Annotated in this window: 43 protein-coding genes and 3 tRNA genes (1 of these 46 running past the window's edge); 34 read left to right on the top strand and 12 right to left on the bottom strand. The window is 59.5% G+C overall.

What is annotated here, in order from left to right; translation table 11 throughout:
• Positions 1 to 34 precede the first annotated feature (34 nt).
• Positions 35 to 110 (top strand) — tRNA-Gly (locus tag P7A97_RS18075).
• Between the two features lie 105 nt (positions 111 to 215).
• Here P7A97_RS18075 and P7A97_RS18080 read toward each other — a convergent pair.
• Both P7A97_RS18080 and P7A97_RS18085 read right to left on the bottom strand, forming a co-directional pair.
• Entirely contained in the window at positions 216 to 626 is a 411-nt protein-coding gene (locus P7A97_RS18080) for a PA2817 family protein (protein WP_277691517.1), read from the bottom strand.
• 61 nt (positions 627 to 687) lie between these two features.
• Positions 688 to 3,135, bottom strand: a complete 2,448-nt coding sequence (locus P7A97_RS18085) for an acyl-CoA dehydrogenase (protein ID WP_277691518.1) — start codon at positions 3,133 to 3,135, stop codon at positions 688 to 690.
• 310 nt (positions 3,136 to 3,445) lie between these two features.
• Between P7A97_RS18085 and P7A97_RS18090 the strand changes: the two genes are divergently transcribed.
• From P7A97_RS18090 to P7A97_RS18110, 5 genes are all read left to right on the top strand, one after another.
• Positions 3,446 to 4,381, top strand: a complete 936-nt coding sequence (locus tag P7A97_RS18090; RefSeq protein ID WP_277691520.1) for an ABC transporter ATP-binding protein — start codon at positions 3,446 to 3,448, stop codon at positions 4,379 to 4,381.
• On the top strand, positions 4,378 to 5,157 hold the full coding sequence (locus P7A97_RS18095) for an ABC transporter permease (protein WP_277691521.1): 780 nt from the start codon (positions 4,378 to 4,380) through the stop codon (positions 5,155 to 5,157). The genes P7A97_RS18090 and P7A97_RS18095 overlap by 4 nt, the downstream gene beginning before the upstream one ends.
• Positions 5,158 to 5,238: 81 nt before the next feature.
• Positions 5,239 to 6,267, top strand: coding sequence for an efflux RND transporter periplasmic adaptor subunit (locus P7A97_RS18100; RefSeq protein ID WP_277691523.1), 1,029 nt, complete (start codon positions 5,239 to 5,241; stop codon positions 6,265 to 6,267).
• Positions 6,264 to 9,332, top strand: a complete 3,069-nt coding sequence (locus P7A97_RS18105) for an efflux RND transporter permease subunit (RefSeq protein WP_277691524.1) — start codon at positions 6,264 to 6,266, stop codon at positions 9,330 to 9,332. Before P7A97_RS18100 ends, P7A97_RS18105 begins: the two co-directional genes overlap by 4 nt.
• A gap of 83 nt (positions 9,333 to 9,415) precedes the next feature.
• Positions 9,416 to 10,330, top strand: a complete 915-nt coding sequence (locus P7A97_RS18110; protein ID WP_277691525.1) for a hypothetical protein — start codon at positions 9,416 to 9,418, stop codon at positions 10,328 to 10,330.
• A gap of 138 nt (positions 10,331 to 10,468) precedes the next feature.
• Here the strand turns inward: P7A97_RS18110 and P7A97_RS18115 are convergent, their stop codons facing one another.
• The 3 genes from P7A97_RS18115 to P7A97_RS18125 all read right to left on the bottom strand — a co-directional run bounded on the left by P7A97_RS18115 (position 10,469) and on the right by P7A97_RS18125 (position 12,884).
• Entirely contained in the window at positions 10,469 to 10,798 is a 330-nt protein-coding gene (locus P7A97_RS18115) for a hypothetical protein (protein ID WP_277691527.1), read from the bottom strand.
• A gap of 74 nt (positions 10,799 to 10,872) precedes the next feature.
• Entirely contained in the window at positions 10,873 to 12,207 is a 1,335-nt protein-coding gene (locus tag P7A97_RS18120; RefSeq protein ID WP_277691528.1) for a heavy metal sensor histidine kinase, read from the bottom strand.
• The gene (locus P7A97_RS18125; protein ID WP_277691530.1) at positions 12,207 to 12,884 is read right to left on the bottom strand and encodes a heavy metal response regulator transcription factor; all 678 of its coding nucleotides are present in this window, start codon (positions 12,882 to 12,884) and stop codon (positions 12,207 to 12,209) included. The genes P7A97_RS18120 and P7A97_RS18125 overlap by 1 nt, the downstream gene beginning before the upstream one ends.
• Before the next feature lie 168 nt (positions 12,885 to 13,052).
• On the opposite strand from P7A97_RS18125, the gene P7A97_RS18130 reads away from it, so the two are divergent.
• The 4 genes from P7A97_RS18130 to queF all read left to right on the top strand — a co-directional run bounded on the left by P7A97_RS18130 (position 13,053) and on the right by queF (position 16,924).
• Complete coding sequence (locus P7A97_RS18130) at positions 13,053 to 13,553, top strand: cupredoxin family protein (RefSeq protein ID WP_277691798.1); 501 nt, start codon at positions 13,053 to 13,055, stop codon at positions 13,551 to 13,553.
• Complete coding sequence (locus P7A97_RS18135) at positions 13,550 to 15,262, top strand: copper resistance system multicopper oxidase (protein WP_277691531.1); 1,713 nt, start codon at positions 13,550 to 13,552, stop codon at positions 15,260 to 15,262. The genes P7A97_RS18130 and P7A97_RS18135 overlap by 4 nt, the downstream gene beginning before the upstream one ends.
• Positions 15,249 to 15,953, top strand: coding sequence for a copper resistance protein B (locus P7A97_RS18140; RefSeq protein ID WP_277691532.1), 705 nt, complete (start codon positions 15,249 to 15,251; stop codon positions 15,951 to 15,953). Before P7A97_RS18135 ends, P7A97_RS18140 begins: the two co-directional genes overlap by 14 nt.
• 143 nt (positions 15,954 to 16,096) lie before the next feature.
• Positions 16,097 to 16,924 (top strand): NADPH-dependent 7-cyano-7-deazaguanine reductase QueF, encoded by an 828-nt coding sequence (queF, locus tag P7A97_RS18145; protein WP_277691533.1) that lies wholly within the window; start codon positions 16,097 to 16,099, stop codon positions 16,922 to 16,924.
• Positions 16,925 to 16,966: 42 nt separating this feature from the next.
• On the opposite strand, the gene P7A97_RS18150 is transcribed toward queF, so the two are convergent.
• The 3 genes from P7A97_RS18150 to P7A97_RS18160 form a co-directional block, all read right to left on the bottom strand.
• Entirely contained in the window at positions 16,967 to 17,230 is a 264-nt protein-coding gene (locus P7A97_RS18150; protein ID WP_277691534.1) for a DUF4404 family protein, read from the bottom strand.
• A gap of 121 nt (positions 17,231 to 17,351) precedes the next feature.
• Entirely contained in the window at positions 17,352 to 18,014 is a 663-nt protein-coding gene (locus tag P7A97_RS18155) for an HAD family phosphatase (protein WP_277691535.1), read from the bottom strand.
• 64 nt (positions 18,015 to 18,078) lie between these two features.
• Entirely contained in the window at positions 18,079 to 18,486 is a 408-nt protein-coding gene (locus tag P7A97_RS18160) for a thioesterase family protein (RefSeq protein WP_277691536.1), read from the bottom strand.
• A gap of 106 nt (positions 18,487 to 18,592) precedes the next feature.
• Between P7A97_RS18160 and P7A97_RS18165 the strand changes: the two genes are divergently transcribed.
• Positions 18,593 to 19,291 (top strand): VacJ family lipoprotein, encoded by a 699-nt coding sequence (locus tag P7A97_RS18165; RefSeq protein WP_277691537.1) that lies wholly within the window; start codon positions 18,593 to 18,595, stop codon positions 19,289 to 19,291.
• 47 nt (positions 19,292 to 19,338) lie between these two features.
• On the opposite strand, the gene P7A97_RS18170 is transcribed toward P7A97_RS18165, so the two are convergent.
• On the bottom strand, positions 19,339 to 19,638 hold the full coding sequence (locus tag P7A97_RS18170) for a PilZ domain-containing protein (RefSeq protein WP_277691539.1): 300 nt from the start codon (positions 19,636 to 19,638) through the stop codon (positions 19,339 to 19,341).
• 214 nt (positions 19,639 to 19,852) lie between these two features.
• Between P7A97_RS18170 and rssB the strand changes: the two genes are divergently transcribed.
• Positions 19,853 to 21,037 (top strand): two-component system response regulator RssB, encoded by a 1,185-nt coding sequence (gene rssB, locus P7A97_RS18175; protein WP_277691799.1) that lies wholly within the window; start codon positions 19,853 to 19,855, stop codon positions 21,035 to 21,037.
• The gene (gene rssC / locus P7A97_RS18180) at positions 21,034 to 21,528 is read left to right on the top strand and encodes an anti-sigma factor antagonist RssC (RefSeq protein ID WP_277691540.1); all 495 of its coding nucleotides are present in this window, start codon (positions 21,034 to 21,036) and stop codon (positions 21,526 to 21,528) included. The genes rssB and rssC overlap by 4 nt, the downstream gene beginning before the upstream one ends.
• A gap of 66 nt (positions 21,529 to 21,594) precedes the next feature.
• Here rssC and tal read toward each other — a convergent pair whose 3' ends face one another.
• Positions 21,595 to 22,518 carry a transaldolase gene (gene tal, locus P7A97_RS18185; RefSeq protein WP_277691542.1) on the bottom strand — a complete coding sequence of 308 codons (924 nt, stop codon included), beginning with the start codon at positions 22,516 to 22,518 and terminating at the stop codon, positions 21,595 to 21,597.
• A 73-nt stretch (positions 22,519 to 22,591) separates the two neighbouring features.
• Complete coding sequence (gene dusA, locus P7A97_RS18190) at positions 22,592 to 23,572, bottom strand: tRNA dihydrouridine(20/20a) synthase DusA (protein WP_277691543.1); 981 nt, start codon at positions 23,570 to 23,572, stop codon at positions 22,592 to 22,594.
• Positions 23,573 to 23,710: 138 nt separating this feature from the next.
• On the opposite strand from dusA, the gene P7A97_RS18195 reads away from it, so the two are divergent.
• Positions 23,711 to 24,016: a DUF2388 domain-containing protein gene (locus P7A97_RS18195; protein WP_277691544.1), complete on the top strand. Its 306-nt coding sequence runs from the start codon at positions 23,711 to 23,713 to the stop codon at positions 24,014 to 24,016.
• Between the two features lie 58 nt (positions 24,017 to 24,074).
• Here P7A97_RS18195 and P7A97_RS18200 read toward each other — a convergent pair whose 3' ends face one another.
• Entirely contained in the window at positions 24,075 to 25,358 is a 1,284-nt protein-coding gene (locus tag P7A97_RS18200) for an FAD-binding oxidoreductase (RefSeq protein ID WP_277691545.1), read from the bottom strand.
• A gap of 185 nt (positions 25,359 to 25,543) precedes the next feature.
• Between P7A97_RS18200 and P7A97_RS18205 the strand changes: the two genes are divergently transcribed.
• From P7A97_RS18205 to P7A97_RS18300, 20 genes are all read left to right on the top strand, one after another.
• Positions 25,544 to 25,620: transfer RNA gene (locus P7A97_RS18205), tRNA-Val, on the top strand.
• A gap of 227 nt (positions 25,621 to 25,847) precedes the next feature.
• Complete coding sequence (gene thrS / locus P7A97_RS18210) at positions 25,848 to 27,770, top strand: threonine--tRNA ligase (protein WP_277691546.1); 1,923 nt, start codon at positions 25,848 to 25,850, stop codon at positions 27,768 to 27,770.
• Positions 27,770 to 28,321 (top strand): translation initiation factor IF-3, encoded by a 552-nt coding sequence (gene infC, locus P7A97_RS18215; RefSeq protein WP_277691801.1) that lies wholly within the window; start codon positions 27,770 to 27,772, stop codon positions 28,319 to 28,321. The genes thrS and infC overlap by 1 nt, the downstream gene beginning before the upstream one ends.
• Positions 28,322 to 28,381: 60 nt before the next feature.
• Positions 28,382 to 28,576, top strand: a complete 195-nt coding sequence (gene rpmI / locus P7A97_RS18220; RefSeq protein ID WP_021701550.1) for a 50S ribosomal protein L35 — start codon at positions 28,382 to 28,384, stop codon at positions 28,574 to 28,576.
• A gap of 31 nt (positions 28,577 to 28,607) precedes the next feature.
• On the top strand, positions 28,608 to 28,964 hold the full coding sequence (gene rplT / locus P7A97_RS18225) for a 50S ribosomal protein L20 (protein WP_017940196.1): 357 nt from the start codon (positions 28,608 to 28,610) through the stop codon (positions 28,962 to 28,964).
• A 95-nt stretch (positions 28,965 to 29,059) separates the two neighbouring features.
• Positions 29,060 to 30,076, top strand: a complete 1,017-nt coding sequence (gene pheS, locus P7A97_RS18230) for a phenylalanine--tRNA ligase subunit alpha (RefSeq protein WP_277691548.1) — start codon at positions 29,060 to 29,062, stop codon at positions 30,074 to 30,076.
• 42 nt (positions 30,077 to 30,118) lie between these two features.
• A complete protein-coding gene (pheT, locus tag P7A97_RS18235; protein WP_277691549.1) occupies positions 30,119 to 32,497 on the top strand; it encodes a phenylalanine--tRNA ligase subunit beta in 2,379 nt (792 codons plus the stop codon).
• A 3-nt stretch (positions 32,498 to 32,500) separates the two neighbouring features.
• A complete protein-coding gene (gene ihfA, locus P7A97_RS18240) occupies positions 32,501 to 32,803 on the top strand; it encodes an integration host factor subunit alpha (RefSeq protein WP_002553164.1) in 303 nt (100 codons plus the stop codon).
• Entirely contained in the window at positions 32,784 to 33,140 is a 357-nt protein-coding gene (locus P7A97_RS18245) for a MerR family transcriptional regulator (protein WP_277691760.1), read from the top strand. The genes ihfA and P7A97_RS18245 overlap by 20 nt, the downstream gene beginning before the upstream one ends.
• Before the next feature lie 81 nt (positions 33,141 to 33,221).
• Positions 33,222 to 33,298 (top strand) — tRNA-Pro (locus P7A97_RS18250).
• A gap of 152 nt (positions 33,299 to 33,450) precedes the next feature.
• Positions 33,451 to 36,378 carry an SNF2-related protein gene (locus tag P7A97_RS18255; protein ID WP_277691761.1) on the top strand — a complete coding sequence of 976 codons (2,928 nt, stop codon included), beginning with the start codon at positions 33,451 to 33,453 and terminating at the stop codon, positions 36,376 to 36,378.
• 65 nt (positions 36,379 to 36,443) lie between these two features.
• Complete coding sequence (locus P7A97_RS18260) at positions 36,444 to 39,605, top strand: DNA methyltransferase (RefSeq protein WP_277691762.1); 3,162 nt, start codon at positions 36,444 to 36,446, stop codon at positions 39,603 to 39,605.
• Position 39,606: 1 nt separating this feature from the next.
• Positions 39,607 to 41,148, top strand: coding sequence for an AAA family ATPase (locus tag P7A97_RS18265; protein ID WP_277691763.1), 1,542 nt, complete (start codon positions 39,607 to 39,609; stop codon positions 41,146 to 41,148).
• Positions 41,148 to 44,396 carry a DEAD/DEAH box helicase family protein gene (locus P7A97_RS18270; protein WP_277691764.1) on the top strand — a complete coding sequence of 1,083 codons (3,249 nt, stop codon included), beginning with the start codon at positions 41,148 to 41,150 and terminating at the stop codon, positions 44,394 to 44,396. The genes P7A97_RS18265 and P7A97_RS18270 overlap by 1 nt, the downstream gene beginning before the upstream one ends.
• Before the next feature lie 126 nt (positions 44,397 to 44,522).
• Complete coding sequence (locus P7A97_RS18275; RefSeq protein ID WP_277691766.1) at positions 44,523 to 46,739, top strand: AAA family ATPase; 2,217 nt, start codon at positions 44,523 to 44,525, stop codon at positions 46,737 to 46,739.
• On the top strand, positions 46,739 to 47,863 hold the full coding sequence (mcrC, locus tag P7A97_RS18280; protein WP_277691768.1) for a 5-methylcytosine-specific restriction endonuclease system specificity protein McrC: 1,125 nt from the start codon (positions 46,739 to 46,741) through the stop codon (positions 47,861 to 47,863). Before P7A97_RS18275 ends, mcrC begins: the two co-directional genes overlap by 1 nt.
• Positions 47,864 to 47,960: 97 nt before the next feature.
• Positions 47,961 to 48,158, top strand: a complete 198-nt coding sequence (locus P7A97_RS18285) for an AlpA family transcriptional regulator (RefSeq protein WP_277691769.1) — start codon at positions 47,961 to 47,963, stop codon at positions 48,156 to 48,158.
• 116 nt (positions 48,159 to 48,274) lie between these two features.
• Entirely contained in the window at positions 48,275 to 53,404 is a 5,130-nt protein-coding gene (locus P7A97_RS18290; protein WP_277691770.1) for a RecQ family ATP-dependent DNA helicase, read from the top strand.
• Between the two features lie 40 nt (positions 53,405 to 53,444).
• Positions 53,445 to 56,780: a DEAD/DEAH box helicase family protein gene (locus tag P7A97_RS18295; RefSeq protein ID WP_277691773.1), complete on the top strand. Its 3,336-nt coding sequence runs from the start codon at positions 53,445 to 53,447 to the stop codon at positions 56,778 to 56,780.
• 93 nt (positions 56,781 to 56,873) lie between these two features.
• Positions 56,874 to 57,671, top strand: partial view of a DUF3883 domain-containing protein gene (locus P7A97_RS18300; protein ID WP_277691775.1) — the 5' portion only. Its footprint extends 339 nt past the window's final position; the window shows 798 of its 1,137 coding nt (coding positions 1-798); the start codon lies at positions 56,874 to 56,876; its stop codon lies off the right edge, out of view.

The following is a 57,671-nucleotide window of genomic DNA, read 5'->3' on the forward strand; positions in this document are numbered from 1 at the left end:
GTAACAGGGGTTCGAGTCCCCTAGGGGACGCCATGCGGGAATAGCTCAGTTGGTAGAGCACGACCTTGCCAAGGTCGGGGTCGCGAGTTCGAGTCTCGTTTCCCGCTCCAAATTCACGAAACGCCACCCATTCGGGTGGCGTTTTCGTTTGTGCGCAACTGGCACAGAAAAAGGCCCGCTCGGCATCGCCGGCGGGCCTTTTGCGTAGGCGGCGATCAGTGCTTGGCGCTGTCGCTGGGCAGGGTCAGCAGTTGCTTCTCGCGGTTCCAGTCGAAGGGCTCGTCGTTCTCTTCGGCTTCGAAGCGACGCTCGTCAAGGCGCTGGAACAGTTCGATCTCTTCGTCCGGCATAAAGTGCAGGCAATCGCCGCCGAAGAACCACAGCAGGTCACGAGGCACCAGGTGGGCCACTTGCGGGTAACGGTGGAACACCTGGCTGATGATGTCCTGGCCCAGGTACTGGCTACTCTCCGGGTCGACCGGCAGTTGCGCCAGCAACTCGTCGAAACGCTCCAGGAACAGGGCGTGAGTATCGTCTTCCACCAGTTCAGCTTCGCCCAGGGCGACCAGAATGCCGCGCAGGTGGGCGAGCAGGGCGAGGTGGTGGTCGAGGTAGGCAGTGGCCATGGTGGGTGTCCTTTAACGCGAAAACAGGCGCGGAGTATAAGTCCCCGCGCCCGCGCTGTCGTCAGCGTACCTTTGCGCGGCTGAGTTTCAGATCCTCCTTGGCGAAGTCATCAACGTCGATCACCTTGCGGCGGGCGTCCTCTGCTGCTTGCAGTTGTGCAGCGTCTTCGGCGCTGAGCACCTTATGGCGCACGGCTGCGTCTATTAGGCTCTCCCCAGGGGCGGGCTGCAGCTGACCGTCACGTTCGGCCTTGTCCACCTTGCGGCGCAGGGCTTTGCTGCTCTCCAGCAGCTCGATGGCCTGGCTGAGAGCGGCTACCGGATCATCTTGCTGGCTGGGACGGAAGCAGCCATCCAGCAGGTTTTCCAGTGCCGTATCACCGGGATTTCGACCGAGGATGGCCGCAATTTCGGCGTCCAGAGTGTCGTCCGGACCGCGATGCCGGCGGCCAAGGGGGAAGACCAGTACATGAAGCAGGCAGCCCAGCCAGCGGTTGGGGAAGTTCTCCAAGACGCCTTGCAGAGCATGTTCGGCTTTCTCCAGGTTTTCCTCCAGGGCCCAGCGAACCAGAGGCTGAAGTGCTTCGGGGTTACCCAGGTCGTGGTAGCGCTTGAGGGCGGCGCTGGCCAGATAGAGGTGGCTGAGCACGTCGCCCAGGCGGGCGGAGAGTCGCTCGCGGCGTTTCAGTTCGCCGCCGAGCAGCATCATGCTGCAGTCGGCTAGCAAGGCGAAGGCCGCGGCCAGACGATTGAGGCTGCGGAAATAGGGGCGACTGAGGTTGTCACCTGGCACATCGCCAAAGCGGCTGAGCGTCAGACCCTGCAGCAGGGTGCCGGCGGCATTGCTCACGGCAAAGCCGACGTGACGCAGCAGCAGATCGTCGAACTCGACCAGCGCCTGCGCCTTGTCCTCGCGGTTTGCCAGGGCCATTTCATCGAGCACGAAGGGGTGGCAGCGAATAGCCCCCTGACCAAAGATCATCAGGTTACGCGAGAGGATGTTGGCGCCCTCCACGGTGATGGAGATCGGCGCGCCCTGCCAGGAGCGTCCCAGGTAGTTGCTCGGGCCCATGATGATGCCCTTGCCGCCGTGGATGTCCATGGCGTGGCCGATGCATTCGCGCCCGCGCTCGGTCAGGAGGTACTTGAGGATGGCCGAGAGCACCGAGGGTTTTTCGCCCAGGTCGACGGCACTGGCCGTCAGGCGACGAGCGGCGTCCATCATCCAGGCATTGCCGCCAATGCGTGCCAGGGCTTCCTGGATGCCTTCGAAGGCGGCCAGTGGTACGCCGAACTGCTCGCGTACCCGGCTGTACTGGCCGCTGACCAGGCTGGAAAACTTGGCGGCTCCGGTACCGCCGGCTGGCAGGGAGATGGAGCGGCCGACCGACAGGCAGTTCATCAGCATCATCCAGCCCTTGCCGAGGTATTCCGGCCCGCCGATCAGGTAGTCCAGCGGCACGAACACGTTTTTGCCGGCGTTGGGGCCGTTCATGAAGGCCGCACCCAGCGGCAGGTGGCGACGGCCAATTTCCACGCCGGGCGTGTCGGTAGGAATCAGCGCGAGGCTGATGCCCAGGTCTTCTTTCTCACCGAGCAGGTGATCCGGGTCGTACGCCTTGAAAGCCAAGCCCAGCAGGGTGGCAATGGGGCCAAGGGTGATGTAGCGCTTTTCCCAGGTCAGGCGCAGGCCGATGACTTCTTCACCGTTCCACTGGCCCTTGCAGACGATGCCGGTGTCCGGCATGGCGCCGGCGTCGGAGCCAGCCAGCGGGCCGGTCAGCGCGAAGCAGGGGATCTCTTCACCGCTCGCCAGGCGCGGCAGGTAGTGCTGGCGCTGCTCATCGGTGCCGTAGTGCAACAGCAACTCGGCCGGGCCCAGGGAGTTGGGCACCATCACGGTGGAGGCCAGGTCGCCGGAGCGGGTGGCGAGCTTCATCACCACCTGGGAGTGGGCGAACGCGGTAAAACCCTTGCCGCCATATTCCTTGGGAATGATCAGGCCGAAGAAGCCATGCGCCTTGATGTGTTTCCAGGCCTTGTCGGGCAGGTCCAGGTGCTGGCCGATATCCCAGTCGCTGACCATGGCGCACAGCTCTTCCACTGGGCCGTCGATAAAGGCCTGCTCCTCCTCCGTGAGTCGGGTCGTGGGGTAATCGAGCAGTACCTGCCAATCCGGTTTGCCACTGAACAACTGGCCATCCCACCACACGGTGCCGGCCTCGATGGCTTCACGCTCGGTATTCGACATCGGCGGCAGGACTTTCTGGAACCAGGTGAACAAGGGGCCGGTGATGGTCTTGCGGCGCAGTTCGGGAAGGAACAGCGGCACGGCGACGCCGAGCCAGAGCAGCCACAGGATCAACAACGCCCAACCCGGTGCATCGCCAGAGAGGGCGAGCAGGCTCAGAAAAACGGCGACCAGGGTTAGCGAGACGGGCACGGAAACGCGCCGATAGGCCAGCGCGGCCACACCGATGACAAGCAGCAACAACCAGACAGCCAGCATGCGTAATCCTCCATGAGCCCGGCCCCATGAGTGGGGCCGGCGGGTGCGGCAGGCACGCGCAGTGAGTGTGGGTGCGCTCGCCGCTTGGTGGTAGTGACAACCCTCAGGGTAGACCGTTCAGTTGGCCTCGCTGGTGTGTGGCGAATAATCGAGCCTGTTGATAATCAAGATTGGTGATTACGACTTCATGATTGGCCCCGGCCTTGATAGGGTGCCGGGCAGTGATCGTGCTCTCGCCGAAACATCTGGTTGCATTGGCGGCGGTAGCGGCGTATCAAACCTTTCTCTTTTCGCAAGGCTTGTACTGTTCATGAGTAGCGCACTGTCCATCCGGCAGCTCACCAAGACCTACGCCAACGGCTTTCAAGCCCTCAAGGGCATTGACCTTGAGGTCGCTGAGGGCGACTTTTTTGCCCTGCTCGGTCCCAACGGTGCGGGCAAGTCCACGACCATCGGCATCCTCTCCACCTTGGTGAATAAGAGCGGCGGCACGGTTAGCGTCTTTGGTCACGACCTGGATCGCGACCCCTCCGGCCTCAAGCGCTGCCTGGGCGTGGTGCCGCAGGAGTTCAACTTCAGTCAGTTCGAGAAGGTCTTCGACATTGTCGTGACCCAGGCCGGTTACTACGGTATCCCGCAGAAAGTGGCGCAGGCCCGTGCCGAGCAGTACCTGACCCAGCTCGGCCTGTGGGACAAGCGCAACGAAGCTGCACGCATGCTCTCCGGTGGCATGAAGCGGCGCCTGATGATCGCCCGCGCGCTGGTGCACGAGCCGCGCCTGCTGATCCTCGACGAGCCCACGGCCGGCGTGGATATCGAGCTGCGTCGCTCGATGTGGAGCTTCCTCACCGAGCTGAACCAGAAGGGCATCACCATCATTCTCACCACGCACTATCTGGAGGAGGCGGAACAGCTGTGCCGCCACATCGGCATCATCGACCACGGCCAGATCGTCGAGAACACCAGCATGAAGGCCCTGCTCAAGACCCTGCACGTGGAAACCTTTCTGCTCGATCTCAAGGAGTCGCTGCTGGTGCCGCCTCAGCTGGCGGGCTACCCGGCCAGCCTGGTCGACCACCACACCCTGGAGGTGCAGGTGGAGAAGAGCCTGGGCGTCACCGAGCTGTTCCGCCAGCTGGCGGCGCAGAACATCGAAGTGCTGAGCATGCGCAACAAGAGTAACCGTCTCGAGGAGCTGTTCGTGTCCCTGGTCGAGAAGAACCTGGCGAAGAAGGTGGCGCAATGAGTCCGGAACTCAGCTCCAACTGGATCGCCCTGCAAACCATCGTGCGCCGCGAAGTGCGGCGCTTCATGCGCATCTGGGCGCAGACCCTGCTGCCGCCGGCCATCACCATGGCCCTGTACTTTGTCATCTTCGGCCGCCTGATCGGCCGCCAGGTCGGCGGCGTGGGGCAGTACTCCTACATGGAGTTCATCGTCCCCGGCCTGATCATGATGTCGGTGATCACCAACTCCTACAGCAACGTGGTGTCGAGCTTCTTCTCCAGCAAGTTCCAGCGCAACGTCGAGGAACTGCTGGTGTCGCCGGTATCGCCGCACACCATCCTCATCGGCTACACCATCGGCGGCGCGCTGCGCGGCCTGGCGGTGGCCTTTATCGTCACCCTGCTGTCGCTGTTCTTCACCCACCTGCAGGTCCATCACCTGGGCGTGACGGTGCTGGTGATTCTGCTCACCGCGATTACCTTCTCGCTGGGCGGTTTCATCAACGCGGTATTCGCGCGCAACTTCGACGACATCTCGATCATCCCGACCTTCGTGCTGACGCCGCTGACCTACCTGGGCGGGGTGTTCTACTCCATCAGCCTGTTGCCGGAGTTCTGGCAGCACGTGTCGCTGGCCAACCCCATCCTGCACATGGTCAACGCCTTCCGCTACGGCATCCTCGGCGTGTCCGACATCAATATCGGCATCGCCATCGGCATGATGCTGCTGGCCAGCACGGTGCTCTATATCGTCTGCATCCGCCTGCTGCAGAGCGGCCGCGGCATGCGCCAGTAAGCATTGGGTAACATTTAAGATGCTCGGCAAGCCCGGGAGGCATCGCTAAACTCGACCGCTTGGACAACAAGAGGTCGCTCGATGACAATCCGCCACCGCCATGCCCTGTTCATCGCCTCCCTGCTCGTCATTACCGCGCCTGCGGCTCTGGCCGAGCGACCTCCGCGGGTGGAAGTGGTGCAGCCCGAGCGGGCGCTGGTGCGTGACGAGCTGGTGACCTTCGGCTCGCTGCGTTCGGATGAGTCGACCATGATCCGCCCGGAGGTCGACGGCCGTGTCGCCAGCCTGCAGTTCCGTGAGGGCCAGGCGGTCAAGGCCGGCGATCTGCTGGTCAGCCTGGATGATGCCATCGCCCGAGCCGAGCTGGCCCAGGCCCGCGCCAACCTGGATCTGGCCGACAAGAGCTTCGAACGCACGCAGATGCTGTTCAAGCGCGGCGCCAGCAATGCGCAGACCCTCGATGAGGCCCAGTCGCAGCTGCAGGCGGCGCGTGCCAGTCTGGCCCTGGCCCAGGCTCGCCTGGACAAGACGCAGATCCGCGCACCCTACGACGGTGTGCTCGGCCTGCGCCTGGTCAGCGTGGGCGACTACCTCAGCGCCGGCGACGATATCGTCAACCTGGAAGTGCTCGACCCGCTCAAGGTGGACTTCCGCATCCCGCAGAAGGCGGTCAGCCAGGTGCGCCTGGGCCAGGCCATCGAGCTGAGCCTGGACGCCTATCCCGGCGAGCGATTCCGTGGCGAAATCATCGCCCTCAACCCGCGTCTGGACGAAGTCGGCCGCAGCCAGGCGCTGCGCGCGCAGGTGGCCAATGCCGACCAGCGCCTCAAGCCCGGGCAGTTCGTCAAGGTCTCGGTGATCCTCGCCGAGCGCCCGCAGGCCTTGCTGATTCCGGAAGAGGCGGTGATGCCGCTGGGCCAGTTGCTGTTCGTCAATCTGGTGGTGGACGGCAAGGTCGAACGCCGGCAGATCCGCCTGGGCCAGCGCCAGCGCGGCAAGGCCGAGGTGGTCGAGGGCCTGGATGGCAGCGAGACGCTGATCAGCGCCGGCTGGCAGAAGGTTGCGCCGGGCCGCGAGGTGCGCAGCGAGCCGCGGGGTGAGGCGCCATGACCCTCTCCGATATCTGCATCCGCCGGCCGGTGTTTGCCACCGTGCTGTCGCTGATCATCGTGCTGCTCGGCCTGCTGGCCTATCAGCGCCTGGCGGTGCGCGAATACCCCAACATCGACGTGCCGATCGTCACGGTCAACGTCAGCTATCCCGGTGCCAGCCCGGAGATCATGGAGTCGCAGGTCGCCCAGCCGGTCGAGGACGTGCTGTCGGGCATCGAGGGCCTGGACTTCGTCAGCTCCATCAGCCGCTCGGAGAACACCCAGATCACCGCGCAGTTCCGCCTCGGCACGGACTCCGACGAGGCGGCCAACGACGTACGCGACCGCCTGGGCCGGGTGCGCAGCCTGCTGCCGGACGAGATCGACGAGCCCATGGTGCAGAAGGTCGAGGCCGACGCCCAGCCGGTGATCTGGCTGGCCTTCTACAGCGAGCGCTTCTCCGCCATGGAGATCACCGACGTGATCGAACGGGTGGTGCAGGATCGCCTGCAGACCATTCCCGGCGTGTCCGAGGTGCTGATCCGGGGGGCACGCACCTATGCCATGCGCATCTGGCTCGATCCGGAGAAACTGGCCGCGCATGACCTTACGGTGCAGGACGTGGAGGACGCCCTGCGCCGGCAGAACGTGGAGATTCCCGCCGGGCGCATCGAGTCGGTGCAGCGCGAGTTCTCGGTGCTGGCGGAGACCGACCTGAAGACCCCCGAGGAGTTCAACCAGCTGATCCTCGACGACTCGCGCGGCTACCTGCTGCGCCTGTCCGATGTCGGTCATGCCGAAATCGGCGCCGCCGACGAGCGTACCCTGGCGCGTTTCAACGGCCGTTCGGCGTTGGCGGTGGGCCTGATCAAGCAGGCCACGGCCAACCCACTGGACATCTCCGATGGCCTGGAGCAGGCGCTGCCCAGCCTGCGCAAGCTGCTGCCCGAAGGCATGCAGATGCAGGTGTCGAACGACAACTCGCAGTTCATCCGCGAGTCGATCAGCAACGTCTACACCACCATCTGGGAAGCGGTGCTGCTGGTCATCCTGATCATCTTCCTGTTCCTGCGCTCGCTGCGCGCCACGCTGATCCCGCTGGTGACCATCCCGGTGTCGCTGATCGGCGCCTGTGCGCTGATGGCGCTGATGGGCTTTTCCATCAACACCCTGACCCTGCTGGCCATGGTGCTGGCCATCGGCCTGGTGGTGGACGATGCCATCGTCGTGCTGGAGAACATCCACCGGCACATCGAGCAGGGCATGCGCCCGCTGCAGGCGGCCTTTGTCGGCAGCCGCGAGATCGCCTTCCCGGTGATCGCCATGACCCTGACCCTGGCCGCGGTGTATGCGCCGATCGGCTTTATGCAGGGCACGACGGGAAAACTCTTTACCGAATTCGCCTGGACCCTGGCTGGCGCCGTGCTGGTGTCCGGCTTCGTTGCCCTGACCCTGTCGCCGATGATGTGCGCCCACCTGCTCAAGGCACACTCGCCGCAGCAGCACCACAGCCGCCTGTACAACCTCATCGAGCACGGCCTGGAGCGGCTGAACCAGGTCTATGGGCACCTGCTGCAGCGGGTACTGCGCGCCTGGTGGCTGGTGCTGGTGGTGCTGGCGGCGATGCTCGCCCTGTGCGCCTGGCTGTTCCTCGGCCTGCGCAGCGAACTGGCGCCGACCGAGGATACCGGCACCATCGTCGGCTCGATCAACGGCCCGGACGGCGCCACCCTCGGCTACACCAGCCGCTACGCTAAGCAGCTGGAGGAGGCCTATGCCGCCATCCCCGAGACCAACCGCTACATGGTCATCGTCGGCTTCCCCACGGTGGCCCAGGGCCTGTCGTTCATGAAGCTGGAGGACTGGGACGAGCGTGAGCGCAGCCAGTTCGAGATTCGTGACGAGCTGCTGCCCAAGCTGCAGGATATTCCCGGCGTGCGCGCCTTCCCGATCAACCGGCCGCCGCTGGGGCAGAGTGCGCGCAACCAGCCGGTCAACTTCGTGATCCGTTCCTCGCTGGAGTACGCCGAGCTGCAACCCTACGTCGAGCAGCTGCTGGCCGAGGTGCGCGACTACCCGGGCCTGGAGAGCCTGGACAGCGACCTCAAGCTCAACACGCCGCAGCTCAAGGTCACGGTCAACCGCGAGCAGGCGGTGGCGGTGGGGACCGACGTGGCCACCATCGGTCGCAGCCTGGAGAGCCTGTTCGGCAGCCGCCAGGTGACCCGCTTCAAGCAGAACGGCGAGCAGTACGACGTGCTGGTGCAGCTGCAGGACGTCGACCGCAGCAACCCGGACGACCTCAACCGCGTCTACGTGCGTGGTCGCGACGGCAGCATGGTGCAGCTGTCCAACCTGATCGAGGTGCGCGAGACGGTGGCGCCGCGCGAGCTCAACCACTTCAACCAGCTGCGCGCGGTGACGGTCACCGCCAACGTCGGCTCCGGCTACACCCTGGGCCAGGCGCTGGATCACCTGGAGGAGAGGGCACGGGCGATCTTCCCGCCCGACACCCAGTTCGACTACACCGGCACCTCGCGCGACTTCAAGGAGTCCGAGAGCGGGGTGGCGCTGATCTTCGTGCTGGCCCTGGTGTTCATCTTCCTGGTGCTGGCGGCCCAGTTCGAGAGCTTCCTCGACCCGCTGATCATCCTGTTCAGCGTGCCGCTGTCGATGGCCGGCGCACTGCTGGCGCTGACCCTGTTCGGCGGCACCCTGAACATCTACTCGCAGGTCGGCCTGGTCACTCTGATCGGCCTGATCACCAAGCACGGCATCCTTATCGTCGAGTTCGCCAACCACCTGCTGCGCGAGGGCCGCGAACTGGGCGAAGCGGTGCTGGAGGCGGCGCTGCAGCGCCTGCGGCCGATCCTGATGACCACTGGCGCCATGGTCCTCGGCGCGGTGCCGCTAGCTATCGCCAGCGGTGCCGGTGCCGAGAGCCGCCAGCAGATCGGCATGGTCATCGTCGGTGGCCTGTTGGTGGGCACCTTCTTCACCCTGTTCGTGGTGCCGACCCTGTATATGCTGCTGCGCCGCTGGCGGCCAATCGCCCAGCCCAGCGCGGAACTGGCGCAACACTAGTGGGGCCGTTGGTCGCGGCAGCTTGCGGGTGAGCCCCCAGCGGCTATGCCTGTAACAGGCATCGTTCGCAGGGAGGCTGATCCATGAAAACCCATCTCTTGCTGCTGGCACTGCTGCTACCGCTGGCCGGCTGCACCCTCGACCGTTCCGGACTGGCGGGTATGCCGCCGGGCGAGTTCAACGCCACACCGGCACTGGCTTGCCCTGGCGACACGGTGACCATTACCTGGGACACCGAAAGACCGAGGCATCCCGACTTCTGCCGTTATCCCAATGGCAACCTGCCCACCCTGGAGCGTTGTAGCTCCAGTGGTAGCTGCAGCGTGGGTGGCAGCACCTGCCTGGACGGCCACTGCAACCTGTGCTCGGCCATCAGCGATGCACAGGAGCGTTTGAGTGAATGCGCTTCGCCCAGCGACGCGGGCTGCCAGCCGGATATCAATGCGCGCTTGCGCCTGGCCCCCGAACCGACGCCGCCGCTGGCCGCTGCGGAGGATATTCGCCAGCACCGCGGCGAGAGAACGTTCGTGGTGGCACAAACCACCGATATCGCCTTCCTCAGCGAAGTGGCCGACCCCGAGGGCAACCGCGCGGGCAATCCGCAGTGGCTGGGGCGGCTCGACATGAATGCGCGGGTCGAGGTGGTCGACCCCGATCTGCTACGCACGGCGCCGAACGCTTACGAGTGCCGCGGCGGCGCCAGTTGGCCCGGAACCCGGCTCGAGGACCTGTTCCCGGACGCTTCGCCGCGCCTGCGCCTGCTCTCGGTGCGCAATCCCAATCGCTTCGTCGTGGTGGGTAATCTCGATGGCGTGCCGCTGCGCCTGGAGCCTGGCGAGACCATCATGCCGGGGTCTCTGCTCGCAGGGCCGCTGCAGGCTCAGCCGGACCCTGTGTTTCTGCGTACCCTGCCGCCGGTGCAATGCAGCGCGACCACCAGCATCGGCAGCTACCCGAGCGCGCCTTTGCAGCTGACCGTGGGCTGCACAGCCCCCTAGGGACCTGGAAAGGCCAAAAATGCCAGTCGTCTCGGGGGAATGCGGGGCGCTGAGCCCGGAGGTGGTTGGTGCGGGAGGGTGCCCATTGCCAATGCCGGCAGGGCGGCGCCGGTCTGACGTCCGCCCCGTGGGCAGCCTTTAGCTGACGCTCTGGCGTGCCACGCCGCGTGGCAGGCGATTGCGACCCGGCAGCTGCTCCAGGCGCTGCGCCCATTCGCTGCGTACGGACTTGCGCGGCGCCGGCGCAGGTGTGGCGGCAACGGTGACCGGTTCAGCCTTGGCGGCTTTGGCCGCCGCACGCAGCTCGGCCAGGCTGGGGGTCTTGTTGACGGGTGCCTGGGCTTTCTTCTCGCCTGCGCGCAGACACAGCTTGCAGGAAACCTGGGCCTGTTCTGTGGTGGTGTTGAGGCTCGACCCGGTGCGCCCGCAGGCGACGCTGTCTGGCGCGGTGGAGTAGTGAATAACCAAGGTGTTGTCTCCTGCTTTTTTCGGGGCGCGGGATGGTACACGCAGGAGCGATGGATGCAACCTTGACGTGCCGCTCAGCCTTGTGGAACGGACGGAAGATCCAGGATGAAGCGCGTCCAGCCGTCGGCAGACCGACAAGCCAGGGCGCCGCCGTGAGACTGAGCAATGGAACGGGCAATGGCCAGGCCAAGCCCGGCATGCTCGGTGCCGCCTTCACGGCGTGCGGGGTCTGCCCGGTAGAAGCGATCGAACAGGCGCTCGCACTGTTCGGGCGGAATCTGTGCCCCCTGGTTGGCCACTTCGATGCGGGTCGGGGTGGCACTCAGGCGCAATTCGCCGCCAGGTGGGGTAAAGCGCAGGGCATTGTCGATCAGATTGGACAGCATCCGGCGCAGTAGCAGGCGATCGGCGTCGAGCTGACCGCAGGCTTCGACCGTCAACCGCACGCCAGTCTCTTCGGCCAGTGGTGCGAAGTAGTCGGCCAGGGCCGACAACTCGGCCTCCAGCATCAAGGGTTCACGGCGGGTTTGCAGCAGACCGTTGTCGGCCTTGGCCAGCAGTAGCATGTCGCTGACCATCTGCGCCAGGTGCTGCAACTCTTCGAGGTTCGAATGCAGGGCTTCGCGATAGTCCTCCAGTGCCCGTGGCTGGCTAAGAGTTACCTGGGTCTGGGTCAGCAGGTTGGACAGCGGCGTGCGCAGCTCGTGGGCGATGTCGGCGGAGAAGGCCGAGAGACGCGTGAAGGCGTCCTCCAGGCGCGCCAGCATGGCGTTGAAGGCCTCGGTCAGCTCCTGCAGCTCGGCCGGGATACCGTCCAGCGGCAGGCGGGTGGTCAGCGACTGCGCCGACACCTGCTGTGCCACGCCGGTCATTCGGCGCAGTGGGCGTAGGCCGCGGCGTGCCACCCACGCGCCGAGTAGCGCGGTGGCCAGCGCCGAGAGACCGACGCAAAGCCAGATCAGTCGCTGCATCTGGGCCAGAAAGTGCTGATGGTGGGTGATGTCCAGCAGCAGGCTGAGCTGCAGACCGCTGTCCAGTCGCTCCTCGATCACGCGGAAGTCGCTGCCCTGGTGCTGCCAGCGGCTGATGTGTTGCTCATTCGGCGGCAGGTGACTGAGCTCGGCGTGGCTGGTGAACCATCGCTGGCCGTCTGTGCCCTGAATACGCAGGGCCAGTTCGGGGTGGCGTTGCAGTTCCTGCTCCAGTTGTGGGCGCCTTGCAGCCAGGTCTTCTCGGCTGGTTACGCCCTGCAGCTGCTCGGCAAAGACCGTCAGTTTGCCCTGCAGCTGTTGCTGATCCAGCTCGACGAAGTGCGCTTCGCTGGCCCGTGTGAACAGCGCGCCGGCCACCAGGGCCACGGCGGCAGCGCAGGCGGCGAACAGTAGCGCCAACCGGTTGGCCAGTGACATCAGGCGCGCACCTCCAGCACATAGCCCATCCCACGCACCGTGTGGATCAGCGGTGCGGCGAAGCCGTCGTCAACCTTGCTGCGCAAGCGGCGAATGGCGACCTCTATGACGTTGGTGTCGCTGTCGAAATTCATGTCCCACACCTGCGAGGCAATCAGCGACTTGGGCAGCACCTCGCCCTGGCGGCGCAGCAGCAGTTCCAGCAGGGCGAACTCCTTGGCGGTCAGCTCGATGCGCTGGCCGGCGCGCTCGGCGCGACGGCGCAGCAGGTCGAGGGACAGGTCGGCGGCTTGCAGCAGGTGCTCCTGTGGTGCGCCGTTGCCGCGCCGCAACAGGCTACGCACACGCGCCAGCAGCTCGGTAAAGGCGAAGGGCTTGACCAGGTAGTCGTCGGCGCCGCCTTCCAGCCCGCGTACGCGGTCTTCAACGGCATCGCGGGCGGTGAGGAACAGTACCGGGGTGGCCAGGCCGGCGGCGCGCACGCTGGCGAGAATCTGCCAGCCGTCGCGACCGGGCAGCATCACGTCGAGAATCAACAGGTCATGGTCGCCGGACAGCGCCAGGTGCTCGCCGCTAAGGCCGTCCTGGGCCAGTTCGACGGCGAAACCCGCCTCGCTCAGGCCCTGGCGCAGGTACTGGCCGGTCTTGGGTTCGTCTTCGACAATCAACAATTTCATGGCGCAACTCAGGGCAACGACAGTCGGCTTTATACGCCAGCCAAGGGCTAGGCAGGGCCAAGCTGACAAAGTTGTAATCTTCGCGTCAGCTTAGCGCCAGCTGCGGCTGCCTAGAGTGGCGAAAACGATTGAAGGAGTTTCGCCATGTCCGCACGCCTGTTCCTGCCAATGCTCTGCGCCGTCAGCCTGCCCGCCCTGGCCGATGCTGGTCACTACGCCTTTGGTCAGCCGGCCGCGGCAGCCAAGGCCAGCCGTACCGTCGAGATCACCCTGGGCGACATGTACTACGAGCCGGCCTCGGTGCAGGTCAAGGCTGGCGAGACCGTACGCTTCGTGCTGAAGAACGAAGGCAGCCTGCTGCATGAGTTCAGCCTGGGCGACGCAGCCATGCATGCCGAGCATCAGCAGCACATGTTGATGATGCAGCAGATGGGCATGATTGGTGAGAACGGCATCATGCCCATGGACCACTCGAAGATGGGCCATGACATGGCTGGTATGGACCACGGCAAAATGGCCCACGACGACCCCAACACCGTGATGATCCCACCGGGCAAAAGTGCCGAGCTGACCTGGACCTTCAGCAAGGCTACCGGTCTGGAGTTCGCCTGCAACCTGCCGGGCCACTACCAGGCGGGCATGGTCGGCAACCTGGAGGTGCAGCCGTGAGGAAATGGCTGATCTGCCTATTGCTGGGTGCGAGTTTCAGCGCCCAGGCCGGTCGTTACGAACTGGTGATCGACGAGGGCCAGGTGCGCTTTTCCGACGGCGTGCGCCCGGCGCTGACCGTCAACGGCCAGAGCCCGGCACCGGAGCTGCGCTTTCAGGAGGGCGAAGAGGTTGAGATCGCCGTCACCAACAAGCTCGACCGCATGACCGCGCTGCACTGGCACGGCATCATCCTGCCCTACACCCAGGACGGCGTTCCGGGCATCAGCTTCCCCGGCATCCAGTCCGGCGAGACCTTCACCTACCGCTTCACCCTCAACCAGTCCGGCACCTACTGGTACCACGCCCATGCCGACTTCCAGGAGCAGGAAGGCATCTACGGCCCGTTGATCATCGAGCCGAAGAAGCGCGAGCCGTATCGCTACGACCGTGAATACACCGTGCTGATGTTCGACTGGCAGGACGAGAAGCCGGAGCGCACCCTGGCCAACCTGAAGAAGCAGGCCGACTACTACAACGACCAGCAGCCGACCCTTGGCGACCTGTTCCGTGACGCTCGGCGCGATGGCTGGGGCGCGGCGCTCAAGGACCGCTGGGACTGGGGCAACATGCGCATGGCCAAGACCGACATCGCCGATGTCAGTGGCTTCCGCTTCCTGGTCAACGGCCGCGACGCCGAGCAAAACTGGACCGCGCTGTTCAAGCCGGGCGAGCGGGTGCGTTTGCGCATCATCAACGGTTCGGGCATGAGCTACTTCGACCTGCGCATTCCCGGCTTGCAGATGACCGTGGTGCAGGCCGACGGCAACGATGTGCAGCCGGTGGTAGTCGACCAGCTGCGCATTGCCGTGGCCGAGACCTACGACGTGATCGTCCAGCCGCGGGAGGACAAGGCCTACACCCTGTTCGCCGAATCCATGGATCGGCGTGGCTATGCCCGCGCCACCCTGGCGCCGCGCCCTGGCATGCAGGGCGAAGTGCCGGCGCTGCGCGAGCCGCGCCTGCTGACCATGGCCGACATGGGCATGGCCCATGCCGGGATGGACCACGGCGGTATGGATCACTCGGACATGGCGGGTATGGATCATTCCCAGATGGCTGGGATGGACCATTCGCAGATGGCCGGGATGGACCATGGCGCGATGAACCACGCGGCCATGGACCAGGCGAACAATCCGGACTACGCCGCCGGCAGCGGTATCGCCCCGGAGCCGGTGGACGGCGGGCGCGTGCTGGTCTACGGCGACCTCAAGGCCATGCACCCGGCCGCCGGCTACCGGGCGCCGGACCGCACCATCGAACTGCAGCTGACCGGCAACATGGAGCGCTACTTCTGGTCGTTCAACGGTGTGAAGTACTCCGAGGCCGAGCCGATCCGCCTCAAGTTTGGCGAGCGGGTGCGCTTTCGCTTCGTCAACCAGACCATGATGAACCACCCCATGCACCTGCACGGCATGTGGATGCAGCTGGACAAGGGCAACGGCCGGTTCAATCCGCTCAAACATATCGTCAACGTGGCGCCCGGTCAGACCGTTGAAGTGGACGTGCCGGTCGACGCCATGGGCGAGTGGGCTTTCCACTGCCACCTGATCTACCACATGGCCAGTGGCATGTTCCGCAAGATCGTGGTGGAGGATGCCACGGGCGCGACCCAGCCCTTCTACAGCGAGCAGCCGGTCGCCAAGGAGAGTGAACATGCGCACCATTAATCTGCTGCCGGCGCTGCTGCTGGCCACCCCGGTGCTGGCCATGGAACAACACATGGATGCCATGCCGGTGGCCAAGCTCAGCGTTGACCATCTGGAGCAGCGCTTCGATGGTGACGACCAGGGTCTGAGCTGGGAGGTCGAAGGCACCTACGGCAACGACCTGCACAAGCTGGTGCTGAAAAGCAGCGGCGAGCGTTCCGATGGTGGGCCGACCGAGTCGAGCGAGACCCAGTTGCTCTACCGGCGTATGGCTACAGAGTTCTTTGATTGGCAGGCCGGTGTGCGCCATGACGATCAGCCGGGCCCTGCGCGCAGTTATGCGGTGCTGGGAATCAAGGGGTTGGCGCCGCAGTGGATCGAGCTGGATGCCAACCTGTTCGTCAGCGAGCGTGGTGATCCTTCACTTCGCGTCGAGGCCGAGTACGAACTGCTGCTGACCCAGCGCTGGGTACTGGAGCCCAAGCTGGAGTACGACCTGGCCCTGGCCGATGACCGCGATCTGGGCGTTGGCGCCGGTGGCAGCACGCTGGAGGCCGGCTTGCGCCTGAACTACCGGGTCAGCCCGCAGTTCTCGCCTTATGTCGGCTATGTCTGGGAGAAGACCTATGGCCGCACCGGTGACTGGCTGCGCGAGGAGGGCGAGCACGACGAGGAGGGCGCCTGGGTGGTGGGGTTGAAGTTCTGGCTGTGAGCCCCGGGGCCGTAGGGCGTAGCCCGGATGCAATCCGGGAAGCAGGATACTCCGCCCCCGGATTGCATCCGGGCTACGGGTGACGAGAGGGCGGCGGGCATGGAGTACAATGCCTGCCGTTTTTCGTTTCTCAGGCCACCGCCATGCAGCATCCCGCCGAACACTCGCCGCTGGGCAAATCCAGCGAGTACGTCTCCCAGTACGCCCCCGAACTGCTGTTCCCCATTTCTCGCACCACCAAGTGGGCCGAGCTGGGGCTGGTGGCCGGTAAGCTGCCGTACCAGGGCGTGGACTACTGGAACTGTTATGAGCTGTCCTGGCTGACGCCTTCCGGCAAGCCGGTGGTGGCCATCGGCGAGTTCGCCATCCCGGCCGACTCGCCGAACATCATCGAGTCCAAGTCGTTCAAGCTCTACCTCAACTCGCTGAACCAGAGCCTCTATGCCAGCGCGGCGGATGTCGAGGCGGTGCTGATCCGCGACCTGTCCGCCTGCGCCGGCGCGCCAGTGGGCGTGCGTGTGCGCGGCCTGGACGAAGTGGCCGCCGAGGGCGTGGCGACCTTGCCGGGGCGTTGCATCGACGACCTGGAGATCGTGGTCAGCGACTACGCCCATCCTCGGCCGGAGCTGCTGCACTGCGCCGACGAGGTGGTGGAAGAGGTGCTCTATAGCCACCTGCTGAAATCCAACTGCCCGGTCACCGGTCAGCCGGACTGGGGCACGCTGGTCATCGACTACCGTGGACCGTGCCTGGATGCGGCGAGCCTGCTGGCCTACGTGGTGAGCTTCCGCCAGCACCAGGATTTCCACGAACAGTGCGTGGAGCGGGTATTCCTCGACCTGCAGCGCCTGCTGCAGCCCGAGCGGCTGACGGTCTATGCCCGCTATGTTCGCCGTGGCGGCCTGGACATCAATCCCTACCGCAGCACCGAGGCGATCGCGCCGGACAACCGCCGGCTGGTGCGCCAGTAACGAAAAAGCCCGCAGATGCGGGCTTTTTGTTGGGCGCTGGGCCTAGATGCCCATGTTGGCCAGGCTCTGCAGGATATTGCGCAGGGTGCCGGTGAGGGTCGGGTGCTGGCTCTCGAAACGCTCTACGGCCAGGTTGACACCGTCGACCAGGGTGGCGTCGGGGTCGCTGGCCAGTTCCTTGGCCAGTTTCAGGTCGATTTCCTGCATCAGCTCAAGCAGTGCAGCGCGATCCTCGGTATCCAGTGGCAGGTCGTTGGCGAGTTCCTCGCGTAGTCGCTGGAAATGTTGCTGCAGGCGTGCGGACATAATCGTCTCCTTCTGGGCTACTGCAGAGTTGACCCGTTTATGGCGTCTCGGGTTCGCTCTCTTTACCTGAAGGTTAATCCAGGCTGTTGCGGCCTGCCTGATCCAGAGCAAGTTTTGCGTGTCAGGGCTTTTCGCCTTTGTGCCGGCGGATGGCCAGGTCGCTCAGGCAGGCCGGTAGCTCGCCGGGGTGGTCGATGACCGAGTGAGCACCGAGCCTGTACAGCTCCAGGGTGGCCTGGGCGCGCAGTTTCTCGCGCTCGGCGGCGGCAAGCGCTTGCCAGTCCCCCAGGGCCAAGCCGCACAGGGGGCCGCAAGTAGCCAGGCCGATGCACCACAGTCCGGCATTCAGGCCGGCTTGTAGCAGGCGCGGATCACTGGCGATCAATACGCAGCCTTGCAGGCTGTCGACCTGCAACTCGCTTAATGTGTGCCAAACGGCGTCCGGTGCCGGCCAGGGACGCGAACCGTTCAGGCGACTGCCATGCAATCCGCTCGGCAGTACGGCGGCAAGGCGCTGGGTCGCAGCGTCCGGCAGTTCATCCAGCCAGGCACATGGCATGCCTTGTCGCTGCAGATCGTCAAGCAGGTCGCAGACGCTGGGCAGGGGCTCGGCGCATTCGTCGGCGCTGGCCAGCAGGTTTGGCAGTAGGTCGGGGTGGTTCAGGTCCGAGGGCCGCTCAGGCAGGCCGCTGTGCTGCTGGGCGATTGGCAGGGTGCGCGCGCCATGGTCGACCAGGCAGCCGGTCAGGCCGAATAACAGGGCGTTGAAGGTTGGCGCGGTCATGGCGGGCTCGCTTCCCTGAGTGAGGCGGGCAGCGTAGCGAGCGGGTATGACGATTACGTGACGCTCAGGCGCCCATCACTTGGCGCAGATGCTCGGGTACCGGCACTGACTGGTTGTCGGCATGGTCAATCCATACCAGTTTGCAATGGCCTTCACCGTAACAGGCGCCAGGTTCTTCCAGCGTGCTCAAACGGTGTTCGACCACCAGGCTGCTGCGCCCGACCGCACCAGCGTACAGCTCAATGACCACTGTGGCTGGATGCACCACGGGTTTCAGGTAGGTATGCAGGGTTTGCAATACAACGGGACCCTGCGGGGCGTGATCAATCTCGATACCGATACTGGCGAACCACTCGACGCGGGCTTCCTGAACGTATTCGAGGTAGATGGTGTTGTTGACATGGCCATAGTTGTCCATGTCGCTCCAACGCACCGGGATACGAGCCGTATGCAGTAGGCGTTTTTTCGACATGTTCAACTCCGCTAGGCTGCTGCTTATTAGGAACGGTGACGTTTATACTGCGCAACCTGGGTTGGCCGCGGGCCGCCACACTACTGATGCCAAGGAGAGACTGCAAATGCCAATGACCGGTGCGAGCTGGATCGACCGTCTGACCCGCCTGTGCGCCTGTGCGCTGCTGGCGTCCCTGCCGCTGGCCGCCAACGCCGAGGACGACCCCTGGGAGTCTTTCAATCGGCCGGTATTCACCTTCAACGATACACTCGATACCTATGCCTTGAAGCCGATCGCCAAGGGTTACCAGGCAATTACCCCGCAATTCGTCGAAGATGGTGTGCACAACGTCTTCAACAATATTGGCGATGTCGGCAATCTGGCCAACAACCTGCTGCAGGGCAAGCTGCACGACGCGGGGGTTGATACCGGGCGCCTGGTGTTCAATACCACTTTCGGCCTGCTGGGCTTCTTCGATGTGGCCAGCGAAATGGGCCTGCAGCGCAATGACGAAGATTTCGGTCAGACGCTCGGCGCCTGGGGCGTGGGCAGCGGCCCCTATGTGGTGATCCCGTTCCTCGGCCCAAGCACCTTGCGTGATGCCCCAGCCAAGATTCCGGACGGTTTCCTGGAGCCCTATCCCTACATCGACCACGTGCCGACTCGCAACGTGACCCGTGCGGTCGATGTGGTCGACACCCGCGCCAGCCTGCTGTCGGCGGAGAAGATGATCACCGGCGACAAGTACATCTTCATTCGTAACGCCTACCTGCAGAATCGCGAGTTCCGCGTCAAGGATGGCGAAGTGGTCGACGACTTCTGAGGCTTTCGCCCGGTGTGAAAAAGGCGGCCTCGGCCGCCTTTTTTGTTTCAAGTCATGGTCAGTATGGCGAGCCCGATGGAGCTTCGTCCGTCGTCCAGGGTGCTGATTCGCACCACTTCGGCTTCGGCTTCCAGGCCTTTTAATTCACTGTGTTCGGAAGGGATCAACACACTCACCCGGTCGCCCATGGCGACTTGGCAGCGAGCTTCCAGTTGCATGCCGGTGCTGGACAAGTCCAGGCAATGGGCCTGAATTTCCTGGCCTGCATGCTTCAACGTGACTGGGGCTTCCAGTCGCATGCGGATGAAATCGCGTTTCTCGCTATAGGCATGGTCGTTCTGGCTCATTAACCCTTCCTCTTGTTTTTTGGGTGCTCCCCGAAGGTCTTATAACCCCCGCCGATTTGAGGTGTAAAGGCGGCTAACGACAATCGGCAGCGGCTTGAATCGCCCTGCGGATGGGAGTACCGTCTGCGCCTTGAATCGTTCGAGCACAGATGTTTTCTTTGGCTCGGTGCACTATTTGTCAATCTCTCTCCGGCGTCGTTTGCCTGGATGGCCCATGCACAATCCCAGCGCCAAGCTGCTGATAATCGATGATGATGAGGTCGTGCGGGCGAGTCTCGCGGCTTACCTCGAAGACAGCGGTTTCCAGGTTTTGCAGGCCGAAAACGGGTTGCAGGGACTGGAAGTTTTCGAGCGTGATCAGCCCGACCTGGTTATTTGCGACCTGCGCATGCCGCAGGTCGATGGTTTGGAGTTGATCCGCCGCATCAACAAGCTGACCAGCGATATGCCGGTAATCGTGGTGTCCGGCGCAGGTGTGATGAGTGATGCGGTCGAAGCGCTGCGGCTAGGCGCTGCTGATTATCTGATCAAGCCCCTTGAAGACCTCGCCGTACTTGAACACTCGGTACGCCGCGCGCTTGATCGCTATCAGCTGCGTTTGGAGAACCAGCGTTATCGCGACAAGCTGGAGGCCGCGAACCGCGAGCTACAGGCCAGCTTGCACCTACTGCAAGAGGACCAGAACGCCGGACGCCAGGTACAGATGAATATGCTGCCGGTCACGCCCTGGCAGGCAGATGATCTGCAGTTCACCCACCAGATCATCCCTTCTCTTTACCTCTCTGGGGATTTCGTCGACTACTTCCGCGTGGACGAGCATCGGGTGGCGTTCTATCTGGCGGATGTCTCCGGGCACGGAGCGTCTTCGGCCTTTGTCACCGTGCTGCTCAAGTTCATGACCACGCGTCTTCTCTATGAGTGGAAGCGCAATGGTGTGCTGCCCGAGTTCAAACCATCCGATGTGCTCGGTCACATTAACCGCGGCTTGATCAACTGCAAGCTGGGCAAGCATGTCACCATGCTCGGTGGGGTGATCGACGAGCAGAGTGGGCAATTGACCTACAGCATTGGTGGGCATTTGCCACTGCCTGTGCTGTTTAGTGAAGGCAAGGCCAGTTACCTGGACGGGCGCGGGTTGCCGGTAGGGCTGTTTGCCGAGGCAACCTATAACGACTTGGTGATGGAGCTGCCAAAGTCATTCAGCCTGACGCTGATGTCCGACGGCATCCTGGATCTTCTGCCCGGTGACACGCTCAAAGAGAAAGAGGCTAAGTTGCCTGAGCTGGTAGCACAGGCGGGGGGCTCGCTCGACGGCCTGCGTCAGGTGCTCGGGCTGGCCAATCTGCATGATATGCCGGATGATATCGCCTTGCTGGTGTTGAGCAGGAACCTTGCATGAATCCTGGGAATAGCCCCGGTAGAATCCAGTTTGCGGAGCAGGACGGTACCTTCGTTCTGAAGTTCGTGGGCGAAGTTCGTTTAACGCTGTGTTCAGCGCTGGATTCGACAATCGAGAAGATTTTTGCGGCGCTGAATTTTTCGGCGATCGTCATCGACCTGACGGAAACCCGCAGCATCGATAGCACAACCCTTGGCCTGCTGGCCAAACTCTCCATTCTGTCCCGGCAAAAGATCGGCCTGCTGCCCACCGTGGTTACTACTCACGAAGACATCACGCGGCTTCTACAGTCGATGGGGTTCGATCAGGTGTTCAATATCGTCGACCGCCCCGTGCCTTGTCCGGAGTGCTTGAGTGATTTGCCATCCCAGGATCAGTCCGAAGAGGTGGTCAAAGCCAAAGTGCTAGAGGCCCACCGCATCCTGATGGGGCTCAACGACTCCAATCGCGAGGCTTTTCATGATCTGGTGAGTGCGCTGGAACGTAGTTGAGTTAAGTCCAGGCATGAAAAAGGGGCGATATCTCCGAGGATATCGCCCCTTTTTATTGGGCTCTGATCAGCTGCGTTGGGCGAGCAAAACTTCCAGCTTTTCCTGGTCGCGGGCAAACAGGCGAATACCTTCGGCCAGCTTCTCGGTGGCCATGGCATCTTCGTTCAGGGCCCAGCGGAAGGTCGATTCATTTAGCGACTGGCGAGGCTCGCCAGCCTCGGGGGTGAGGATGCGCGGCAGTGTGCCTTCGGCATCTGCCAGTTGTTGCAGTAGATCGGGGCTGATTGTCAGTCGGTCGCAGCCGGCCAGTTGTTCGATCTGCCCCAGGTTGCGGAAGCTGGCACCCATCACCACGGTGTCGTAGCCATTGGCCTTGTAGTATTGGTAAATGCGCGAAACAGATTGCACGCCTGGATCTTCGGCGCCTGCAAAGTCGCGCCCTTCGGCTTTTTTGTACCAGTCGTAAATGCGCCCGACGAAAGGTGAAATGAGGAATACGCCGGCGTCGGCGCAGGCAACGGCCTGGGCAAAGGAGAACAGCAGGGTCAGGTTGGTCTGGATGCCGGCTTTTTCCAGTTGCTCGGCGGCGCGAATGCCTTCCCAGGTCGATGCGATCTTGATCAGTACGCGCTCCCGGCCGATGCCGGCGTGGTCATACAGCTCGACGATGCGTTCGGCACGGCGCAGGGTGGCCTGGGTATCGAAGGAGAGTCGAGCATCGACTTCCGTTGAGATGCGCCCCGGAATGGCTTTCAGAATCTCCTGGCCCACGGCTACGCCGAAATGATCGCAGGCCAGGCCCAGGTCGCCCTTGCCGGCATCGACCGCCTGATTCAGCAACTCGGTATAACGGGGCAGGGCGGCTGCCTTGAGCAGCAGCGACGGGTTGGTGGTGGCATCGACCGGTTTCAAGCGGGTGATGGCATCGAGGTCACCCGTATCGGCGACGACCGTGGTGTACTGCTTGAGTTGTTCCAGTTTGCTGGTCATGACGGAGCCCTGTCGTTGAATGCCCCTGACCTTACCCGAGCGTCGCCGGGTGCTCAACGTCTAGCGCGGGCTTTCAACGTCCGTTGAGCAGCTCAATGGCCTGGTCGAATACCCGCAACGGTTCGGCCGCCTTGTGCACATCCACCGAGAGCAGTTGACGGAAGCGTCGTGCCCCAGGAAAGCCTTGCGCCAAGCCGAGTACATGGCGGGTTACATGGTGCATGGCGCCGCCCTCGGCTATGTGGCGTTCGATATAGGGGCGCATCCGGCTCAGGGCTTCGGATCGGGTGATCGCCGGCCGGTTCAGGCCGAATAGCTGTTGGTCGACCTCGGCCAGGAGATAAGGGTTATGGTAGGCCTCACGCCCTAGCATCACGCCGTCGAAGCTCTGCAGGTGTTCGCGACATTCGACCAGGGTCTTTATGCCACCGTTGAGGATGATCTCCAGTTGCGGGAAATCCCGCTTGAGCTGCGCGGCTACTTCGTAGCGAAGTGGCGGGATCTCGCGGTTTTCTTTGGGCGAAAGGCCTTCGAGAATGGCGATGCGCGCGTGTACGGTAAAACTGGTGCAGCCGGCCTGATGAACGGCTCCGACGAAGTCGCACAGCTCGGCGTAGCTGTCGCGGCCGTTGATGCCGATGCGGTGTTTCACTGTCACCGGGATGCTGACGGCATCCTGCATCGCCTTGACGCAGTCGGCCACCAGCTGTGGATGTGCCATCAGACAGGCACCGATCATGTTGTTCTGTACCCGGTCACTCGGGCAGCCTACGTTCAGGTTGACCTCGTCGTAACCCTGTTCCTCGGCGAGTCGGGCACAGGCCGCCAGGTCAGCCGGATTGCTGCCGCCCAGCTGCAAGGCCAGCGGGTGTTCAGATTCGTCGTAACGCAGAAAGCGCTGCCTGTCTCCGTGCAGCAGTGCGCCTGTGGTGACCATTTCGGTATAGAGCAAGGCATGGCTAGACAGCTGACGCAGGAAGTAGCGGCAGTGGCGGTCGGTCCAATCCATCATCGGGGCGACGGAAAAGCGACGGGAGAGGGGGGCGGTTTGCATAAGGGGCCGGTAGGACTGGAAGGCAGGCGGCATTTTACCCTAGCTTTCGTCAGGGGCGGCGTTTGGCTGCTATACCTTGATTGAGACGCTGGATAGTCTGTTGCCAGGGTTTCATCTTCGTTTACAGGAGTTCGCACTATGCAAAGCAAATATTGGTTGGCGGTAATGGTTCTGGGTTGCAGTCTGCAGGTGGGGGCGACCAGCTTTGTGGTCACTACCGATGCGCTGGTCAATACAGTTGAGGGGACTACCGACTTCACGTCGTCGAGCTTCGGTGACGATAAGGTGGTGCGGGAGGCCAAGGATGACGCGGCAAGCTTCGTTGCCAGTGAGGGTGTGATTCGAGGTGCCCACTTGGAGGCTGCGTTGACGCACATACGCGGCAAGCTTCCGGGGTTGCAGGCTGATGATATGCAGCTGGCCCAGGCAATTCTGGCGATCTGACCTTTGTTCTGAAAATAAAAACGGCGCCATGGGCGCCGTTTTTGTTTTCGCGTGAGGGTTATACGCCGAGCTTGTCGCGCAGGCTGTAATACCAGGCGCCGATGGCGCTGAACGGTACCTGGAACAGGCGGCCACCCGGGAACGGGTAGTGCGGCAGGCTGGCAAAGGCGTCGAAGCGCTCGGCTTGACCGCGCAGGGTTTCCGCCAGCAGCTTGCCGGCCAGGTGGGTGTAGGTCACGCCGTGACCGCTGCAGCCCTGGGAGTAATAAATGTTGTCGCCTAGACGGCCGACCTGCGGCAGGCGCGAGAGGGTCAGCAGGAAGTTGCCGGTCCAGGCGAAGTCGATCTTCACGTCCTTCAGCTGCGGGAAGGTCTTGAGCATTTTCGGGCGGATGATCGCTTCGATGTTGGCCGGGTCGCGGGCGCCGTAGACCACACCGCCGCCGAAGATCAGGCGCTTGTCGCCGGACAGGCGATAGTAATCGAGCAGGTAGTTGCAGTCCTCGACGCAGTAATCCTGCGGCAGCAGGCTCTTGGCCAGCTCGTCGGACAGCGGTTCGGTGGTGATCACCTGGGTACCGCAGGGCATAGACTTGCTGGCCAGTTCTGGCAGCAGGTTGCCCAGATAAGCGTTACCGGCGACAACCACGAACTTGGCCTTCACTCGGCCTTCCGGCGTGTGCACCACCGGGTTGGCACCGCGTTCCACGCGAATTGCCGGGCTCTGCTCATGGATGATGCCACCCAGAGATTCCACTGCAGCTGCTTCGCCCAGCGCCAGGTTGAGCGGGTGGATATGGCCGCCGCTCATGTCCAGCATGCCGCCAACATAGGTGTCGGTGTCCACGATTTCGCGGATGCGCTTCTCATCCAGCAGTTCAAGCTGGGTATGGCCGTAGCGTTCCCATAGCTTCTTCTGTGACTCCAGGTGCTTCATGTGCTTCGGGGTGTTGGCTGCGAACACACCGCCGTCCTTCAGGTCGCACTTGATGTCGTACTTGGCGATGCGCTCACGAATGATGCGGCCACCTTCGAAGGCCATGTCGCCGAGCAGCTTGGCGTGCTTAGGGCCGACGGTGCGCTCGATCACATCGATATCGCGGCTGTAGCTGTTGACGATCTGGCCGCCGTTACGGCCGGAGGCACCGAAGCCCACCTTGGCGGCTTCGACGATGGTGACCTTGAAACCGTTCTCCAGCAGGAACAGGGCAGTGGAGAGGCCGGTGTAGCCGGCGCCGATGATGCAGACATCGGTCTCGGTCTCACCCTGCAGGGCCGGACGCTGCGGAACCGGGTTGGCCGAGGCTGCGTAGTAGGACTGGGGGTAGGGAGTGTGCGCCATATTTGAACCTATGTTCTTTATTTTTTACGAAGTGAGCCCATGCTACCCGAGGCAAAATGCGCCGGCTAGCCTGTGTGCAAAATTTTTAACGTCCCGCTGTGCAGCAAAAAATCCACTTTTTCAGTGGCTTAGCGAAAAAAGTGGTTGACACTCAGGGGAATCTCCCTAAAATGCGCCTCCATTGCAGGCACATAGCTCAGTTGGTTAGAGCACCACCTTGACATGGTGGGGGTCGTTGGTTCGAGTCCAATTGTGCCTACCAAATCCGAAAGGGGTCGTTAATACGACCCCTTTTTTATTGGCTGCTTGCCAGAGAATAGGCTTTCTGGAAGCATCCGCGATTCTGTTTACCTCCAGTGACTCTGGTTCGGTTCTGGTTGGCCCACAAGGCTCCTGCCATCGTCAGGCAGGTATACCGCCGGATCGCTTCCTGGCTCATCCCAACCCATGTGACCTTTGGTAGGGGTCACCACTAGGAGAGGAGGCGCCATGCCCATCATTACTCTTCCCGACGGCAGTCAGCGTTCGTTCGATCATCCGGTATCCGTGCTCGAGGTGGCTCAGTCCATCGGTGCCGGCCTGGCCAAGGCGACTTTGGCCGGCAAGGTCAACGGCAGGCAGGTGGATGCCTGCGATCTGATCGAGACCGATGCGACCCTGCAGATCATTACGCCGAAGGATGAGGAAGGGCTGGAGATCATTCGCCACTCCTGCGCGCACCTGGTTGGTCATGCGGTCAAGCAGCTCTATCCGAGCGCCAAGATGGTTATCGGTCCGGTGATCGAAGAAGGCTTCTACTACGACATTGCCATCGACCGCCCTTTCACGCCTGAAGACATGGCGGCTATCGAGAAGCGCATGGCCGAGCTCATTGATAAGGACTATGACGTCATCAAGAAGATGACGCCTCGTGCTCAAGTCATCGAGCTGTTCCAGTCCCGTGGTGAGGAATACAAGCTGCGCCTGATCGACGACATGCCGGACGAGAAGGCCATGGGGTTGTACTTTCATGAAGAGTACGTGGACATGTGCCGTGGCCCGCACGTGCCCAATACCCGCTTCCTCAAGTCCTTCAAGCTGACCAAGATCTCCGGTGCCTACTGGCGCGGCGACTCGAAGAACGAGCAGCTGCAGCGTATCTACGGCACTGCCTGGGCGGACAAGAAGCAGCTGGCGGCCTACATCCAGCGCATCGAGGAAGCCGAGAAGCGCGATCACCGCCGCATCGGTAAGCAGCTGGATTTGTTCCATCTGCAGGAAGAGGCGCCGGGCATGGTGTTCTGGCATCCGGCTGGCTGGACCGTCTATCAGGTGCTGGAGCAGTACATGCGCCAGGTGCAGCGCGAGAGCGGCTACGTCGAGGTGCGCACGCCGCAGGTGGTCGACCGCATTCTCTGGGAAAAGTCCGGCCACTGGTCGAACTACGCCGAGAACATGTTCACCACCAGTTCGGAAAACCGCGACTATGCGGTGAAGCCGATGAACTGCCCGTGCCACGTGCAGATCTTCAATCAGGGTCTGAAGTCCTATCGCGATCTGCCGTTGCGCATGGCCGAATTCGGCTCCTGCCACCGCAACGAGGCGTCCGGTGCCTTGCACGGCATCATGCGTGTGCGCGGCTTCACCCAGGATGACGCGCACATATTCTGTACCGAAGAGCAGGTGAAGAAAGAGGCCTCCGACTTTATTAAGCTGACCCTGCAGGTCTATGCCGACTTCGGTTTCACTGATGTCGCCATGAAGCTGTCGACTCGTCCGGCCAAGCGCGTGGGCTCCGATGAGCTGTGGGATCGCGCCGAGACCGCTCTGGCTGATGCTTTGAATGAATCTGGTCTGGCCTGGGAATACCAGCCGGGTGAGGGCGCCTTCTATGGCCCGAAGATCGAATTCACGCTGAAGGATTGCCTCGGTCGTAACTGGCAATGCGGCACCCTGCAGTACGATCCGAACCTGCCGGAGCGTCTGGACGCCAACTATATCGCCGAGGATAACAGCCGTACGCGCCCGGTGATGCTGCACCGTGCCATTCTCGGTTCCTTCGAGCGCTTCATCGGCATGCTTATCGAGCACTACGCCGGAGCGTTCCCTGCCTGGCTGGCGCCGACCCAGGCGGTGATCATGAATATCACCGACAAGCAGGCCGATTTTGCCCTGGAAGTGGAGAAAACTCTTAACCAAAGCGGGTTTCGTGCCAAGTCGGACTTGAGAAACGAAAAAATCGGCTTTAAAATCCGCGAGCATACTTTGCTCAAGGTTCCCTATTTGCTGGTCATAGGCGATAGGGAAGTTGAGACACGATCCGTTGCTGTGCGTACCCGCGAAGGTGTAGACCTGGGCTCGATGCCTCTGGAACAGTTCGCTGAGCAGCTCAAGCAAACGGTTTCCCGGCGTGGTCGCCAAGATTCGGAGTAATCATTATTAAGCGTGATATGAGACAGGATAAGCGGGCCGCCCCCAAGGCACCGATCAACGAAAACATCACTGCCCGTGAAGTTCGCCTGATTGGCGCAGACGGCCAGCAGATTGGCGTGGTTTCCATTGATGAAGCGCTGAGCGCTGCCGAGGAAGCCAAGCTGGATCTGGTGGAAATTTCCGCAGATGCGGTGCCACCGGTTTGCCGCATCATGGACTACGGCAAGCACCTGTTTGAGAAGAAGAAGCAGGCTGCTGCGGCGAAGAAGAACCAGCACCAGCAACAGATCAAAGAAATCAAGTTTCGTCCAGGGACGGAAGAAGGGGATTACCAGGTAAAGCTACGCAACCTGGTACGTTTCCTTGAAGATGGGGACAAGGCCAAGGTTTCGCTGAGATTCCGCGGTCGTGAGATGGCCCACCAGGAGCTGGGTATGGAACTGTTGAAGCGGGTCGAAGCTGACCTTGCCGAACTCGGTACCGTAGAACAGCATCCCAAGCTGGAAGGACGCCAGCTGATGATGGTCATCGCTCCCAAGAAGCGTAAATAACCTCCCGGGCACTGGCAGGCCTGATGGTTATCAGTTGTTAATGAATGCGGAGTACTAAACATGCCAAAGATGAAAACCAAGAGCGGTGCAGCCAAGCGTTTCCTCAAGACCGCTGCTGGCTACAAGCACAAGCACGCTTTCAAGAGCCACATCCTGACCAAAATGTCCACCAAGCGTAAGCGTCAACTGCGCGGTAGCGAGCTGATGCATCCGTCGGACAAGGCAAAAGTCGAGCGCATGCTGCGCGTTCGTTAATTCGGTCAAGATATTTTAGAGGTTATTACTCATGGCTCGTGTTAAGCGTGGCGTTATCGCTCGTGCCCGTCACAAGAAAATCCTGAAACTCGCCAAAGGCTACTACGGCGCGCGCTCGCGCGTATTCCGTGTTGCCAAGCAGGCTGTGATCAAGGCAGGCCAATATGCCTACCGTGACCGCCGTCAGCGCAAGCGTCAGTTCCGCGCTCTGTGGATCGCTCGTATCAACGCCGGTGCTCGTCAGAACGGTCTGTCTTACAGCCGCCTGATCGCTGGTCTGAAGAAGGCGTCCATCGAGATCGATCGCAAGGTTCTGGCCGATCTGGCAGTGAACGAAAAAGCGGCGTTTGCTGCGATTGTCGAGAAAGCTAAGGCCGTTCTGGCTTAAGTCCCCCGACAATCACCGGGTTTGCCCGGTGGCAACGTCAAAGATAGGGGAAGAGCCTTCAAGCTCTTCCCCTATTTCGTATCTGGAGTCCGTACATGGAAAACCTGGATGCATTGGTCTCGCAAGCGCTCGAGGCTGTGCAAAACACCGCAGACGTCAACGCCCTGGAACAACTCCGGGTGCAGTATCTCGGCAAGAAAGGCGAACTGACCGCCCTGATGCAGACCCTCGGCAAACTCTCCGCCGAAGATCGTCCGCAGGCCGGCGCCCTGATCAATGCCGCCAAGAACCAGGTTCAGGACGCCCTGAACGCTCGCAAATCCGTGCTTGAGCAGGCCCTGCTCGCCGAGAAGCTGGCGTCCGAGCGTATCGATGTGACCCTGCCAGGTCGCGGCCAGGCCTCCGGTGGCCTGCACCCGGTCACCCGCACCCTGGAGCGCGTCGAGCAGTTCTTCACCCATATCGGCTACAGCGTGGCCGAGGGTCCGGAAGTCGAAGACGACTACCACAACTTTGAAGCCCTCAACATTCCCGGCCACCACCCGGCGCGGGCAATGCACGATACCTTTTATTTCAATGCGAACATGCTGCTGCGCACTCACACCTCACCGGTTCAAGTGCGCACCATGGAATCGCAGCAGCCGCCGATCCGCATTGTTTGCCCCGGCCGCGTCTATCGTTGCGACTCTGATATCACCCACTCGCCGATGTTCCACCAGGTCGAAGGCCTGCTGGTCGACGAGGGCATCAGCTTCGCCGACCTCAAGGGCACCATCGAGGAATTCCTTCGGGTGTTCTTCGAGAAGCCGCTGGGCGTGCGTTTCCGTCCATCCTTCTTCCCCTTCACCGAGCCGTCGGCCGAAGTCGACATGCAGTGCGTGATGTGCTCCGGCAAGGGTTGCCGCGTGTGCAAGCAGACCGGTTGGCTGGAAGTGATGGGCTGCGGCATGGTGCATCCGAACGTCCTGCGCATGTCCGGCATCGATCCGGAGAAGTACCAGGGCTTCGCCTTCGGCATGGGCGTCGAGCGCCTGGCCATGCTGCGTTACGGCGTCAACGACTTGCGCCTGTTCTTCGATAACGACCTGCGGTTCCTGGCGCAATTTCGCTAGTACCGCCCTCGTCATCGAATTCGTTTAAGGAGAACAGACAACATGAAATTCAGTGAACAGTGGCTGCGCGACTGGGTGAACCCGGACGTTTCGCGCGACGAACTGGTGGCCCGCCTGTCCATGGTCGGCCTGGAAGTGGACGCCGTGATTCCGGTCGCCGGTCAGTTCAGCGGTGTGGTGGTGGGCGAGATCCTCAGTGCCGAGCAGCACCCGGACGCCGACAAGCTGCGTGTGTGTCAGGTCAGTAACGGCAGCGCCACCTTTCAGGTGGTCTGCGGCGCGCCCAATGCCCGTGCCGGCATCAAGATCCCTTTCGCCATGATTGGTGCCGAGCTGCCGGGCGACTTCAAGATCAAGCAGGCCAAGCTACGCGGCGTAGAGTCCCAGGGCATGCTTTGCTCGGCCTCCGAGCTGCAGATCAGCGACGACAACAGCGGTCTGATGGAGTTGGCTGCGGATGCTCCGGTCGGCCAGGACGTCCGCGCCTACCTGGGCCTGGACGATGCCAGTATAGAGATTGGCCTGACTCCCAACCGTGGCGATTGCCTGTCGCTGGCCGGCCTGGCCCGCGAAGTTGGCGCTATCTACGGAGTCCCGGTAACGGCAGTCTCTGTTGCCCCGGTCGTGGTTGCTCATGACGAAGTGCGTCCGGTCGAAGTATTGGCCCCCAAGGCCTGTCCCCGCTACCTGGGGCGCGTCATCCGCAATGTCGACCTGTCCAAGCCGACCCCGCTGTGGATGGTCGAGCGCCTGCGTCGTTCCGACATCCGCAGCATCGACGCCGCCGTCGACATCACCAACTACGTGATGCTCGAACTCGGCCAGCCGATGCACGCCTTCGACCTCGCCGAGATCAATGGTGGCATCCGTGTGCGTATGGCTGAAGAGGGCGAGAGGCTGGTCCTGCTGGACGGCCAGGAAGTCAGTCTTCGTGGCGACACCCTGGTGATCGCCGACCATAGCCGCGCTCTGGCTATCGCCGGCGTTATGGGTGGCGAGCACAGCGGCGTGAGCGGCAAGACCCGCGACCTGTTCCTGGAAAGCGCCTTCTTCGACACCATCGCGGTTGCTGGCAAGGCCCGTTCCTATGGCCTGCACACCGACTCCTCGCACCGCTTCGAGCGTGGCGTGGACTCGCAGCTGGCGCGCAGTGCCATGGAGCGCGCTACTGCGCTGCTGCTGGAGATCGTCGGTGGCGAAGCCGGTCCGATCATCGAAGTGGCAAGCGCCGCCGACCTGCCGGACGTCGCGCCGATCACCCTGCGTGCCGAGCGAATCAGTCAGATGTTGAGCATGGACATGGACGGCGCCGAGGTCGAGCGCCTGCTCACCGCTCTGGGTCTGGGCGTGACCGCTCAGGACGCCGGCCAGTGGCTGGTCAGCGTACCGAGCCACCGCTTCGACATCAGCCTGGAAGTGGACCTGATCGAAGAGTTGGGTCGCCTGTACGGCTACAACCGTCTGCCGGTGCGCTATCCGCAGGCTCGTCTGGCTCCGCAGGCCAAGGCCGAGGCCCGTGCCGAGCTGCCGGCCCTGCGCCGCCTGCTGGTCGCTCGTGGTTATCAGGAAGCCATCACCTACAGCTTCATCGATCCCAAGTTGTTCGAACTGTTCACTCCGGGCGTGGCGCCGCTGCAACTGGCCAACCCGATCTCCGCCGACATGGCCGCCATGCGTTCCTCGCTGTGGCCGGGTCTGGTCAAGGCGCTGGAGCACAACCTCAATCGCCAGCAGTCGCGCGTGCGCCTGTTCGAGAGCGGCCTGCGTTTCGTCGGCCAGCTAGAGGGGCTGAAGCAGGAAGCTATGCTGGCGGGCGTGATCAGCGGCAGCCGCCTGCCGGAAGGTTGGGCCAACGGCCGCGAGAGCGTAGACTTCTACGACCTCAAGGCCGATGTAGAGGCGTTGCTGGGGTATGCCGGCGCTGCCGATGCCTTTAGCTTCGTGCCGGGTGAGCATCTGGCTCTGCATCCGGGGCAGACCGCACGCATCGAGCGGGAAGGGCGCCTGGTCGGCTTCATGGGGGCGCTACACCCAGAACTGTCCAAAACCTTGGGGCTGGATCAGCCGGTGTTCCTCTTCGAGTTGTTGTTGGCGGAGGTCGCTAGCGGTCGTATGCCTGCGTTCAGTGAGTTGTCGCGTTTCCCCGAGGTGCGCCGCGACCTGGCGCTGCTAGTGGATCGCGAGCAGCCCGCCGAAGCCGTGCTTGCCAGTATTCGTGAGGCTGCGGGCGAATGGTTGACGGACCTCAAGCTATTTGACGTCTATCACGGTAAAGGCATTGATCCGCATAGAAAAAGCCTGGCAGTCGGCTTGACCTGGCAACATCCATCGCGCACTCTTAATGACGATGAGGTGAGTACAACTACGCAAAACATCATCACCTCGCTTGAAGAAAGGTTCAACGCCACGTTAAGGAAGTAGCGTATGGGGGCTCTGACGAAAGCTGAAATGGCGGAACGTCTGTATGAAGAGCTTGGCCTGAATAAGCGGGAAGCCAAGGAGTTGGTGGAGCTGTTTTTCGAGGAAATCCGCCACGCGCTGGAAGACAACGAGCAGGTCAAATTGTCCGGTTTCGGCAATTTTGACCTGCGCGACAAACGTCAGCGTCCAGGTCGAAATCCCAAGACAGGCGAAGAAATCCCGATCACGGCTCGCCGTGTCGTCACCTTTCGTCCGGGCCAGAAACTGAAGGCCAGAGTAGAGGCATATGCTGGAACCAAGTCATAACGACGAGCTGCCGCCTATCCCTGGCAAACGCTACTTCACCATCGGCGAAGTTAGCGACCTCTGTGCCGTCAAGCCGCACGTCTTGCGTTATTGGGAGCAGGAGTTTCCTCAGCTCAATCCGGTGAAGCGGCGCGGCAATCGCCGTTATTATCAGCGCCAGGATGTGCTGATGATCCGCCAGATTCGAGCCCTGCTGTACGATCAGGGCTTCACTATCGGCGGCGCGCGTCAGCGCCTCTCCGGCGATGAGGCCAAGGACGACACCACCCAGTACAAGCAGCTGATTCGTCAGATGATCGCTGAGTTGGAAGAAGTCCTGCTGGTGCTGCGCAAATAACGCAGTTTGGCAAAAAAAACTTCCACAATTCAGCAGCTTATAGTAAAGTCCACTCCGCTTCAGGTAACCCTGAAGCATCGTCGGGGCGTAGCGCAGCCCGGTAGCGCACTTGCATGGGGTGCAAGGGGTCGAGTGTTCGAATCACTCCGTCCCGACCAAAAAACCCTAGAAAATCCAGTCACTTAGCGGTGACTGGATTTTTTTATGCCTGATGGTTTTCTCTCTTGTGCCCCCAGTGCTGTATTCTGGTTGCCAATTGGTTGCCAATTGAGATTCGCTTACTCGACAGGCTGTAGAAGGAGCTTGAGCCGTGTTTACTGCTTATCATGCAAAGTACTACGCTCAAGAGCTCATTCGGCGCCACGCTTCTGACGACGTTGGCCGCCTTTCGCAATCCCTATTCGACGCTAGCGTTGATCTGAATCCGCATCAGATCGAAGCTGCGCTGTTCGCACTTCGAAACCCCTTGCAGGAAGGTGTGCTGCTCGCTGATGAAGTGGGGTTGGGCAAAACCATTGAGGCCGCATTGGTGGTTTGCCAGTACTGGGCCGAGCGCCGTCGTCGGCTGCTGGTCATATGTCCAGCCAGCCTCCGCAAGCAATGGGCGCAGGAGCTGCACGACAAATTCGCAGTACCTACTACCGTTGTGGATGCTGTTTCCCTGCGCAAGCAGTCGACTGGAGGCATCCTCGCCACTCTGCAACGACAGGTTGGTAAGGTGGTAGTGATCATGTCCTACCAGTTTGCCGCCAAGCTGGAAGCCGAGCTGCGGGTCGTGCCTTGGGATGTGGTGGTCATCGACGAAGCGCATAAGCTCCGCAACGCACACCGCTCCAGTAACCGCACTGGGCAGGCGCTCAAACGAGCGTTGCAAGGCCGCAAGAAGATACTTCTCACTGCCACGCCGCTGCAAAACTCGCTGATGGAGCTGTATGGCCTATCCACTCTAATCGACGAGCACATGTTCGGGGACGAAACCGCCTTTCGTAAGCAGTTCATGAACAGCGGAACGGGGTTGGACGAACTGCGCGAGCGTCTAGCCAGCTTCGCCAAACGCACACTGCGTCGAGACGTGCTGGAGTACATCAAGTATACCGAGCGCAAGGCCCTCACTCAGCCGTTCAACCCCACCGACGACGAGCAGGCCCTTTACGAGCGCATCTCGGCTTTCCTACAAAAGGAAGCTTCTTACGCCTTGCCCAAGCAGCAGCGCCACCTCACTGCACTGATCTTGCGCAAGCTGCTGGCCTCCAGTTCGCACGCCGTTGCTGCCACCTTGGTCACCATCCGCGAGCGCCTGCTGGGCTTGCTCACGGCGGACAAGGCGGAAGATGACGGCAGCCAACTGGTCGAACAGCTTATCGCTGAAGACGATCTTGAGCAGGACTACCTGGAAGAGGAAGCCGGCGAGGCTGAGGACGACGCCGAAGAGCTCACGCCTGAGCCAGCAGAATGCAGCAAACCGGATCTTTCAAAAGATTCCCAGACCGTTCGGGCTGCAATCACTGCCGAGATCGAGGAACTGACAGCGTTCGTCGATGCTGCCCAAGCACTGCAAACCGACACCAAGGCGCAGGCTCTTCTGAAGGCACTCGCACTGGGATTCGGCAAGATGGCCGAATTGAACGCGCCACGTAAGGCCATCATCTTCACTGAATCCAAGCGCACGCAGGAGTACCTGCACCGTTTCCTCTCGGCCAACGGCTACGCGGGCAAATTGGTATTGTTCAGCGGTACCAACAACCATGAAGACTCCACCGCCATTTACCAGCGCTGGCTAGACGAGCACAAAGGCAAGGATCGCGTGACCGGCTCGCCGCAAGTAGATCGTCGCACCGCGCTCATTGACCATTTCCGCAAGGACGACGGCACTGGTGCGGAAATCATGATCGCCACCGAAGCGGCAGCCGAAGGCGTCAACTTGCAGTTTTGCGCGCTGATCATCAACTACGATCTGCCGTGGAACCCGCAACGCGTCGAACAGCGCATTGGCCGTTGCCACCGCTACGGTCAGCGTTTCGATGTGGTGGTCATCAACTTCCTCAACACCCGCAACCAGGCCGACCAGCGCGTACTGGAGCTGCTCACTGAGAAATTCAGCCTGTTCTCCGGCGTGTTCGGCGCAAGCGATGAAGTGCTGGGCCGCATTGAAGGCGGCATCGACTTCGAGAAACGCATTCTCCAGATCTACGACACCTGTCGTCAGCCCGAGCAGATCGAAGCCGCTTTCAATGCCCTGCAAGCGGAGTTGGAAGAGTCAATAACCGACCGCATCAAAGACACTCAGTCCCAGCTCTTGGAGAATTTTGATGAGGATGTCCACGACCGGCTCAAACTGCGGTTGGACGAGGCCGAAGCGCGGCTCGACAAACTGGGGCGATGGTTCTGGGGGGTTACCCGCTATGCGCTCAATGACCGAGCACGCTTCGACGAGCAATCCTACGCGTTCTCTCTGAGTTCGCCGCCAACTGGAATCGCCACAGGCCGCTACCAGCTCATTCGTGGTGCGGCGCAGCCGGACATGCTGGCACATGCCTACCGCCTCAGCCACCCGCTTGGGGAATGGAGCATTGAAGCCAGCCTGAGTGCGGCAACGCCCGTCGCCACCTTGAAGCTCGACTACAGCAAACACGGCGCACGAATCTCCGTCATCGAGAGACTGCGCGGTATGTCCGGCTGGCTGACGCTAGCCCGGCTGGAAGTCACCGCCTTCGAGACCACCGAGGCGCTGCTGTTCTCCGGTCTCACTGACGATGGTCAAGTGTTGGATCAGGAAGCCTGCGAAAAGCTGATGGCCATTCCAGCAGCAGGCAAACCCACTCCCTTGAGCACTACCGTGCCCGAGGCACTGCTGGCCAACAGCCAGCGCGCGGTCGCCGCCACCATAGCCCAGGTACTGGAAGCCAACCAGCGCCTCTTCAATGAAGAACGGGACAAACTGGAACGCTGGGCTGACGACAAGCTGCTGGCCGCAGAGGAAGCCCTGAAGAACACCAAGGCACGCATCGCACAGTTGAAGCGCGACACCCGCAAGGCTGTCACCTTGCAGGAGCAAGACGGCATCCAGCGCGAACTGTCTGAGCTGGAGCGCCAACAGCGAAAGCAACGCCAAGAGATCTTCTCCGTCGAAGACGAGATCATCGAGCGTCGAGACGTCCTCATCCAGGTTCTGCAAGAGCGCCTGAAGCAGACCACCGAGGAAGAACGCCTCTTCACCATTCATTGGTCTGTCGTTTGACATGAACTGCCGCTGATTTAGCGACACTACCAAAAAGATTTCAGGGGAACCGGCCCGTGGGCACCATGAACGACAAAAAACGCCAGCAGCTCATCAGCAAGCTCAGAGAGATGTTCCAGATGGACCAGGCGGAACTGGACTTTGGCATCTACCGCATTATGAACGCCAAGCGGGACGAGATCAGTCAGTTCCTAGAGCAAGACCTGCTGCCCACTTTGCGCACCACGCTGCAAGAGTTTCAACCGGGCGGCATGGCCGACAAGCAAAAAGAGCTGGCCGATACAATTGCCAATGCCAAGAAGCTCAAGATCGACCCCGACAGCCTTGAGGTGGTGCAACAGCTGAAAGCCGAGCTAGCCGAAGGTGGTGATCTAGATCGCATGGAAGACCAGGTGTATTCAGATCTCTACACCTTCTTCAGTCGCTACTACCAGGACGGCGATTTCCTTTCTTTGCGTCGCTATAAAGAGGGTGTGTATGCCATGCCCTACGAAGGCGAAGAGGTGAAACTGCACTGGGCGAACGCAGACCAGTACTACATCAAATCTGCCGAGAACTTCACCCGGTATGCCTTCAAAACCTCTCAGGGGCGTGTGCGCTTCGAGCTTACCTATGTCAGCACCGAGCGAGATAACAACAAAGCCAGTGAAGGCGGCGAACGCAGATTCATTCTCGCTGACGCCCCGCTGTTCTTGGATGGTGAGGATCTGGTCATCTACTTCGAGTACCGTCCTGATGCAGAAAAGCGGAAACAAAAAGACCTGAACGCTCAAGCCATTGAGGGCTTGCTTAGCCTGCCGGAGGGTGCCCCATTGTCACAAGGCGTTCCTAGTTGGGGCGCTTGGAAGGGAGCCCTCTCTCAACTGGCTGCGACAGAAAAGAACAAGACCCGCACACTTCTCGAGAAGCATCTGACCGACTATACCGCGCGCAACAGCTTCGACTACTTCATTCACAAAGACTTGGGGCGCTTTTTGCGCAGGGAGCTGGACTTCTTTGTTAAAAATGAGGTGATGCACCTGGATGACATTGAGAGTGACTCGGCCCCCAAAGTTCAAAGTTATTTGGCTCGAATCAAAGCCACGCGTCGAATTGCTCATAAGTTGATCGACTTCCTGGCGCAGCTGGAAAATTTCCAGAAGCGGCTCTGGCTCAAGCGAAAGTTTGTGTTGGAGACAAACTGGCTGATCACGCTGGACCGCGTTCCTGAAGCCCTTTACCCAGCTATTTGCGACGCAGCAGAGACTCCCATTTGTGATTGGGATGGTAAGGCACGCAACCAGCGTAAAGAGTGGATTCGACTCTTCGCCATCGATCAACAGGTTGTGCAGCCTGCTGAAAGCAAGGACGGTGAGCTGTTCTGTGAGGCAGCGGTGCCGTACTCGGCACCATTGACGCCAGCATTCCTGAAGGCCCATCCATATCTCACACTCGACACGGCGTTTTTGGATGATGAGTTGAAGTACGACATCTTGTCGCGCATTGGTGATCTGGATGAAGCCACCCAAGGCGTACTTGTCCATGGAGAGAACTTTCAGGCGCTGAACCTGCTTAGCGAGCGTTATCGAGAGCAGATCAAGACCATCTACATCGACCCGCCCTACAACACCGGCAGCGACGAGTTCATCTACAAGGATGCCTATCAGCGTTCATCCTGGATGTCCTTGATGCACGACCGGCTGCTGGCAGGCAAGGCGCTACAGTCGCCGGAGGGCACCATCACGGTCAGCATCGACGACGATGAGATGCACCGGCTCGCAACACTGCTCAACGTTACCTACGGAGACCACGAACTGGCCAAGCTGGTGTGGGATCGCAATCGAAAGAATGACGCTAAGTTCTTCTCGGTCGGCCACGAATACATGCTGGTATGGGCGAAGGACAAGGATCACCTGGTTCAACAAGGCGTCAAGTTCAGAGAACCCAAGGAAGGATTGGACGAGGCCAAGAAGGTCTTTCAGAAGTTGATGAAGACGCATGCCGAAAACTGGGATGCCATTCGGGAGGGCTGGAAGGCGTGGTTCGACGATATCCCGGTCTCAGACCCTCGGCGGCGTCTCTTGCGATTCAACAAGGTCAATGCTCGTGGACCGTATCGTGATGACCGAGACTTGAGTTGGCCCGGCGGCGGAGGCCCTCGGTATGAAGTGTTACACCCAGATACTGGTCGCCCCTGCAAGATACCTTCTCGTGGCTGGATCTTTCCGAACGCAGAGAGGTTTTGGGAGGAGTATGAGAAAGGGCGGATCTGTTTCGGTGAAGACGAATCGAAGATTCCAAGTGGCATCACTTATCTATTTGAAGAGAACGAGGGGCAGGTGATGCCCAGCGTTTTTTATAGCTATGCACAAACTGCTAGCCAACGATTTGACGCGCTTTTTGGACAAAGAGCTTTTGATAACCCCAAGCCTTGGCCAGATCTGATGCGGATGATTCGCTACTTGGATACAGGTGGTGGGACGGTGCTCGACTACTTCGCAGGCTCGGGCTCGACTGGACACGCCGCTATCGATTTGCGAAGAGAACACCAGATTGACCAGCGATATGTGTTGGTCGAGATGGGGGCGCACTTTGACAAGGTTCTCAAACCGCGCATCCAAAAAGCGGGGTACGCCTCTTCGTGGGCAGACGGTCTGCCGATGTCCAAAGACGGTGTCTCGCAAATCGTCAAATACGTGCGGTTGGAGTCCTACGAGGACGCTTGTGATAACTTGACATTGGCACGCACTGCAGACCAGCAGGCTCTTCTGGACAGCGTTCCAAGCTTTCGGGAAGGCTACGTCCTCAACTACATGCTTGAAGTGGAAAGTCGGGACAGCCTGCTCAACATGAGTCGCTTCATCGACCCCTTCAACGTGGAGATGTCGATCACGCGCAATGATGAAAGCCGGCGCGTAAAGTTGGATTTGGTCGAGACCTTCAACTATTTGCTGGGCCTGCGCGTGAAAAGCATCCGCCGTGTCAAGGGCGTGCTCGAAGTTACTGGGGCCTCACCTGCTGGTGATCAGATTCTTGTTTTGTGGCGCAACACGACAGAGGTCGATAGCCAAGCTCTGAACGACTGGTTTGATAAACAGGCCTACAACAGCCGCGACACAGAGTTCGATCTGATCTATGTGAACGGTGACAACAATATCGAAAACCTGCGTCGAGCGGATGAGACCTGGAAGGTCCGTCTGATTGAGGAGGACTTCCACGCCCGCATGTTCGCGTTGGAGGGGGCCTGAGATGAGCAAGATCGTAAAGGTCGAGTTCACCAAGCTCAAACGTCTCAAGGAGCTCATGATTGAGTTTCCTGAAAAAGGCGTTGTTGCATTGATGGGTGAGAACGGCATTGGCAAGTCCACTGTGTTGCACGCTTTGGCCTGCCTATACCGACCTCATGAACACCTGCAGGTCAAGAAATCTGACATCGGTAGCTGGTGGACTGATTGGTTTGTGCCACACACCGGGAACTATTGGCGTGGATCATCGCTTCGAGTTTACTTTTCAGACAGCCCGGATGGGGTCGTCTACTGCAAAGAAGAGGATCGCTGGCAGCCAAGAAAATTGAACCGCCGAGAGCGATACAACCGCTTCATTGGTCTTCAAAGTTGCATGCCACACATTGAGGTGGAGAGCCAGAAGACGCGCTTCGAGTTTGTTGTCTCGGACCTCGATCTCAGCGCGAAGAAGCAACAAGATATGGTTGACGCTGCGTCGCTCATTCTCAACCGGCGCTACAAGGCAATAAAACGAGGCAGCAAGGGTACGGGTTTGCGTCGTTTTCTGGTCGCAACAGTTGAGCAAGGAAGGCCACCAGCGGAGAGCTCTTACACCTCTCACTACATGGGGGCAGGGGAATACAAGGTACTTAAACTCATACAGGAAGTCATTAGCGCGCCCGACGAAGGGTTCCTGATAATCGAAGAGATTGAGGTCTCCATCCATGAGGCGGCCTTAAGGCGGTTGGTGACTTGGCTGATCGAACAGGCAGATAAGAAGAATCTCCAGATCGTCCTCTCGACGCATTGGCCCAGAATCGTTGAGTTTGCCAAGGAGCTGTCCATTCGATCCCTTCATGCAACCCCCGAAAAAGTTGTTTGCATCAATGGCTTTCGCCCGATGTCGTTGCACCGTATGAGTGGCAATGAAGCAGATATGCGTGTGATCAACATTTGGGTAGAAGATTCATTGGCCAGGTGCATCGTGCAGCAAGTATGTACGGAGCTGGGTATTCTTCCCAACATGGTGATTTCGTCGTTCGGCGCGATAGACAACGCTTTCTCCGTTGGCGCTGTGCTTGAGTTGGAGGGGCGTGACATCAACAAGAATTTGGTGGTTACGGACGGTGATCGTTATCCCACGGAGGACGACAAGAAGACGCAGATCCAGAGAGCATTGAGCGGAACAGGAGAAGCCTTGGTGAAGGCACAGCAAGATGCCCAACGCTGGTTTGTGCAGTTCGAGCCACTGATGCCTGATGGAGGTAGAGTCAACCCGGAGCGCTTCCTTCTTGAGGCGGCCCGAAGGACGGCGGATGCAGGCCAAGCCAATCCCTGGATCAACAACTTTCTGGAGTTTGTCGATCAGAACGTGTTTCCTGACCCTGACAAATCCATCATCTTCAATCTGCACAAGAATTTTAGCTTGAGTGTTGAGAACATCGAGCGGTTCTTGATCGAAGCAGCGACCAAGGACGCAGCGTGGCCGTTTTTCACTGACAGCGTTCGTCAGCGGTTGAGGGAGTCAGCTGGCAATCTAGGGCTGGATCTGAAGGAGGCTGTGTGATGGCTGTTCCTTTCCCCCACAAGCTAGTTTTAAATCGGTTCTTGCTGAGTCTGTTTGGCGGACATCCTCGCGAACTTGATCAGGATACCTTTCGTGAGGTCACCCGAAGACTGACCGATGAGTCGCTGGAGCTTCGCGACGAAGACGGCAGCTTCCGTTTCCGCGATGAGCTCAGTCGCATGTTGCCGAGCAATGGTCCGCTGACACGCGAGCAGTTACTGGACTATGACGCAAACATTGCCCGCCACACCAACGCTATTTCTGAGCGGCGGGGGAATCGACTGCAGTGGAAGTACTTCCAGTACATGACGCTGCTGTTTGCCGAGGTTTACCTGGATTGGTATTTCCGCGACCCAGATGGCCTGCTGGCAGCGCTAAATGTACATCTAGAGCATTTCAACAATGCACTGCTGGACTTCGGCGAATCCAAGAAGGTGTTGATCAGTCCTTACACGACGGACTCTCTGCGCAAACTGGCCCTCTGGAACGCCACAGGTAGCGGCAAGACCTTGCTGATGCACATGAACATGTTGCAGTTTCGGCACTATCTGGCCAAGAACCGGCGTACTAAGGCCATCAACCGCGTGGTGCTGTTGACACCCAACGAAGGTATGACAAACCAGCACCTGCATGAGTTGTCACTGTCTGGCATTGCGGCAGCGCCATTTGACAAGGATACCACTGGCGGTAGCTTTGGCCTGTTCCGGGGGCAGACGGTCGATGTGATCGACATGAACAAGTTGCGCGAGGAGGGCAAGAGGAAGACCGTATCGGTCGACCAGTTCGAAACCAACAATCTAGTGTTTATCGACGAGGCGCACCGGGGCTCGCAGGGGGAGGTGTGGTCCGAAATGCGCAGTCGGCTGGCGCAGGACGGCTTTACCTTTGAATACTCAGCCACGCTGGGTCAAGCCGTTGGCAGCGACGCCGCGCTGGCCGATGAGTATTCGAAGAGCATCCTGTTTGATTACTCGTATCGCTACTTCCATGCCGACGGCTTTGGCAAGGACTACAAAATCCTCAACATTGAAGGGCAAGAGAACAGCAAGGCCGACAGCGAGCGGAGGCGTCTGTACCTGACCGCCTGCCTGCTGAGTTATTACCAGCAGTTGCGTGTGTACGAAGACCGCCATGGGCAGTACAAAGCCTTTTCGATCGATAAGCCCCTATGGGTGTTTGTGGGGAGCAAGGTTACGGCGGTTCGGACAGAAGCCAAGCGACAAGTGTCCGATGTGGTCGATATCTTACTGTTCCTGGCGGAGCTGGTGGCCGACAAAGCTAAGACCATATTGCACATTCAAAAGCTGTTGAGTGGCGATACAGGCCTGCTTGACCAGGAGCAGCGCGACACTTTTGCCGAGGCCTTCCCATACCTTGCGCAGCTGGGTTTGGGTGCTCAGGCTGTGTTTGAAGACATCCTCAAATTACTGTTCAACGCACCTTCAGGCGGAAGCCTACATGTGGAATACCTGACCGGAGGAGACGGCGAGCTGGCCTTGCGCTTGGGGTCCGCAGAAGAACCTTTTGGTGTGGTGAATGTGGGGGATGCGAAGAAAGTGGCGACTCTGTGCGAAGAGCATCCGCAGTGGTTGCACGTTTCTGAACGGCCCTTTGGCGATTCGTTATTCCGCTCATTGAACGACAAGGGTTCCAAGCTGACTGTGCTCATCGGGTCTAAACGCTTCACGGAGGGATGGAACAGCTACCGAGTCTCGACGCTGGGTTTGATGCATGTTGGCCAGAATGAAGGCTCCGAGATCATTCAGTTGTTCGGACGCGGTGTGCGCCTCAAGGGGTTTGGTTCCAGCCTGAAGCGCAGTCGCGCCATTCACTGGGCGGCCAAAGACAAAGACTTTTTGTGGGTAACTAAGGACGCTTATCTGCCGCTGTTGGAAACGCTGAACGTGTTCGGTGTCAAGTCTGACTACATGGAGCGTTTCAACGAGTTCCTGGAGGGCGAAGGTATCAAGAAGCCTGATGATCGGCAGGCGTTTGACATTCCGGTGCGCATCAAGCTGCCCTCTACGCCTCTGATCACAGTGAAGGTGCCCGGGAACATCAACTTCAAAAGAGAAGAAAAGGCCACGCTAGCCACAGCCGACACCATCGCGTTGAGGCCAGGGGAGATCGTGCTGGACTGGTATCCGCGCGTAGCTTCCAAGGCGAGCCGTGGCGTGGCCTTTTCTCAGATTCAGATGGGGAGAAATCGAGCATTTCTGGGTCAAGACCATCTAGCCTTCATGAATTTCGACGCCATTTACATGGAGCTTCAGCAGCTGAAGGCAGAGCGCGGCTGGCACAACCTGAACCTGAGTCGTGACATACCTCGCGCGCTTCTACAGCCTGGCAACGACTGGTACACCTTGTACGTGCCGTCAGAGGTCATGCAAGCCGACAGTATCGAGAAGGTCCAAGAGTGGGAAGAGATCGCGACGGCATTATTGCGCAAGTACTGCGACCGCTTTTACAAGGTCAAGAAAGATGCGTATGAGGCGCCACATCGCATCTATCAGGAGTTGAGCCCGGCAGACCCCAATTTCATAAACGCGTACAAGGTTCTGGTGGACCGCTCAGAAAAACTGATCATTCAGCGCCTAACTGAGCTGAATGAACACATTAGCGACGGCAACCTGAGCGACTTCAATATCGGTGGCAAGGGCGAAGCCATCTATTTTGACCAGCACCTTTACTCACCACTACTGCACTTGCGCAACGGGGTGGACAGCGACTTACTTAGCGTTAGCCCGGTACACCTGAACGAAGGTGAACGAGACTTTGTTGTGGACTTGCGAGCCTATTGCCAGAGCCAACCTGTCTGCTTGGAGGGCAAAGAGGTTTATTTGCTTCGCAACCAGTCCAAGGGGCGCGGCGTGGGGTTCTTTGAGGCTGGAAACTTTTACCCAGACTTCATCTTGTGGGTCTTAGACGGGAGCCGCCAACACGTCATATTCGTCGACCCGAAAGGCATTTTGCGGTGCGAAGGGCTCAATGACCCCAAGCTAAGGTTCTTCGAGACGATCAAAGAAATCGAGGCCAAGCTTGCTGAAACAGATCCCGGGCGAAAGGGAGTAATTTCGTTGCACTCGTTCATCGTGTCAAATACGCCGTTGGGCTCGGTGCGTTGGTGGCGTGACAGTCATGCTACGGAAGCGGACTTCGCACAACGGCACGTGCTTTTTCAAGGACAGCAACGTGCCTCGTACATCGCCGACATCTTTTCAAGAGTATTGGACGCCGCACCTACCTGAATTGGCTGACTGATGCCAGTAAGTTGGACGCCTCGCACATGGTGACTACGAGTCTCGACCGTCACCTGTGAGGTCTGCTCGATAAGGCCTACAGCTATATCCGGTATTAAGACTGAAGGGACGAACATGCGCGATAAGAGCCAGGCATCTCCAAGCACAACTTGGTTTGTTGGGGCGAGCTACGGTGCGGATGACCAAATGCCACGCTTTCTGGATGAAGGCATCTGGGAGAATGGCTACGACGATAGGCATTTGGAACTTGTTCGCTCCATGCAGCCAGGGGAGAGGATCGCGATTAAGGCTGCCTACACCCGCAAGCATGGGTTGCCCTTCGATAACCGAGGTCGAACTGTTTCAGTGATGGGGGTCAAGGCTGTCGGCACGATTACCGAGAACCTGAACGACGGCAAGCGGGTGAAGGTGGACTGGGAAAAGGCCGGGCCGGTGCGGGAGTGGTACTTCTACACTCATCGTGGAACGATCTGGTGCGTGCAGCCGGGCGACTGGATGAACGATGCCCTGATTGCTTTTGCGTTTGAAGGCAAGCCGCAGGATCTGGATCGTTTTCGCAATGAGCCCTATTGGCGTGAGCGCTTCGGTTCGGTGACGCTGGAAAAGCAGCGCTTTCAGTGGGCGAACTTCTATGAGGCCGTCGCTGAGAGACTTCTCGATTACGCTCAAGATCGGTCCGCATTAATTACCGGTATCCATCAAATCGCGACGCGGGTGCCGGGCCTGGGGTATTTGCAGGACAAGTTTCCCGATGGCAGTAGTGGCCCTTTGCAGGACATTTGCCCATTCACTGTGATGGGGACCTTCAATCGAGGGATGACCGATGCCAATCGCAAACTGATTGCCGGCGAGCTGGCGAGTTTTCTTGGGGTGAATGTGCCGGTGCCACCCTCTTTCGAGGGTGTCCCCGTTCTGAACAATCAGCGCTCCTGGTTTTTTGCCTATGCCGAGAAGCGTGGTGCGGGCGACATTGATGCGCTGTGGCAAGTGTTCACGGCCGCCAGTCTCTGGGTAGAGAACGATCAGCCAGAAAGCAGGGCTTCCTTCATTCAGGCCTACGATGCCGCCACTCAAGTCTGGGGCGTGGCATGGAATCTTTCGACCGGTTTGTACTGGTCGCACCCCTGGAATTTTTTAACACTCGATAGCCAGTCGCGTCACTACATCAACAAGCGGCTTGGGCTGAATGTAGCCACTGGCGGCCAGCAGGGGCCTTGTGATGCTCGTGGCTATTTGAAGCTGCTGGACGATTTTTGTGCGCGCTTTGGTGAAGACAGCTATCCGGTGCACAGTTTTCCAGATCTGTCACTGGCGTCGTGGATGTACAAAGATCCCACCGATGAGCCGGCCCCCCTGGATGAACTCGATGCAGATGCTGCCGCCGAACAGGCATCAGTTGGCGAAGTGCGCGAGGCGTTCCAGTTCGAGGCCCCCATCATTCCGTATTTCGTCGATGACATTCTCAAGGATGGCTGTTTCCTTGAGCGTGCCGAGATCGATCTGCTACTTGACCGCTTGCGCACCAAGAAAAACCTGATCTTGCAGGGGCCGCCGGGTACCGGAAAGACTTGGCTGGCCAAGCGCCTGGCGTTCGCTCTCATGGGGCAGAAGGACGACGGCAAGATTCGGGCGGTGCAGTTCCATCCGAATCTGTCATACGAGGACTTCGTGCGCGGCTGGCGTCCGACCGGAGAAGGCAAGCTGTCTTTGGCCGATGGCGTATTCATGGAAGTCATCAAGGCCGCTCGTAAGGAGCCTGCGTCAAAATTTGTCGTGGTGATCGAGGAGATCAACCGTGGTAATCCGGCGCAGATCTTCGGTGAGCTTTTGACGCTGCTCGAAGCTGGCAAGCGAACCCCCAGTGAGGCATTGGAGCTGTGCTATCCGGATGCCGACGGCGTACGACGGCCTGTCCACATTCCTGAGAACCTGTACGTGATCGGCACCATGAATATTGCTGACCGCTCTCTGGCGCTGGTCGATCTGGCGCTACGCCGTCGTTTCGCATTCGTGGAGCTGGAGCCGAGGCTTGGCTTAGTCTGGCGGGAATGGGTGGTCAAAGTGGGCGGCCTCGATGAAGCTCTGGTGACCGATATCGAACAGCGGATTGCCAACTTGAACGAGCAAATTGCAGTGGATGCCCGGCTTGGTAAGCAGTTTCGGATCGGTCACAGCTATGTGACGCCTGTACACCGTCTTGAGAGCGGCGACACTAAAAAATGGTTCCAGCAGGTGGTAGAGACGGAGATTGGTCCGTTGCTTGAAGAGTACTGGTTTGACGCACCTGACGAAGCACAGAAGGCGACGGTTAGGCTGATGCAAGGATGGTAATGAGTGTGGTCGCACAGCCTGTGGAGGCTGAACCTGCAGATCCGTCAGGGTTTGTCGGCCGCATCCCGGTGCGCAACCTCTGGCTGCTAATGCTGTATGCCTCGGATCTGTTCCGCATGCGGGGCATAGGTAAGATCGGACTGGAAGACAACCCGGATAATCTGCCAGATCTGGTTGCCGAGATACTTGCTCACGCAGTGGAGGTGCGGCAACGCCGTCGCTTGAGCTTGGGTTATCGCTCGCGTGAGGCGGCTCTATATCGTGTTCGTGGTCGCATCGATGTGTTGGCCACTGAGCGTCATCAACTGCTGGATCGCGGCATGGTGTCGTGTCGGTTTGAAGAGCTCACTATCGACACCCCGCGCAATCGCTTTGTCCGTGCGGCGCTGGAGTCCATTTCCAGAATAGTGCGAAGAAAGGATGTCGCCCATCGTTGTCGCTCATTGGCCGGCGGCATGAAGGCTCTAGGCGTGTCTGGTGAGCCACCGACTCGCGCTCAGATGAGTGCGGATCGCTTCGGGCGACATGATGCAGAAGATCGCTTCATGGTCGCCGCTGCCAAGCTGGCGTTTGAACTGATGCTCCCAACCGAGGAGTCGGGAGCCAATGTGCTTACGCTGCCGGATCGCGAGGCTACTTGGGTTCGTCGTCTTTTTGAGCGCGCGATAGGTGGCTTTTACGATGTTGTTTTGAGCCCGCAGGGGTGGCAGGTTAAGTGCGGTGGCACTCTGGCTTGGCAGATATCGCAAAAAACCGACGGTATCGACAGTATCTTACCCTCGATGAGAACAGACATAGTTCTCGACCATGCCCAAATTGGGCGCCGGATTGTTATCGATACCAAGTTCACCTCCATCGTGACTAACGGTTGGTATCGCGAGGTAACGCTGAGTAGCGGCTACCTGTACCAGATCTACGCTTACTTGCATTCGCAGGTGGGGAGAGACGATTCGCTTGCTGACTGCGCTAGCGGATTGTTGCTGCATCCATCGATTGGCCAGATGGTCGACGAGACGGTGGTAATCCAAGGGCACCATATTCGGTTTGCCACTGTGGACCTGACCGCTTCGGCGAACGAAATCCGAGCTCAATTACTGTCTTTCTTTCGGGAAAGTGAGGAGTGAGCGAAGTGACGTGGTTGTGCGCGTCCGGTGAGCGAGAGTTCACTGGAACAGGGTATGTTTGGCATGGTGTATCACGAACCCGTCAAGAGTTTTCCCGATGAAAGTATTACGGTTAAGCGCAGTTATCGAGTCGACCGGGCTTGCTAGATCCACCATTTACAAACTCGTTGGCTTGGGTGAGTTTCCGAAACCTGTTCCTCTAGTGGGGCGCAGCGTTGGTTGGGTCGAAAGCGAGGTCCACGAGTGGATCAAAGGCAGAATTGCCCAACGAGACCAGATGGACTCTCTTCGATAGCGTGCAGTAGGAGCAGGGGCTCCACGACCTTGTGAGCGCGGTGTCACGCTTCTGTTGCTGGCGTTTTGCCTTTAAAGTGCAATAAGGCATTTGCAGTAGCAGGGATCGCGTCAGGGATGTCATCAGTTCCCCAACCCAAGAGCATGGTCATCGATCTGGAGGTCGCTCCCGGAAAGGAGGGGCATCCAGATCGTATCTTTAAGGTCGGGGCAGCGCGGCCTGACCTCGGTGTCGAGCTTGATCGTAAGGTCTCGAAAAATCTCTCCGAGATTCTTGCTGAAGTCGATGCGCTGTCCGATGGTGCTGGCTTTCTTCTGGGGCATAACGTCATCGAACATGACTTGCCCATCCTCAAGCAGCAGGCACCTGCTCTTGCTTTGTATTCTCTGCCAGTCATCGACACCTTAAGACTGTCCCCTCTGGCGTTTCCGCAGAACCCCTATCACCGGCTGGTCAAGGATTACAAACTCATCCGAGACAGTCTCAACTCGCCGCTTGCGGACTGTCGTTCGACGCTGGTTCTGTTCAGGGATCAGCGGGATGCATTTGCGCAGTTGAATGAGACCAATCGTGCTGAGCTGCTCTGCTACCAGGCACTGCTTGCCCCAAGCATAAAAAGTGATCTGGGATCATTCTTCGCTTCGCTAACCGGGCAGACTGCAGTTCCGATTGAGGATCTGCAGCGGCTCATTCCGAGTCTGTTGGCGGAGACCGATCCATCATTGGATCGTGATCTCAAGGTATGTAGAACTCGGTTGGAAGCTCTCCTGGCTGAGGACCTTGAGCAGATGGATTTACATCTGCCTTTGGCCTATGCCCTTGCGTGGTTGAGGGTGTCGGGGGGCAACTCTGTCCTTGCGCCTTGGGTGCGGCATCAGTTCTCTGCTGTTGGGCGATTGATTACTGAGCTCCGGGACGTTCCCTGCGGCCGTTCAGACTGCCGATACTGCTGCACTACCCACGATCCGCGCCATGAGCTGAAGCGCTACTTCGGCTTTGCTGATTTCCGCTACGAACGCCCGGGTCAAAGCCTGCAACACGATGTGGTTCTCGCAGGCATGCAGGGCAGACATGTGCTCGCGATCCTGGCAACCGGTGGTGGTAAATCGCTGTGTTACCAACTGCCGGCGTTGAATCGTTTTCATCGTAACGGCAGCCTGACCATCATCATTTCGCCTCTGCAGTCGCTGATGAAAGATCAGGTTGACGGGCTTCTTGAGCGAAATGTGCAGTGTGCTGCGACACTTAATGGCCTGCTGACCATGCCTGAGCGTGCGGATGTGCTGGAGAAGGTCCAGATGGGCGATGTCGGCATTCTGCTGGTATCTCCTGAGCAGTTCCGCAACAAGGCTTTCCGGCGTGCGATACGCCAGCGCCAGATCGGCGCTTGGATTTTCGATGAGGCCCACTGCCTGTCGAAGTGGGGCAACGATTTCCGTCCGGATTACATGTACGCCTCGCGCTTCATTCGCGAGCACACAGGCAATCAACCCCTGGCCCCCATTGGCTGCTTCACTGCAACGGCTAAGCCGGATGTTTTGGCTGATATCCGTGCGCATTTCAAGGAAGGCCTCGGGATTGAGTTTGATCAGTTCCTGGGGACTCATGAGCGGACGAATCTTAGCTTTGAAGTGCTGCCCTGCAGTCGTGGCGAGAAATGGCCCAGAACCCATCAATTGCTTGAGGATCACCTCGGCGGCCAGGACGGTGGTGCGGTCGTTTTCGTTGCAAGTCGCAGGGGCGCTGAAGAGCTTTCAGAGTTTCTAGTCGGGCAGGGATGGCCGTGCCGCCATTTCCACGCCGGGATTGAACCCAATGACAAGAAGGATATCCAGGACGACTTCAAGGCTGGGCGGCTCCGCATCATCGTTGCCACCAATGCCTTTGGCATGGGCGTCGACAAGTCCGATATCCGCCTGGTAGTTCACGCAGACATTCCTGGTTCGCTGGAGAACTACCTTCAAGAGGCAGGCAGGGCAGGGCGTGACCAGGATGCAGCACGGTGTGTGCTGCTTTATGACTCGCAGGATATTGAGACCCAATTTGGGTTGTGCGAGCGCTCCAAGCTTAGTCTCCGTGACATCCAACAAATTCTCCGCAAGCTGCGTTTCGAGTATGCCAGGCGTAAGGGCGGCGAACTGGTCATCACCGCTGGCGAGATTCTCATGGATGAGACCGTCGAGACCTCGTTCGATGCTGATGATAGTGATGCTGAAACCAAAGTGGTCACCGCGGTTGCCTGGTTGGAGCGGGGGCAATACCTCAAGCGAGAGGAAAACAGTACACAGATTTTTCCGGCGCGCCTGAGTCTGGGTGAAGCGGACGCCGAGCAGCGTTTGCTCAAGGCCAATCTGTCGGAGCGGAGACGTGAAGAGTTCGGCGCAATTCTGAAATACCTCTACCAGGCCGACGCCGATGAGCGGGTGAATACGGACAACCTGATGTTGCTCACTAGCCTGACTTCTGAGGAAGTTGTTAGCACCCTTAAGCAAATGGAGGAGCTGGGCCTACTCGTCAACGACACCCAACTGACCGTCTTGCTGCGTCACGGGGTGGTGGACGCCTCCATTCAACGCCTGGAACAGACCCTGGCTTTGGAGGGAACGCTATTCGAGGTACTCAGCGAGCTGGCGCCAGATGCCGAGGATGGTAGTTGGCAAGATCTCAATCTCGCGGCACTGACGGCGGGGCTCAAAGCCAGACTAGAGCACGAGGATGTCATCCCGTTGCAGGTGCTTCGCCTACTGCGAAGTCTCTCTCAAGATCGTGAAAGCAACAGCCAGCCACGCAGCAGTTTTGAGCTTAAGCAGGTCAATCACGACTACATCAAGCTGAAAGTTCAAGGTAAGTACAGCTGGTCGCAGATTGAACGTTTTGGTGAAAAGCGCCGAGTCATTGCCAGCAAGCTACTTCAGTTCTTGATAGGAAAGCTGGCTCCAGCCTCTAAGGGCAAGGATCTGATGGTGCAGTCCACCTTCGGTGAGTTGGTCGGTGTGATCGAGTCGGACCTTGAGCTCTCACAGGTGATCCCCCCGAACCAGCGTCACAGGGCAATTGAGCATGTGCTGTTGTATATGCACAAGCAGGAGGTACTGACGCTCAATCACGGGATGACTGTGATGCGTCGAGCAATGACCATTGAGGTAAACGCAGACAAGAAGGGCAGCTACCTCAAAGACGATTACCTGCGTCTCGATGAGCACTACAGCGAAAAGCGTATCCAGGTCCATGTGATGCGTGAGTATGCCGAGGTCGCGCTCGGCGCTATGGCGAGCGCGCTGGAGCTGGTGCTGCACTATTTCACGGACTCAAAAGATGCCTTCTTGCAGCGCTATTTCGCTGGCCGCGAAGAGGTACTTAAGCATGCCACCAGTGAAGAGTCCTGGAGATCCATCGTTGAGGATCTGAGCACTCAACAGCGACTCATTGTTGTCGATGACGACGACGTTAATCGCTTGGTGTTAGCCGGGCCAGGGTCTGGCAAAACTCGCGTAATCGTTCACCGTATTGCGTACCTGCTGCGTGTTCGACGGGTTCCTGCCAATGCAATTGTGGCGTTGACCTTCAATCGACATGCGGCCAATGAAATACGAAGGCGCCTCCTGAGCCTGGTTGGAGCTGATGCCTACGGCGTCAGCGTCATGACTTACCACAGCATGGCCATGCGGCTGACCGGCACTCGTTTTGAGCGTAAGGATGTTGTCGACGAGGGGGCTCTGAAACAGGTTCTAGAGGACGCTGTTGAGCTTTTGGAGGGAAAGGGAACGGCCGATGGCGAGGACGACCTGCGAGAGCAGTTGTTACGTGGCTACCGCTACATCCTGGTTGATGAATACCAAGACATCGATGCTCTGCAATACCGTTTGGTGAGTGCGCTTGCCGGTAGACAATCCAATGAGGAAGGGCGGTTGTGTATTTTGGCGGTGGGAGACGATGACCAGAACATCTACGCCTGGCGCGATACCAACAACCGCTACATTGAGCGCTTTCGTGAGGATTACTCTGCTGCTACCAGCTACCTCGTCGAGAACTATCGATCTACTCAGCACATCATTTCTTCGGCCAATCAGCTGATTGGCAACAACCCAGGGCGTTTGAAAGCGTCCTATCCCATCCGAATCAACCGGGAGCGCCAGTCAGATCCTCTCGGTGGTCAGTGGCAGACGCTCGACTCAGGTCGATCTGGGCGAGTCACGCGACTGGCCGTTGAATCCAGCGATAGAGCTGTTGGCAACCTCCAGGCGCAGGCAGCTATACGCGAACTCAAGCGACTGTTGGCATTGGAAGAGGGTAGCTGGAGTGGATGCGCCATTCTTGCCCGTACCCATCAGTATCTGTGGCCAGTCCAGGCGCTTTGCGAGCTTGCCGGAGTTTCGTACTTTCTGGCCTCGGATAAAGACAGTGCGCTGCCCATCACTCGGCAGCGTGATTTTGTGGCGGTTGTTGATCGACTTCGAGAAGTCGACGAGGCGCTTTCGGCTGCTATGGCATTGCAGCAGGTGTCTTCTGGGGTGAGTGAGAGCTGGCGTAGCTTTTTCCAGGAGGCTTTCACCCAGTTGCAGGTCGAGCTGGGTGAGTGCCAGCTCAACAGTTCTGCAATTGTTGACTGGCTCTATGACTACGCTCGGGAGATGCGCCAGCAGTCCAAGAGTGGCCTGTATCTGGGCACGGTGCATTCAGCGAAAGGCCTAGAGTTCAGGCATGTCGTACTGCTTGATGGTGGCTGGAATGTTCAGACTGAGGGGCTCAACGATGAGCGCCGGTTGTACTACGTGGGTATGACGCGCGCAGAGCAGACGCTGACGCTGTGTGAGTTCAGTGCAGCGAATCCTTTCAGTGGCTGTCTGTCGACTGACATCGCGCAGCAGACCTTTACCGGCGATTACAGTGCAGCCTTGGAGCGGCGTTACCTGCAGCTCAGTCTGAAAGACATCGACATTGGCTTTGCTGGGCGTAGCCCTCTAACTGATCCTATCCATGAGGCGTTGAGGTGCTTGGAGCCGGGAGCGGAGCTGAAGCTTGAACAGCAAGGCGAGCGCTACCTGATACGGGACGGTCAGGGGGGAGTTATCGGGCGGACTTCTCAGTCCTTTAAGCTGGATCTTGAGGTTGAGCGATGCGAGGTTGCGGGTGTGGTGGTTCGGTTCCTAGAGGACAGCGAGGAGCAGTATCGGTCTCTGCAGAAATGCGAGCGCTGGGAGATTGTGGTTCCAAGGCTCTGTGGCGTACCACAGCCTGCGTTATAGGGTCAGGGATCGTGCCCTGAGTTGATTACGGAGACTGTTAATGACAGTGCATGCCCCCCTTATCTCTACTCAGGATGATCTCTTCTACGAGGAGGTATCGCTGTTGCTTCCAGAGCGCTTTGCAATCAACTGCAAGGTACTCGACAACCCAGTTCGACAACTTGAAAGTCCAGAAAAGCGTGAGCTCTGCCGGTTACGGCCGTTCTCAGTTCGTCAAATTGCGGGCTATGAAGCGACCTTACAAACCGGCGAGATTCTGAGGATTATCAGCGCTAAGACGGCAACGCAACTCAATGCAGACTTGATTCTACTGGTTGCTGGGGCTTCAGATCCTGCAGAAATTTCTCTGGCACTTGAGCGAGGTGAAGGCCGTTGGGTTGGCAACACCACGATCGACTTAAGCACACTCGATGCAGTTGCTCGGAAATCAAGACTCGAAGCAATTACGGCCTCTTGGGACGACGCCTTCCAACTCCGTGAAAGCCGCCCCGCTAAGGGGGACAGGCCCGCTACACCAGGGTTACGCCGCCCCCAAATTGGAGCGCTGCATGCCTCTCTCGCCCACCTCACGCGATCAGGCTCACCTGCCACTATTGTCATGCCAACAGGTACCGGCAAGACGGAAACTATGCTCGCGCTGAATGCTCACCAGCGTTTCGAGCGATTGTTGGTTGTAGTACCGAACGACGCGTTACGTGAGCAAATCGCCGGGAAGTTTGAAACCTTTGGTGTGCTCAGGCGTCAGGAGTGCCTCAGCTCAAGAGCTGACTACCCAATAGTAATGCGCCTTTGCCACATTCCCACCGCGGTGGATGAAGTGGATCAGATCTTCGGCAGCGCCAATGTGGTGGTGACTACCATGCAGATTGCTGGTCGCGCCGACGCCCAGATCCAGGAGCGTATGGCTGATCACGCATCCGCTCTCTTCATCGATGAGGCCCACCACATTGCGGCTCCGACCTGGGCGCGATTCCGCAGCCTCTTCGTCGATCGTGAACTGCCATTACCTATTTTCCAGTTCACTGCCACTCCATTTCGAGAGGATGGACGACGAGTCGATGGCGAGTTCATCTATACCTACCCGCTCAAGAAAGCGCAGGTAGAAGGCTACTTCAAGCCGATCCGCTTCGAGGCGGTCTTTGGTCTGGGTCAAGCCGAGGCCGATGAGGCGATTGCCGAAAAGCTCGGTGAGATTCTTCAAGGCGATCTCAGCCTTGGTCTAAACCACCTGGCTATGGCGCGGTGCTCCACAATTGAACGCGCCAAGGAGCTTCATCAGCTCTACAGCCGGCGGTTCCCACAACACAATCCTGTCCTTGTTCACAGCAACCAGTCCGCACGGGAAAGGCGTGCAAGCCTTACGGCGCTGCGCCGTTTCGACAGCCGGATTATTGTGTGCGTTGACATGCTCGGCGAGGGCTTCGACTTGCCGGAGCTCAAGATCGCCGGCCTGCACGACCCGCATAAAAGTATTGCTGTCACTATTCAGTTCGTGGGTCGGTTCACGCGACAGGACCCCAGGCTCGGCGATGCAACAGTAATCGCCAACACTGGCGTGGATGACGTCGACCGCTCGTTGGCGAAGCTCTATGCGGAGGATGCCGACTGGAATACGTTGGTCGAGGCGCTGAGTTCTGCCCGGATCGAACGGCAGGTGCGGCGTGCCGAAATGTTTCGGGGCTTCACGGGCGATCTCCGCGACATTCCCCTGCAGACGTTGGAACCCAAGATGAATGCTGTCGTCTACAGGACGACCTGCGAAGCTTGGGATCCGCTGCGAGTAGAGGATCTCTGTTCACCTGGCGTGTACCGCGGCATGAAGCTCAATCAGCAGCGCCGAGTCGCCATATTCGTTACGCGTAATGAAGAACAGGCGGGATGGACTACAGCTCAGCAAGCCACCAATGTCATCTGGGATCTGCACATGATGCATTGGGATGAGGACGCTGGACTGCTGTTCATTAGCAGCTCCATGAAAGGCCCTCATGACAAGCTTGCCAAGGCTATCTGTGGCGACACCGCGCGCCGAATCGAGGGTGAAGACGTGTTTCGGAGTCTTCATGGCTTCAAACGGCTGATTCTGCGCAATCTGGGACTCACTCATCATCAGGGCCGCGGAGTGCGCTACTCCATGTACATGGGCGTTGATGTCGCTGACGGACTCGACACCGCTAAGCAGTCCAGAATCAAGAACAATGTCTTCGCCACTGGCTTCCTAGATGGTGTGCCGGCCATTCGTGGTTGCTCGGTGAAAGGTAAGTTCTGGTCGATCACTCCGGTCCGAGACCTGACCGATTGGGTGGATTGGTGCCAGGGAATTGGTCGGTTGGTGAGCGATTCCGGAATCACGACTGATGAAGTGTTCAAGAGTGCAATGCGACCTCGTCTGATCAGCGAGAGGCCTGCCGTTCCTCCCGTCGCGATTCACTGGCCGGAGTCGCTAATGACGCAGATCGAGGAACGTATAGAAATCAGATTCGATGACCAGGTTGTCCCGTTCGCTGAATGCGATATCGAGCTTCTCAGTCATGAGAGAACCGGTCCGCTGCGATTCGCCGTAACCAGCGACGCCTATTTCGCCGAGTTTGAAATCGAGTTCAACGATGGGGGAGCCTGCTATCCACAGCGAGTGGGGGCGGAGACAACCATTAAGATTGGCAGTGCTGTGAAGACGTTATCTGAGTCGTTTGGAGACGATGCGCCTCAGATCGACTTTGGCGATGGGTCGCTTCTGATCTACAGCCATCTCTACGCGCTGCCTGACGGCGTGTCTGTTGAGCCGTACCCAACTGACAAGATTGTTGAGTGGGATTGGGCCGCCACCAACATACGGGCCGAATCTCAAGGTGTCGAGAAACGCCCTGACTCTGTCCAGCGTAAGGTCATTGAATACTTGCTCTCCGATGGCAACGTATATGACCTGATTTTTGACGATGACGGGAAAGGGGAAATTGCTGACGTGGTTTCTCTGCGTGTCACTGACAGCTTAGTGCAGGTCACGCTCTACCATTGCAAGTTTTCAAGCAGTGATACCCCTGGATCTCGCCTCGGAGATCTCTACGAGGTCTGCGGGCAAGCGCAGAAATCTGCTCGGTGGCGCGATCGCCCGAACCGCATGTTTGCTCACATGCTGAAGCGAGAGAAGCTTCGTCTCGAAAAGGGGCAGAGTTCTCGATTCGAACTGGGTACCGCAGCATCGCTCAAGAAGCTGAAGGCGAGCTGGCAAGATTATCGCTATGAGTTCGACGTTCGAATTGTACAGCCAGGGTTATCGCGCGCAGCGGTTAACGAAGAGGGGTTGCATCTGTTGGCTGGGGTTGAAACGTATCTGTTAGAAACCCGCGCGATGAAGCTTCGAGTCATTGGCAGCGCATGATCTGCCATGCTACTTCAGAGAATTCAGGGTGGATTACTGGCGGGCTGCGTTGCGTTCCACGTCGCCTGATGCAACTGAGAAAGGAAGGAACCGATGTCTCTGCTCTCCCTGCTTCGAAGTCCGGTGGCTGTACAGGCTGCTATTGATGAATTTGTGCAGCTTGGGAGAACGAAATTCCTGGCGCGATATGGCTTTGGTAAATCACGCGATTTTCTGGTGCGTGATCCCCAAACAGGGGTCGACTGCGACTCCAAAGCAATTGCCGGCGTCGCCTTCGGCAAGCAGTTCCCTGACCAGGGGCCGCTGAGCGCAGACAGCTTCTCGGGCGGCGAAGCCACGGTTGTGCCTGTGCTAACTACCCTCGGTTTTACCATCATCCGCATCGGTGAAGACTGGTCGGAAGCTGAGGTGGAGGCCACGGTTAGCGACTATTTTGAAATGCTACGCGCTGAAGCCGCTGGACGGTCTTACAACAAGACCGAACACAACCAGGCGCTACGGCGACTGCTGAGTGGTCGCAGTAAATCCTCGGTCGAGCTCAAACACCAGAACATCAGCGCCGTACTCGACGCGCTGGGCCTTCCCTACATCAACGGCTACAAGCCAAGAGGCAACAGCCAGCTGCTGCTCCGCAAAGCTGTACACGCGTATGTACTTAGGCACCAGCAGCTTGTAGGTACCATCGTCGATGCAATGGAGGAGGTAAAGCTGCCCAGCGAGAAGACGTATCTCGCTGCACTGGTCGAGGCTCCGACGCGTGATGAGCTTGTGCGTGGCTCTGGTGCCGTTCGGCAACGGCTGCCGCGCAAGCTCGACTTTGCCGCTCGCGATGAGGCTAACCGCAAGCTGGGGCGGGCAGGGGAGCAGTGGGTTATCGAATTTGAGCAGCAG

This window comes from Pseudomonas sp. GOM6, assembly GCF_029537485.1.
Classification (GTDB): Bacteria; Pseudomonadota; Gammaproteobacteria; order Pseudomonadales; family Pseudomonadaceae; genus Aquipseudomonas.

Excerpts from the sequence above, each read along its gene's own strand:
- P7A97_RS18080 (WP_277691517.1), bottom strand. The coding sequence starts at position 626 with ATGGCCACTGCCTACCTCGACCACCACCTCGCCCTGCTCGCCCACCTG.
- P7A97_RS18085 (WP_277691518.1), bottom strand. The coding sequence starts at position 3,135 with ATGCTGGCTGTCTGGTTGTTGCTGCTTGTCATCGGTGTGGCCGCGCTG.
- P7A97_RS18090 (WP_277691520.1), top strand. The coding sequence starts at position 3,446 with ATGAGTAGCGCACTGTCCATCCGGCAGCTCACCAAGACCTACGCCAAC.
- P7A97_RS18095 (WP_277691521.1), top strand. The coding sequence starts at position 4,378 with ATGAGTCCGGAACTCAGCTCCAACTGGATCGCCCTGCAAACCATCGTG.
- P7A97_RS18100 (WP_277691523.1), top strand. The coding sequence starts at position 5,239 with ATGACAATCCGCCACCGCCATGCCCTGTTCATCGCCTCCCTGCTCGTC.
- P7A97_RS18105 (WP_277691524.1), top strand. The coding sequence starts at position 6,264 with ATGACCCTCTCCGATATCTGCATCCGCCGGCCGGTGTTTGCCACCGTG.
- P7A97_RS18110 (WP_277691525.1), top strand. The coding sequence starts at position 9,416 with ATGAAAACCCATCTCTTGCTGCTGGCACTGCTGCTACCGCTGGCCGGC.
- P7A97_RS18120 (WP_277691528.1), bottom strand. The coding sequence starts at position 12,207 with ATGTCACTGGCCAACCGGTTGGCGCTACTGTTCGCCGCCTGCGCTGCC.
- P7A97_RS18125 (WP_277691530.1), bottom strand. The coding sequence starts at position 12,884 with ATGAAATTGTTGATTGTCGAAGACGAACCCAAGACCGGCCAGTACCTG.
- P7A97_RS18130 (WP_277691798.1), top strand. The coding sequence starts at position 13,053 with ATGCTCTGCGCCGTCAGCCTGCCCGCCCTGGCCGATGCTGGTCACTAC.
- P7A97_RS18140 (WP_277691532.1), top strand. The coding sequence starts at position 15,249 with ATGCGCACCATTAATCTGCTGCCGGCGCTGCTGCTGGCCACCCCGGTG.
- queF (WP_277691533.1), top strand. The coding sequence starts at position 16,097 with ATGCAGCATCCCGCCGAACACTCGCCGCTGGGCAAATCCAGCGAGTAC.
- P7A97_RS18150 (WP_277691534.1), bottom strand. The coding sequence starts at position 17,230 with ATGTCCGCACGCCTGCAGCAACATTTCCAGCGACTACGCGAGGAACTC.
- P7A97_RS18155 (WP_277691535.1), bottom strand. The coding sequence starts at position 18,014 with ATGACCGCGCCAACCTTCAACGCCCTGTTATTCGGCCTGACCGGCTGC.
- P7A97_RS18160 (WP_277691536.1), bottom strand. The coding sequence starts at position 18,486 with ATGTCGAAAAAACGCCTACTGCATACGGCTCGTATCCCGGTGCGTTGG.
- P7A97_RS18165 (WP_277691537.1), top strand. The coding sequence starts at position 18,593 with ATGCCAATGACCGGTGCGAGCTGGATCGACCGTCTGACCCGCCTGTGC.
- P7A97_RS18170 (WP_277691539.1), bottom strand. The coding sequence starts at position 19,638 with ATGAGCCAGAACGACCATGCCTATAGCGAGAAACGCGATTTCATCCGC.
- rssB (WP_277691799.1), top strand. The coding sequence starts at position 19,853 with ATGCACAATCCCAGCGCCAAGCTGCTGATAATCGATGATGATGAGGTC.
- rssC (WP_277691540.1), top strand. The coding sequence starts at position 21,034 with ATGAATCCTGGGAATAGCCCCGGTAGAATCCAGTTTGCGGAGCAGGAC.
- tal (WP_277691542.1), bottom strand. The coding sequence starts at position 22,518 with ATGACCAGCAAACTGGAACAACTCAAGCAGTACACCACGGTCGTCGCC.
- dusA (WP_277691543.1), bottom strand. The coding sequence starts at position 23,572 with ATGCAAACCGCCCCCCTCTCCCGTCGCTTTTCCGTCGCCCCGATGATG.
- P7A97_RS18195 (WP_277691544.1), top strand. The coding sequence starts at position 23,711 with ATGCAAAGCAAATATTGGTTGGCGGTAATGGTTCTGGGTTGCAGTCTG.
- P7A97_RS18200 (WP_277691545.1), bottom strand. The coding sequence starts at position 25,358 with ATGGCGCACACTCCCTACCCCCAGTCCTACTACGCAGCCTCGGCCAAC.
- thrS (WP_277691546.1), top strand. The coding sequence starts at position 25,848 with ATGCCCATCATTACTCTTCCCGACGGCAGTCAGCGTTCGTTCGATCAT.
- rpmI (WP_021701550.1), top strand. The coding sequence starts at position 28,382 with ATGCCAAAGATGAAAACCAAGAGCGGTGCAGCCAAGCGTTTCCTCAAG.
- rplT (WP_017940196.1), top strand. The coding sequence starts at position 28,608 with ATGGCTCGTGTTAAGCGTGGCGTTATCGCTCGTGCCCGTCACAAGAAA.
- pheS (WP_277691548.1), top strand. The coding sequence starts at position 29,060 with ATGGAAAACCTGGATGCATTGGTCTCGCAAGCGCTCGAGGCTGTGCAA.
- pheT (WP_277691549.1), top strand. The coding sequence starts at position 30,119 with ATGAAATTCAGTGAACAGTGGCTGCGCGACTGGGTGAACCCGGACGTT.
- ihfA (WP_002553164.1), top strand. The coding sequence starts at position 32,501 with ATGGGGGCTCTGACGAAAGCTGAAATGGCGGAACGTCTGTATGAAGAG.
- P7A97_RS18245 (WP_277691760.1), top strand. The coding sequence starts at position 32,784 with ATGCTGGAACCAAGTCATAACGACGAGCTGCCGCCTATCCCTGGCAAA.
- P7A97_RS18260 (WP_277691762.1), top strand. The coding sequence starts at position 36,444 with ATGAACGACAAAAAACGCCAGCAGCTCATCAGCAAGCTCAGAGAGATG.
- P7A97_RS18265 (WP_277691763.1), top strand. The coding sequence starts at position 39,607 with ATGAGCAAGATCGTAAAGGTCGAGTTCACCAAGCTCAAACGTCTCAAG.
- P7A97_RS18270 (WP_277691764.1), top strand. The coding sequence starts at position 41,148 with ATGGCTGTTCCTTTCCCCCACAAGCTAGTTTTAAATCGGTTCTTGCTG.
- P7A97_RS18275 (WP_277691766.1), top strand. The coding sequence starts at position 44,523 with ATGCGCGATAAGAGCCAGGCATCTCCAAGCACAACTTGGTTTGTTGGG.
- mcrC (WP_277691768.1), top strand. The coding sequence starts at position 46,739 with ATGAGTGTGGTCGCACAGCCTGTGGAGGCTGAACCTGCAGATCCGTCA.
- P7A97_RS18285 (WP_277691769.1), top strand. The coding sequence starts at position 47,961 with ATGAAAGTATTACGGTTAAGCGCAGTTATCGAGTCGACCGGGCTTGCT.
- P7A97_RS18290 (WP_277691770.1), top strand. The coding sequence starts at position 48,275 with ATGTCATCAGTTCCCCAACCCAAGAGCATGGTCATCGATCTGGAGGTC.
- P7A97_RS18295 (WP_277691773.1), top strand. The coding sequence starts at position 53,445 with ATGACAGTGCATGCCCCCCTTATCTCTACTCAGGATGATCTCTTCTAC.